Here is a 54,475-nt window from a genome sequence, read left to right on the forward strand (position 1 = left end):
TGACAACTCGCCGATACTGGTATCCGATGTGACAACGGTTGGTTTTGGCCCGGCGGAGCGTCGCGGCGCTCTGGATGTTGCTGGTGCTGAAGCGGTTGGTGGCGTGGTCACCGTACGCGAAGGCTTTAACCCACTGGAAGCAATCGAAAATACCAAAGAACGCATCGCCGAAGTGGCGTCGAGTATGCCGGCGCGTGCAGTGATTGACTGGGACGCGGTGACTCCACAACAGGTCAGCGAGTTTGCAGCCAGTCAGCAGTTGCCGGATTACCAAACCGGAACGCTTAACTTTGATGATGAGAGTCAGAGTGCCTGGTCTGAATGGTTGCAGGCGCACCCGCAGGACAGCTGGCCTGACTGGATAAACCTGAGTCAGATCAATGTGGTGCCGTTTTATGACCGCTCGACGCTGATCATGGAAACCTTAGGCACCCTGGATGACGCGCTGGCTCAGCAGCTATTGGTGACCACCGCCGTGGTCATGATCCTGCTGTTGCATCTGCGCTCGGCCATTACCGTCGCGACCATGCTGCCGCTGGCGGTATTGATGACCTTTATTGGCATGCGGGTCCTTGGCGTTGAAGCCAATATTGTGGCGTTAGCGGGCATTGCGATTGCCATCGGTACCATTGTCGATATGGGGATTATTGTCGCCGACAATATTTTAAGGCTGCGTAAACAGTTCCCGGATACCGAAATCGGCGCCATTATTCAGCGCGGTACGAAAGAAGTGGGGCCGGCAGTGCTGACCGCGATTGCGACCACAGTGATAAGCTTCCTGCCAGTTTTCACCATGACAGGCGCTGAAGGTAAACTCTTCACCCCTCTGGCCTACACCAAAACTTTAGTGCTGCTGTCCGCGGTGTTGCTGGCGCTGGTGGTGGTACCTGTGATGTTGCGGCTGTTACTCAGCGACCGTCTGCGTAAGCTCGATGCCTGGCTTGAGGCGCGGCGCAAGGCCTACCAGATTGCCTATGTGGTGCTTACTCTGGTGGTGCTGATTGTACTGGCTAATTTATGGGAGCCCTTAGGCCCTGCCGCCGGAACGGTGCGTAACCTGCTCTTCGTGGTCATATTGTTTGCTGCTGTGGTAGGTAGTTTTGCGCTGATTATTCGCTTCTATGAACCCATGTTGCGCTGGTGCCTGCGCTTTAAAGCCGCATTTTTAGCGCTGCCGGTACTGGTGATTGTAGCGGGGCTTGCCACGGTTCCCGGTTTAGGGCGTGAGTTTATGCCGTCGCTTGATGAAGGGTCCTTTCTGCTGATGCCTACGACTATGCCACATGCATCAATTGGCGAAGCGCTGGATGTATTGAGCCAGCAGGACAAAGCGATAGCAGCGATCCCGGAAGTGGACTCGGTGGTGGGAAAAATTGGCCGCGCGGAAACGGCGCTCGACCCGGCGCCAGTGTCGATGATCGAAACCATCATTAACTACAAAAGTGAGTTCCGTACTGATGAAAATGGCCGTCGACTTAACTTCAGAACCGATGCGGACGACAATTTTGTTCGCGACGCTGACGGTGAGTTAATCGAAGATCGGCGCGGCAGACCATACCGTCAATGGCGCGACCATATCCAAAGCCCAGCCGATATCTGGACTGAAATCACTGCGGCTGCGGAAGTGCCCGGGGTGACCTCAGCCCCGCGTCTGCAACCGATCGAAACCCGCCAGCTGATGTTACAAACCGGCATGCGGGCGTCGATGGGGGTCAAAGTCCAGGCTCCGGATTTGGAAACCCTGGAGCAGGCGGCTATCGATATTGAACGGGTGCTACGCGGTTCTGATGGAGTCAATGCAGCTTCAGTCAGTGCTGAGCGTGTGGTCGGCAAGCCCTATTTGGAAATCAATCTGTTGCGCGACCAGATAGCCCGTTATGGGCTCAGTGTTGAGACGGTGCAAAACACCATTGCTGCCGCACTGGGCGGGGTTGAAGTAACTCGCAGCATTGAAGGACGTGAACGCTATCCGATTCGCGTGCGCTATCAGCGTGAGCGGCGTGACGATATTGAGGCGATGTACGAGAGCCTGATCACGGCCGCTAACGGGGCTCAGATACCCTTGTCTGAGGTGGCTGAAATTACCTACACTCGTGGCCCTCAGATGATCCGGTCAGAAAATACCTTCCTCACTGCTTATGTCACCTTTGGTTCCGTTGCAGGCTACGCGGAAGTTGAGGCGGTCGAAGCGGCCAGCGAACATCTGCGTTTAGCCCAACAGCGCGGAGAGCTCAGGCTGCCATCAGGGGTAAGCTATAGCTTCGCCGGAAGTTATCAGCAGCAGCAAAGTGCAATGCAAACATTGCAGTTAGTGATCCCATTGTCGCTGATCCTGATTTTTATTCTGTTGTATCTGCAATTTAAAGAGGTCAGTACCGCGTTGATGGTGTTCAGTGGTATCGCAGTCGCCTGGGGCGGCGGTTTTATCATGCTTTACCTCTATGCTCAGTCATGGTTCGCAAACTTTAGTATTCCATTGATTACTCAGGGTGTCCCAGTGCGCGAGATCTTCCAGTTCGAAGTCACCAACCTCAGTGTCGCTGTGTGGGTTGGTTTCCTTGCGCTGTTTGGGATTGCAGTCGACGACGGTGTGGTGATGGCGACGTACCTGAAGCAGCGTTTCAGTGAAGGCGTCAGTGACACGGTCGAGAGCGTGCGTAACCGCACTGTAGAGGCCGGGTTGCAGCGGGTACGCCCCTGCCTGATGACCAGCGCGACTACCATTCTGGCGCTCTTTCCGGTACTTACAGCGACCGGGCGGGGTGCAGATTTAATGATCCCAATGGCCATCCCTACGGTCGGCGGCCTGACCTTTGTCGTGCTGTCGATGTTTGTGGTGCCAGTGCTGTATAGCTGGCGCGAAGAATTGAAACTTAAATTTAATCGTAAAGGAGTTTGAAATGTTGAAATTTAACCAGGTAATCACCGCCGTAGCAGTCACGTTTTTTGTCAATGGTGCCGCGCTCGCTCAGCAGGAACATGCGCACCACCAGCACGGCAACGCCCATAGCGAGGAGCATGCTGAGATAGCATTTGTTCGTGCCGAGGTGGTGGAAGTGGATTTAGAGCACAATGAGCTGGTTCTGCGCCATGAGGCGATTGAACATCTGAATATGGCAGCCATGACGATGGCCTTTAGTGCCGCTGATGGTGTCGATATCTCTCATTTGAGTGAAGGCGATGACATCAAGGTCAAGGTAGAGCGTCAGGACAGGGACTTCGTGATCATCGAAATGGAAGCAAACCAACATACTCATTGAACATTCTTTAAACTGTTTTAACTGATCTTTACATATTTTTATGCATTAAAAGAATATATAAATTCATGTACAACTCATTGGGCTGGAGGAAATACGACCAGTTGAAGCCGACAAGGCTAGTACGAAAGTGTAATGTAGTTGGCTATACAACTACGGTGTTCATGGTCGATTCTGAAACTTTAGTAGTTGTATAGAAACCTTTAAAAACGGGCTTTGTAAAGGATAAGTGGAATTCTTCGAAGTTGCATATACATCTTTATAACTGTTATGAATAGTGTGTTAGATAAACTAAATGTGCAATAAGCGGGGAAAACGACGATGAATAAAATTTCAAAAATAGCCTTAGCAGTCAGTCTCGGCTTGTTACCAGCCCAGCAGCTAGTAGCTCAGGACGACAACCAGCCTGCAGCGGCGGAGCAAAGCTACGAACGCATTACAGTAACAGGCTCACGTGTGTTACGGGCCGAGGCAGAAAGTGCAGCCCCAGTTCAGGTCTTTACAGCCGAAGATATTGAAGCGACCGGCCTGACCTCGATGGAGATGGTGTTGCAACGTATGTCAGCCTCGGCTGGCTATGGCGGAAACCAGACTAGCGCCTACTGGAACGGTGGTGGCTGGGGTACTACGCAGGTTAACTTACGTGGCCTTGGCGCCAACCGCACACTGGTGCTGTTAAATGGCCGCCGGGTAGTCAATGGTGGTACAGGTGCGAACAGCTCAGTTGATTTAAATACCATTCCGCTGACCATGGTTGAGCGCATCGAAGTACTAAAAGATGGCGCCTCGGCAATTTATGGCGCGGATGCAGTTGCTGGCGTAGTCAACGTGATTACCCGCAAAAGTTACGATGGTTTTATGGTTGAAGGCCGGGTTGCGGGTACTGAACACGGCGACGGAGGCGAGCGTCAGGTTAATATGATGTTCGGTGCAAGCTCAGATCGTGGCCGGATTGTAACCACAGCCAGTTACCGTAGCACCGACGCAGTTAATATGGCTGACCGTGCTCCCTGCGCCCTTGCAGAAACGGTCCCGGGCGAACTGAATTGTGTTGGCAGCGCCTCCACACCCGGTGGCCGCGCGGTGCTCACCAGTGGTCCGAATCAGGGCGATATGATTAATTTCAATCAACCCGGTGCTGAAGACCCTAATGGCTATTCACCTTATGATCCTAACCTGCACAATGTGAATTCATTCCCTTCACTGAACGCAGTAAACCCGGTAACGACCTTAAGCTTTTCCAGCTTTGGCGACTACCGTCTGGGTCAGGACACCATAGCGTTCGCAGAGCTGCTATATAATAACCGCCGCTCTAGCCAGATTGGCGCACCGGGTACGTTACGTAATATTGATTATGCAGCGGATCATCCTGATAACCCGGTGGGCGAGGATATCCGTGTGGTTCAGCGTCGACTGGAGGAAGCAGGCCCGCGTGGTTTTGAACAGGACATCAGTACGTTCCGCGTAGTCACCGGCTTTAACGGTCTGTGGAACAATAATTGGGCCTGGGAAGTGGCGTACAACTATGGCCGCACCAGTGGTTCAGATGCTTCTACCAACATCGTCAATCTGGAACGTATGGAGCGGACTATTAACCCTGAAACCTGCGGCAGCGACGGCGTACCCTGCGCCAATCTATTGGGCTACGGTAATGTCAGCCAGGATGCACTCGACTACATGCTGTTTCGTATCAGTGGTGACGGTGGTAACGAGCAACGCTCGGTCACAGCCAACATCGCGGGCGACCTGTTTTCAACCTCCCGTGGTGTTATTCCTGTCGCATTTGGTATCGAAAGCCGTACTGAGCGTGGCTGGAGTGAGCCTGATTCATCAGTGGTGGCGGGTATTATGAACACCAACCGTCGTGAGCCTTTACGCGGTCAGTATCAGGTAAACGAAGCCTATGTGGAAACTTCAGTTCCATTGCTCGATGGACATCGTTTTGCCGATTATATGGCGCTGGATTTCGCCTATCGCTATTCCGATTACGACACCTTTGGCAGTGACGGAAACTATAAAGTCGGTCTGCACTGGAACGTGAATCAGGATCTGAAACTACGGGCTACTCAGTCTACGGCGTTCCGGGTGCCAAATATCCCTGAGCTCTTTGGTGGTATCGGTGAAGGTAACCTGACCACTACCGATCCATGCTCTGGCTGGGATCAACCCGGCGCGGATGCGACAGTGGCTGCTAACTGTCAGGCCGATGGTGTACCCGCAGGCTACACCCAGCTTGGTTCAAGCGTACTGACTCAAACCGGTGGTAACCCAGCATTGCAGCCTGAAGATGCGAATACCTTTACCGCGGGTATGGTGTGGGACGTGCAGTATGTTGAAGGGCTCCAGGTCACCCTGGATTACTTCGATATTGAAATCGAAAACGCAATCCGTGGGGTGGCAGGCTCGACCAAACTGGCTGCCTGTTATAACTCGGAAAACCTGTCTCACCCGTTTTGTAATGACGACAGCTTTTCTCGTGACGAGTTGACTGGTGCAGTCGAATTCCTCTCCGCGCAACCGGCCAATGTAGCAACTGAAAATGTTTCGGGTATTGATGCGTCAGTTTATTATCGTACCCAGCTAGCTGGTCTTGATGCGTCCTTTAATCTGAATATGACCTATCTCAATGAGTATACGGTAGAGCCTTTTGCTGGCGCTCAACCGATAGAGTACGCAGGGCATATTACCGGTGGTAGCGGCAGTTACGCCCGTCTGCGCTCGGATGCGGCGGTCACTCTTGGTACTGATACCTGGCAGGCCAACTATAACATCCGCATGATCGGCTCGGCAGATGATATTAACGCATCACCGGGCGACATCGGAGCCGAGGCACCTGCTGTGTTCTACCACGATTTGCAGGGCGTTTATTTCATGACTGATAACTGGAGCCTGACGGTTGGCGCAAACAACCTGTTTGATAAGAAGGCGCCTTATATACAGAGCTGGACGGATGCCAATACAGACACCATGACCTATGACCTGATGGGTCGGAAGCTGTACGCAAAAGTACGTTACGAGTTTTAACCTGTACGGGCGGCCGTTTCCCTTTATGGCAACGCGGTCGCCCGGTTTTTTTGAGGTAAGTCTATGCAATATCAATCCTCTGCGTTTCGTACCTGGCATCGCTGGTTAGGCATTATTGTCGGTGTGCAAATGGTTGTCTGGGCGATCTCGGGCGCTTATATGGTGATTGTTCAGTTACCTTTTATTCACGGCGAGCATCTGACTCAGGAAGCAAATGGTGAAATCCGTGATTCGTCACTGGTTGAACGTTTGCCAGCAGTGCTTGAGAACTATCCGCAGGTTAATCAGATCCACCTGGTAAATCGACTGGTGCAGGGCGACGACCAGGATCTGGCACAAGTACATTCCGAGAGTGAAAAGTTCTTAGTCAATTTACACACCTTAGCACCGGTTGAACTTTCCGAAGCCGATATCAAAGGCCTGGCCGCCGCCTATTACGCCAAAGGCGAACCCACTATCAGTGGTGTGGAGTACATTGAAGAGGCGCCACCGACTGAGTTGAGCGAACGTTACTTGCCGATTTGGCGGGTTAATTTTGATGATTTTGGCAACACAAGTTTATACCTGCATCCGCAGACCGGTGAGATGACAGTAAGGCGTCACGACTTCTGGCGTGGGTTCGACATCATGTGGATGTTCCATATTATGGATTACGACGAACGCGTCGACATTACCACTTGGTGGTTACGCGCCTTTATTTTTGCCACCTTTGCCTTCTTGTTTACCGGCACTGTGCTACTGCTACAGACCCTATGGGCGTCGCGGAGGAAACCAGCATGAAGTTCTTACAATGGTTACACCGCTGGACCGGTTTAATTTTACTCATTCAGCTCATGCTGTGGACGATTAGCGGTCTGTATTTTGCGCTGGTCGATCACCACGGCATGAAAGGGCATCAGTACTTTAGTATGCAACAACCCGAAGCATTGAACCGGGCGCAACTGGCCAATCTCTCACCGGCCTGGTGGGATGAATTTAACGGCGTGACTAAAGTGCATAGCTACACTACTCAGGGCTTGCCGCGGGTGGAAGTGCATCATCAGGATGGCATTACCCACCTGGATGGACGTGACGGCAGTGTGTGGCAAACCGATCAGAATTTTGCGCAGCAAATTGCGCAGGCAAGTTATTCCGGCCCCGGTAGTCTGGCCCGGGTTACGCCAATTGAGCGTACCCGAGAGCTACATGACTGGAGAGGGCAAGGTTATCGGATCGATTTTGATGATGATCTGAACACCCGGGTATATGTTGACAGAGCATCGGGCACGGTTATCGACCATAGAAATACTCCCTGGGTGGTTGCTGACTGGATGTTCCGACTTCATTTTATCGATTATACCGGTGGTCGGAATTTTAATAACATGGTGGCAATTGCCGCTGCGGTGATGACTCTGTGGTTTGCGCTGTCAGGTTTTATCCTGCTGATCAAACTACTGAATAGCGGCGAAATGCGCTTCACTCTGCGCAAAGCATCACTAACGGCCGATGTCGGCGAGCGCCAATTCAAATTCAGCGACAAAGCGCACAAAACCGTACTGCAGGTTTTGCAACACAATGATATTGCAGTAGAAAGTGGCTGTGGCGGCGGTGGAACCTGTGGTTTCTGCGCGGTAAAAGCGGCGCCGGATACACCGGTTACGGTTAGTGACCGTGCTCAGTTGTCTGCAACCCAGTTAGAGCAAGGCTATCGCCTGGCCTGCCAGCACAGCATTGAAATGCTGCACAAGGTTGAGGTGCCGGAAACGGACGCCCGCAAGTATTCATTGCAGCTGAAAGAATCGCGTTTCATTACCCCTATGCTCAGAGAGCTGCGTTTTGAAGTGGCTGACGGACCAGTGGAATACGCGGCAGGTCAGTATATGCAGTTCCTGATCCCGGCAGGTGCCGGGCAAAGCCGACCCGCCGATATCCCGGAAGACTACGTCATTGAATGGCATGCTATTGAAGCCTGCGACTTTAAGCATGACGCTGTACGACGCAGTTACTCGATGGCTACTGCAGCAGGCGGCACAGAACTGGTCTTTACCGTGCGTTATCAGCCACAGGCCCCAGGGGCACTTGCGCCAGGTGTGGGTTCGTCATACCTGTGTAACTTAAAGCCCGGCGAAACCATTATTGCAGAAGGCCCGTTTGGTGACTTTCAGCGGCTTGCCGGGGCTGATCGTAAGCTTTGCTTTATCGGTGGTGGCGCTGGTATGGCACCGTTGCGGGCGCTTATCCAGGAAGAGCTAAGAAGCCATCAACCAAGGCCAATGCAGTTTTTCTATGGCGCGCGGAATCGTGGTGAAGTGCTCTACATTGATGAGTTTGTTGAACTCGACAACGCGGATAAACTGCGCTTTGTGCCGGTTCTGTCAGAGCCCCGCGAAACCTGTCAGTGGGGTGATGCCGAGGGGTTTGTGCATGAAACAGCCGAAGCCTGGCTGCGTCAGCAGGACATCAGTGAGTACGACTTCTACATTTGTGGTCCGCCACGTATGCTCGCTGCAGCCTTGTCGATGCTGAAAGAACTGAAGGTAGATCCATCGCGTGTTCGCTATGACGATTTTGGGAACTAGCTAATCATAGGACTATCCTGCTGAGTCGGAGGAAGCATTGCCCACTTGTTCATAAATTGACCTTTCCATTTGTGAATCGGTGGGCTTTAATCATTAACAATATTAGTTGATGGCGGAACTCGATATGAAAACTTCTTACTCATCAGTCGCACTTGCGTGTGCACTATTTATGGGCGTTCAGCCCGCATCCGACGCTTGCACCCGAGCTGTTTATCAGGGGCCTCAAGGGCTAACTATTACAGCCCGTTCAATGGATTGGAAAGACGACATTCCCGCCAATCTATGGGTGTTTCCAAGAGGGATGGAACGTCACGGCGCAGTGGGGGATAACTCACTACAGTGGACTTCCACCTATGCCAGCGTGGTCACCAGCTCTTTTGACATCGCCAGTACCGATGGAATGAATGAAAAAGGCCTGGTTGCCAATCTGCTGTGGTTAGCAGAGTCCGAATACCCTGATTACGATAGCTCGCAAATAGGTCTGTCCGTTGCTGCCTGGGTGCAGTATGTGCTGGATAATTTTGCCAGCGTCAGTGAAGCAGTTGAGGCACTGCAGGATGAGCCGTTTGTCGTCGTATCGTCGGACATTCCTGGTACAGAGCGTTTTACTACGGTGCATTTATCGATTTCTGATGCTGAAGGTGACAGCGCTATATTTGAGTATATCGATGGTCGGCTGGTGACCCATCACAGCGCAGACTATCAGGTGATGACCAACTCCCCTGTGTTTGATCAGCAGATCGCGCTGAATCAGTACTGGCGGCAAATCGGTGGCACCACTATGTTACCGGGTACAAATCGTGCTGCTGACCGGTTTGTGCGTGCGTCTTTCTATATCGACGCGATTCCACAAACCTCTGACCCCCATATCGCAGTGGGAAGTGTCTTCAGTGTAATTCGCAATGCTTCAGTGCCATATGGTATTTCCTCAGAAGAAGAGCCTAATATCTCATCTACCCGTTGGCGGACGGTGGCTGACCAAAAGCACCTGAAGTATTACTTTGAAACCGCATTAACCCCCAATACCTTCTGGGTCGACCTGAATCAGTTCGATGTCAGTGAAGGGGCAGAGGTGAAATGGCTTCGGGTTGACGACAACCAGATCTATTCTGGTGAAACATCAGCGCATTTTGAGTCTACTACAGCATTCGAATTCGCTGGTTTGTAAACTGTATTGACTGCCTGCTGTGCTATGATGCGGCCATTATTTAGCACAGTAGAGAGTACGTCATGGCGTTGCAGGCAACCCCTTATAAAGTCAGTCTGGATATTTCAGATATGGATCGCGGCGTCTACGAGACGGTTAAAGTGACCGTCGCACGCCATCCGTCAGAGACTGAACTGAGGCTGGTTGCGCGGATTATTGCGTACGCCATTTTTTATCACGAGCACCTGGCTTTCGGCCGAGGCCTGTCGGACACCGACGAGGCGGCGTTATGGCAGCTAAGCCTGGACGGCCAGATTGAACACTGGATCGATGTCGGTCAGCCTGATGCCGACCGCATCACCAAGTCGAGCCGTCGCGCGCCACAGATGTCAGTGCTTGCTTATGGTAATACCCGTATCTGGGCTGAAAAACTGCTACCTAAAGTGAATGACCTCAAGCAGGTCCGTATTCTCGCACTCCCGGAGCCTGAGCACGCTGAACTCGCCTCGCAGATTGGCAGAAATATCCACTGGGGCGTGATGGTCACTGACGGGGTACTCTATGTCAGCGATGGTGACAGCCAGGTTGAACTTACACTGCAGGAGCTGAAAGCCGCGCAGTAGTCTAGCTTACCGGGTTAATCGCCGCGATCGCGGCGTGCGTAGCCGCTACCGATTGCACTGAACGGTAACTGCAGGCCTAACTCCGGGACCTGGATCGCTATCCAGGCGGGCAGTGTATTACTGTTTGGTCCGGGTACTGCACGGTATTCGCCAGTCCAGGGGTAGCGTTCTACCGCCTCCTCAATTTGTGGAATGAGCTCTCTGGCTTCGTCTCCCTGCATGGTCAGTAGCACGTCCGGGCGTGCGCCGTACCAATAACGATCAGGAATTTCTGTCTGGTAAGTGCGCAACGCTGAGCGACCTTCGTCGACACCCCAGCCAACGACTTCATACACTGTATATTCACTTGCTTGCTCTGGTTTGATGGCAATCCAGGTATGCACGGCAAACCAACCGCGCCAGCCGTAGGCATCGGCAGCATAGACTTCGATCACCGCTTGCGGCGTTTCAGCTGGCGGCGGTGCAAGCCCAGCGGAATCCCGCGAGGCTGAACGCCAGTCACCTGATGAACAGGCGCTGAGGACGATAACAGAACATAAAATAAGGGTGATTCTTACCTTTAGCATGGTGATTTAATCCGTAAAACCAGGAAGCTGGTAAAAATATAGTACGTAACCGGACTCATTTTAGACTTCTCCCCGCTTTGTGCGGTAGCGCACATACATGCGTGAGTTGGTTAAGCAGACTTAGATGCAGACGTAATTTAAGCCCAGAGGTGCTTAACTACGTATAAGAGAGAGCATTTATCGACTTAAGCTGAAGGAGCAAGTCATGAAAACAGGAAATCAGGATTCACGTATTGATGATGTCATTGCGAAAGCGGCTTCTGGTGTGCGCGGGGCTGTTGATAAAACGGCGGAGGCATCTCATCATGCCAACCAAAGTATCCGCAAAACAGCTCATCAACTGCATAAAAAAGAGCAGCAATGGGCGAAAAGCTCAGGTGCTTACATTAACCGTCACCCGTTTTTAGTTGTCGGTTGCGCGGTGGCTGCTGGATTTTTACTGAGTAAAGTTCTGCAACGTTCAGAGTCTGACGAGTAAGTGTTTACTTTCGGTAATACGCTTGTTGTGTGGGGTAACGTACAGACGCCTTTTGGGTATCGACCATACTTATAATCCAGCGCGGCAACCAGTTGCGCTTGTTATAAGCTCCCACGAGCCCAGGAGATAACGTTATGAGTACTCAACGAAACCAAGGTCAACAAGACCAGAAACAAGCTCAGCAAGGCCAGAAGCAACAGCAACAGGGTCAGAAGCAAGAGCAGCAAGGCCAGAAGCAAAATCAGCAAGACCAGAAGCAACAACAGCAAGGAAAGCCTGGTCAGCAACAAAAGGCTAAATAAACTTAGCTTTAAATAACATGCAAAGCCCGGCCTTTATGGCCGGGTTTTTTTATACTGGCTCTGCAGTGGGTGGTAACATTCGCAACTATACGTCAGCAGGAGCGGGCGATTGATATGCTCGACCTGGCCGCGATGGTAGTGCAAAGCGCCAGCCTCTTGCAGCGCACCCGCGGCGTTGCTGACCGCTTCGCGGCGCACGCCGAGTCTGGCCGCCATAGCGGCGTGGGTGGTGAGAATAGGCTGATTAGGGTAGTGGTCGTCGAAGGCAAGCAACCAGCGACTGAGTTGCTGTTTGACTGAATGGTGCCGGTAGCATGCAACCACCTGACATAACTGACGCAGGGTGTCGTCAGTATAAGCGGTTAACAGGGCCTGCAGCTCTGGATATGAGACAGCCAGTTGAGCGAGCACACCGCGGCTAATTTGCAGGGCCGAGCCTGCGCGCAAGACACGACCATGCAGCATGTTGATGGCGGCATTCTCCTGATGGGACGCCAACATGCCCTCGCGCCCAATCATCATAACTTCAGTGGAGGATGAGTCGGTTAATGTATGTACCAGCGACAGCAATGCAGTTTGTGGAAAATACACGTAACTGGATGACTGATCCGCCAAAACAAGTTCCTGGTCCGGGCGCACCATCAGCACCTTTGCCTGAGCCTGAAGGCGAACAAGCAATGAATCTGGCAGCTGCGCCAACAGCATATTGCAACAAACGGCAGACATAGTCGGTTCCATTGGTGAAACAAACTTAGTCTAGCAGAGCCATCGCAATGCGTTAGGCTGAAGCCCTTGCCGCATGCAGTTTTTTATAGCTTTCAATCAGGCGCATATGGCGGTCGAGACCTTCCAGTTTCATGCTGGTGGGTTCCAGACCCGCGAAACGCACGCTACCATCGACCGAGCCCACCGCCGCTTGCATGGTGGCGTCGCCGTACATGCGCTTAAAGTTATACAGGTAATCGTCGAGTTCCAGATCGTCACTCAAGGTGACTTCCAGTACCGCCTGCATGGCCCGGTAAAACAGCACCCGCTCGACGGTGTTATCGTTGTACTGAAGGAACATTTCAACCAGTTCGAGGGCCTCGTCGTGTTGGCCAAGCGCTAAATAAATCAGCAGCTTAAGTTCAAGCACCGTGAGCTGACCCCAAACCGTATTTTCGTCGAATTCAATGCCGATAAAGGTAATGATATCGGTGTAATTATCGATCTGGCTTTCTTCCAGCCGTTCAACCAAATCAGCCAGTTGCTCATCGCTAAGGCGATGCAAGTTAAGAATATCTTCGCGGTACTCAAGGGCAACATTGGTGTTATCCCAAATCAGGTCATCGACCGGATAAACTTCCGAATAGCCCGGCACCAGAACTCGCACCGCTGGCGCACCAAGCTCTTCGAAAACAGCCATGTAAACCTGCTTGCCCATATCATGCAATATGCCCAACAGGGTTTCCGCTTCATACTCGGTGCTGCCGGAAAAGTCCCAGTGCTTAAAGTCATAGTCAGACTTCGCACTGAAAAAGCGCCAGGACACCACACCAGTAGAGTCGATAAAGTGCTCAACAAAGTTATTCGGTTCGCTGACTGCCATTGAATTAAAAGTCGGCAATGGAATGTCGTTGAGACCTTCAAAACTGCGGCCCTGCAGCAACTCTGTCAGGCTGCGCTCGAGTGCCACTTTAAAACTCGGGTGGGCGCCGAAGGATGCAAACACGCCGCCCGTGCGCGGGTTCATTAAGGTCACGCAGGCAACCGGAAAGCGGCCGCCTAAGGACGCATCTTTAACCACCAGCGGAAAGCCCTGGGCTTCAAGTGCTGCGATTCCTTCAGCAATGTCCGGATACTGCGCCAGTACCTCTTTTGGCACCTCGGGCAGAGCGATTTCATTTTCGATGATTTCGCGTTTAACCGCGCGCTCAAAAATTTCAGACAAACACTGAACTTTAGCTTCCGCCAGGGTGTTGCCGGCACTCATGCCGTTGCTTAAAAACAGGTTTTCAATCAGGTTTGACGGAAAGTACACCTGCCCACTGTCGGATAAACGGGTATAGGGCAGTGAAACAATGCCACGGTCTTTGCGGCCTGAGTTGGTATCAATCAGGTGGGACCCGCGAAGTTCACCGTCCGGGTTGTAAATCTCCAGGCAATGGTCGTCTAAAATGCCTTCAGGCAAGGCGTCGTCCGCCCCCGGTTTGAACCATTTCTCGTTCGGGTAATGGACGAAATCGCTGTTGGCAATCTCTTCGCCAAAAAACTGATCGTTGTAGAAGAAATTGCAGTTCAGGCGCTCAATGAATTCGCCCAGGGCAGAGCATAACGCGCTTTCTTTGGTGGATCCTTTGCCGTTAGTGAAACACATCGGCGAGGCGGCATCGCGTACATGCAGTGACCAGACGTGAGGCACAATATTACGCCAGGAGGCGATTTCGATTTTCATCCCCAGATCGGAGAGGATCTTGCTCATGTTAGCAATGGTCTGTTCAAGCGGCAGGTCTTTGCCTTCGATATAGGTGTTGGAATTCGCATCCGGGCTGCCCATGAGCAGCGTCTGAGCGTCTTCATCCAGGTTTTCAACTACTTCTATCTGGAAATCGGGTCCCGTTTGCACCACTTTCTTAACCGTACAGCGGTCGATTGAACGCAGAATACCCTGACGGTCTTTGTCGGATATATCCTCAGGCAGCTCGACCTGAATTTTGAAAATCTGGTTGTAGCGGTCTTCCGGGTCGACAATGTTGTTCTGCGACAAGCGAATGTTGTCAGTCGGAATGTCCCGTGAATTGCAGTAAACCTTCACAAAATACGCCGCGCACATCGCTGAGGAGGCGAGGAAATAGTCAAAAGGGCTCGGCGCCGAGCCGTCGCCTTTGTACCGGATCGGCTGATCGGTAATGACAGTGAAGTCGTCAAACTTGGCTTCAAGGCGTAAGTTATCGAGAAAGTTTACTTTGATTTCCATCTTTGATTTCCATCGTTGGCCCCAGCGTTTAATGGTCCGGGGCTATCTGAATTGCGGGCGTTTCAGTGCGAATGCTGGCCTGACGTGTCGAACACCACCACATCGGTTAAAAATAAGGCGCGTATTATCCCTGTTTAGGCACGCAATGTCTTGCTTTGCTCATCCCGGAGAGAAAAAAGAGCGAACCCCGTCTTGATTTTGATACCTATAGGTTATATGTTGAAACCTAAAGGTATCAAAATACAAGACAAAGTATCAAGGAATGGATATGAAACACTCTGCCCGAAACCCCTACGACGGCTGGACACCGGACCTGCAGGTGCAGGCTCTGAAGCGGTGTACCTATGCAGTTTTTATTGCAACGTTTGGGACTGGTTCATTATTGCTTTCGACCTGGTTTGAGCTGTCGGTAGCTCTGGATATTATGCTGTTCTTTTGCATGATTGTTTCGTTTACCGTTGCCGGAATTGTCTACGCATCGACCGGCATGATGTCGAGTTCAGAACCGTATGGACTGGTGCGATTTAGTGATGAGTATTGTCGCGAGATAATTTTTAAAGGTTACCGTGCGGTGGCATGGTGGCTAACCGCACTATTGCTAATGGGGTTTATTTTGGGCGATATACTTGTCAGTAGTATGGGGTTTGAGGCTATGAGTATTAGCAAAACGGCTGGGATCTATATTCTTCTTACTGCGCTTATATGGGCGGGTTCAGTATCGCGGGCACTCAGTGATAATGCTGATGAAGACACTACCGAAGAAGCGCGGGACTAATGGAAGAAGCCTATAACCGCATTGCCATTGAGCGCAAACTGCGCGGCCTGTCACAGCAGGAGTTGGCGGATGCAATCCGCGTCTCACGTAAAACCATCAGCACCATTGAAACGCGGCGCTTCACCCCGTCCGTGGTGGTGGCATTGAAACTGGCCTATTACTTTGAAATGCCGGTTGAGACTCTGTTTACTCTGACTAAAGAGTAACCCGGCACCTGCCTAACGAGTAGTCGGCAAAAAGTATCTGACTGGTAACTTGCTGAACCTTGGTTGTGAACTGGGGTGGGCGGGCTACACTTTTGCTACTGACTTCGTATTTACGTGATACACATGCAAAGGTGAACAGATGCCCACAACCGCCAAAGTTTTAACTGCGCTTTTAGTTCTCGGAACGCTTTTTGTTGCGATTTTTCTGGTGGTCTATTTTGCCTTGCTTGGGCTGGTTTTTATCCCGCTAGTACTGGGGCTGGCCTACCTCTTATTCAGAGGCATTAAAGCCAGCGCCAGTGACGCAAAAAGCGCGGTTAACGACAAAAGCTCTCAGTGAAACACTTAGCGCTTCCACATTGACTTCAACACCCCGTCTTGACGCAGCAGACCATGCTGCAGGGCGGCGGCAATGTGAACCACCAGCAACGCAATCAGCGCATAGGCTACCCAGCTGTGCATCTCTCGGAAAACCCCATACCAGACTAAATCTGCTGACATCAGCGGTGGCAGCGTAAAGATTCCAAATACGTCCACTGCACGGCCCGCGGCACTTTGCATCAGGTAGCCGCTGATGGGCATCGCAAACAGCGCCGCATACAACAACACATGGGACGCTTTGGCTGCAAAGACCTGCCAGCTGGGCAGATCAGAGGGTAGTTCAGGCACCCGACTGCGCAGGCGGTTGATTAAACGCAGGAGCACCGCTACCAGCGCGACCACACCAAATGCTTTGTGCAATGCTAGCACGGTCGGCTGCCAGGTCTGTAGCGACTGCACCATGGCAAGGCCGGCAAAAATCATCGACAGCACCAATGCCGCCATCCCCCAGTGAAAAATACGCATGCTTAACGGAAAGGTCGTGACTGGCTGTGTCATTGTTGTTGCTCCTTGCCTAACCAGGTTTCCCGCGCACGCCGACGATACGACTCAGCATAGGAGGCAGAACGGGCGCGCAGAATTGGGTCATTCGTCGCCTGCATACCGCGCGGCAGAATAAGTGGGTCAAAATTGAGGTTATTGCAGATTGCGGCGTCTTGCTCTAACTGGCGAATGACCAGTTGTCCGGCGGTTATCTGCTGACGAGACTCAGGCCAGGGCTGAGTCGGGTTATTTTCATCATCGTCGCTGCTGGCCAAAGTAAAGACCAAATCAAAAACTATAGTGCCGTCCTCTAACTGGTCGCGAACATCCAGCGCCAGTGCGTTGGCAGCCTGGTCGGTATCAGCATACTGGTTCTCGTCAATTTGCACAGTAGGGACAGCGGCCCAACGCACGGCCTGCTGTTCGCCTTGCTGGTTGATCAGGTAGAAGGCGTTGATGCTGTGATACTGCTCGCTGGCAAAACTGCCGCTGGGCTGGTACTGAGCACTCCAGCGGCGAAAATTCTCAGTTTCCGGGTGATTAGCAAAAAACTCGGCAATACGCTCGGGGTTACGCTGTCCGGTTTCAGGGTCGGGCATTAAGGTTTGCAGTTGAGCATAAAAGTCTTCAGGGGTACCAACCGCCATAACTGGCGGCGTATTCATCGCCGTTCGCCATTGCTGATCAGAGCCAGCATCGAAGCTGAGGGCGAGGCTACGCACGCCGGATTCCAGATCAGGTGCGCTCGGGTTGCCGCCGCCAATCGAGAAGCGGCCAATAAAGGGCGTACTGCCAGCTTCAAACAGGGTAGAGCGGGTGTGGGCAGCAAGCTCGCCAGTGGCGATGAAGTCGCCGCGCACGCACACCCCTTTGGCATGAGCACGGCGGAAGCCCAGATGCGGGTTTTCGCCTTGCTGGAAATTAACAAATTGCTGGGCCGTGACCTGGTTGTTACCAAACACACCAGCGGTATACAGGAAAGCACAGATTAAAGCGATTACTGCAAAACCTATAATCGCGACGGAGGTTACTTTGTGGCGTGGAATCATCGACATACGTTTACTCGTAGTAGTTGCACTGATTGCTTAACGTAATAAGCCATGGGCAGGATCACTGTGGCTATTATAACCTACTATCCAGCCGTTCTTTCCATTGGCGCTGCATTTCCAGAAAGGTGATCGACGCAGACCAGGTAATCAGGGTAAACCCGGTGAGTGACAAGGTACCAAAAAGAAAGCGAATACTTCCCACGGGAAGGATATCGCCGTAGCCCAGAGTGGTGAAAGTAACCGCTGATAAGTAGACCAAATCTAAAAAATTCACCTGGGAGCTATACACAATGGAGCCACTGTCAGGGAGCATCAAAATGACATGAGCGGCGGACGCGAACAGCCAGATTTGTGCAATGTGGGTCAGAATAAGCGTAAAGATAAGATACAGCATTCTGCGGTGCCGCTGCTGGGATGGGCTATCAAGGCGTTTGACCATCCAGGTCGAAACTTCGTGGTGCAGGGTAACGGCAATAATGACCGCTAGTACCGTGATACCTACGATAGCGAAATCAGTAAAGGTAAGATTCATATCCATTCTCTTTATGGCGACTAAGAAGCTGAGTACTCAGTATAAACGAAGTCGTCATTCATCTTCCCATTGCAGGCTCAAAGGTGTAGGGAGAATAGAACTGAAAACGCCGCTTCCTGAAGTGGAAGCGGCGTTTTAGCGTTGAGGGCGTTATTTGATTTCAGTAAATCGCAAATAAGGGCGCACTTCGTCCCAGCCCTGCGGGAACAGTTTAGCGGCGTCATCGTTGCTGACCGTGGGTTTAATAATAACCTTGTCACCCGGGCGCCAGTCAGCCGGGCATGCCACATTGTGCTCATCAGAAAACTGCAGCGCGTCGATAACCCGCAGAATCTCATCGAAGTTACGGCCAATCGCCATTGGGTAGGTCATGGTCAGGCGAATCTTGTGGTTTGGGTCAATAATAAAGACTGAACGTACGGTGGCGGTTTCGCTTTCACCCGGGTGGATCATGTCGTAAAGCTCGGCTACTCGCTTGCCTTTGTCGGCCACAATCGGAAATTCCAGATCGGTATTCTGGGTATCGTTGATGTCACTGATCCAGCCTAAGTGCTCATCGACGGTGTCGGTCGATAAGCCAAGAGGCAACACGCCACGCTTGGCAAATTCATTGGCCAGCTGGGAGGTGCGGCCCATTTCTGTGGTGCAGACTGGGGTGTAGTCGGCGGGGTGGCTAAAGAAAAAGACCCACTTACCCTTTGCCCAGTCGTGAAAGTCGATCTTGCCTTTAGTGGTTTCTATGTCGAAGTTGGGGGCGGTATCGCCAATACGTAAACTCATAAGGGTTACCTCGTTGATTATCTGGGGGTTGTTTATGACGGTCTCAAAGTCGCCTCACGGTTTGCATTGCAAAACTCCGTAAGGCTGCTTAATCTTTATAGTTATAACTATATTCTTTTTTAAACTATGCGAAAATGAATCTAATCGATTACCAAAGTCGCAAATACCGATTAGGTTGCTTATAGGGCTTTAGTAGCTAAGTGTAGATGACAAGTACCGGGCTGCGAGAGATAAGAATCGAATAACTTAGTACGCTCTGCTATTAGGAGGAAAGGCCGACATGAACAAATGGGACGAACGTTACGACAAGGGTGAATACCATTACGGGACTGAGCCCAATGAATTCCTGCGAGCCCAGGCTGAGCGTTTATTCGCCACCGCGAACCCACAGAAGCCAGCGCATGTGTTATGCCTTGCCGATGGTGAAGGCCGCAACAGCGTTTATCTGGCCCAGTTGGGTGCGCATGTGACAGCGGTCGATATTTCTCAGATCGGGCTGGATAAAGCTCAGCGTCTGGCTGAAGAGCGCGGCGTGACGATTCAGACTCAGCTCGCTGATCTGACCGAGTGTGAGCTTCCGGAGAACCAGTACGATGGTGTGGTCATGATTTTTTGCCACTTACCGGGTAACGCGCGACCTCGCTTGTACCAGCAGATTGAAAAGTCGCTCAAACCCGGCGGCTGGTTACTAGCTGAATGTTATACCGAAGATCAGCTGGGTCGCGGTACAGGCGGACCTCCGTCTGCCGACCTCATGCTCAGTCTGACTGAGCTGAAAGACGCCTTTAATCAGTTCCAGCTCGCTCACGGCAGCGAACTGGTGCGCCCGGTGCTGGAAGGTGAAGGCCATAGCGGCGATGGTGCCGTGTGCCAGTACATTGGCTTCAAACCACCCGCCCGCGACAGTATTTATCAGGTCTCCAGCACACGCAGCAAATCCTCGCGCAAAATCCGCTACGTCGAAAGCTCAGCCCCCGCAGTCGGCGAATGCAAATTCTGCCTCGGCTCGCTGGCGGATAAAGACGATTAATTAAACTCCGCGATGTTGGTCGCGGTTAGCTCGACGATGCGCTGGCGTGCTTCGGGGGCGAGCCAGGCGCTGTGCGGAGTGACGATCAGGTTGAGGCGCTCATTCATGGCGTCGAGTAGTGGGTTGCCGTGGCGCGGTGGTTCTTCGCTTAAGACGTCAACGGCGAGCCCGCCGATTTGACCGTTACGCAGAGCGTCGATGGCGTCCTTTTCGTTCACTATGCCACCACGGGCCGCGTTGAGCACCAGCAACGAAGGTTTGCAGCGGGCGAACCTTTGTTTGTTCAGCAGATCACGCGTAGCGTCGGTGAGCGGGCAATGAAAGGAGATTACGTCAGCCTGCGGTAGCAAATCGTCCAGGGTTGGTCGCGGATCGTCACTGCTACCCGGGCGGGCAGCTACTTCTATCTGCATACCAAAGGCTTCGGCAAGCCGGGCGACGGCCTGACCGAGTTCGCCGTGACCAACAATGACCAGGGTTTTGCCTTGCAGCTGCATCACCGGGTAGTCCATCAGACAAAACATTTTCGCCGTTTGCCATTCACCTGCAGCAACGGCACTCTGGTATTGAGGCTGATGGGTGGCCAGGCCAAGCATCATCATTAATGTGTGCTGAGCGACGCTGGCGGTGCCGTAGGCTGCAACGTTACGTACGGCAATGCCAAGCTCGTCAGCAGCGTCGAGGTCGATATTGTTGGTGCCGGTAGCGAGCACACAGATCAGTCTTAGTTTAGGAGCCTGCTGCAATAATTCCCGAGTTAGCTGCACTTTGTTGGTGATAACCACCTCAGCGTCAGCAATCCGCGCAGCGGCGTCATCGGGGGTAGTGGCTGGCCAGGTTACCAGTTCGGTTAGTTGCTGTTCCAGCGAGCTGAAATCGACATCTGTGCCCAGGCTGGCGGCATCAAGGATTACACCTTTCATAGTTTGGCTCCGTGTCATTTATACTGGGGCGTTTTTCTTTTGCAAATGCAGTGCAAATGCCGTGCAAGCAGCTTGCATAAACGCGCGCTGGCTTAGGATAACGCACATCGGCGAAGACCAGCCAGCGCTTCGTATTAGATTGAAAGTAATAAAAGTTCGATTTCATTGATACTAAACTGATCCAAATATGCTGTATTGTCCTATTACATGACGTTAATACACTTCAGGAGAATTACATGGAAATCGTTCAATTTGGTAGTGGCGACATTGAAAACACACTCGCTAACATGGACAAGAACCAACTGGATAACGTCGCATTTGGCGCGATTCAACTCGACGCTAATGGCTTAATTCAGCAGTACAACGCGGCAGAGGGTGATATCACCGGTCGTGACCCGTCTAAGGTTATCGGCAAAAGCTTCTTCCGTGACATCGCACCTTGCACCAACAGCCCTGAGTTTAAAGGACGCTTTGATGAAGGCGTTAAAAGCGGCTCACTTAACACCATGTTCGAATACACCTTCGATTATGAAATGAAGCCAACCAAAGTAAAAGTTCATATGAAAAAAGCGTTGGCCGGCGACTCATACTGGGTCTTCGTGAAACGCCTGTAAGCGGACCGCCAATGAACCAGCAGACCTTATCGAAAAACGCCGTCATTGCAGTGCTCGGCGCACTTATTGCCGATGAACTGGCGCAGCTTCGCAAGGGCGATGGTGGTTTACTGAAGGGCGCTCAATGGCAGGCTGAGACGATTATTACCCTGCCAGACCGGCGCCCTGACGATGGCAGCGCGAATGAATTACTTGAAGTGGTCGTCGACTCATTCGAGTGGATGGCCCTTGCTACGCGCGTGGTCAGTTTCTTCCAGCTGCAAAGCAGTGGTCTGGAAGACTACCTGTTGCGGGTACACACCCTCGGCGATTGGGCCGATGTGGTGCTAAAAAGCCGGGACGTTGCGGCTCGCGACATTTGCTTTACCACCTCGGGTTCCACCGGAAGCCCCAAACCTTTTATTCATAGCTGGCAGACACTGACCGCAGAAGCGCAGTTTTTCGCCGACTATGTAAAGAGTTTACCAACCAAACCAAAACGCCTGTTAAGCCTGACCCCCGCCCATCATATTTACGGGTTTTTATTCTCGGTATTGCTGCCTGAGCTACTCGACCTGCCAGTGGTTCGCGGGTTGCGCAGCTTTGCGACTGTGCACGGCGGACAGCTTGAAACGGGCGATTTGATCATTGGTTTTCCCTCTGCCTTGCAGCAAATCGAGCAACGGGTGCAGCAGTTCCCCGCTGGGGTTGCCATGGTTTGCTCCACGGGCCCATGCCCGGCACACACCATCGACAGTTTAAAAGAGCAGGGCATCGAGCGCTTTATTGAAGTGTATGGCAGCACCGATACCTCCGGCATCGGCGTGCGCAGTTCTTCCGCAATGCCATACAAGTTATTACCTCGCTGGCGCGCAGATGGTGCCGACACCTTGTTTGACCAGCAGCTAAACCGCTCGGTCAGTTTGCCGGACCGCGTCGACTGGGCCGATCATGAATACTTTCGCCCGCAGGGGCGGGTTGATGATGCGGTGTCAGTCAACGGCGTCAATGTCTTTCCGGCCCGGATTGCTGAACAGTTGGCCCGCCACCCCCAGGTGGATGACGCCAGAGTTCGCTTGCTTGCCGACGACAACAGCCGTGGTTTAAAAGCCTTGCTGGTGGTTGGCGCCGAGGTCAGTGAGTCACAGGCTACGAATTTAGTTGCCGAGGTGCATGCCTGGGCTGGTCGTCACTTGTCAGCAAACGAGCTGCCTAAACGTTACACCCTGGCCAACCAGGTGCCGGTGAATGGCCTTGGTAAAGAAATCGACTGGGACTTAATGGATAACAATTCGTGACCAAACACCTGAGCAGTAAATCCCAGAATAGTAAACCAGTGGTGATGTTCGGTGAACAGCGCTTAACCATTGAGGACGTGGTCGCTATAGCCTTTGAGCGGGCCGATGCAGTGATTAGCGAGCAAGACGAATTTGCGCAGCGAATTCACGCCGGTGAACAGTTTATTCAGCGTCTGCTGCATGACGAGGGCGCCGTTTACGGCGTAACCACAGGCTATGGCGACAGTTGCACCGTGGCGGTGCCGCAAGCGCTGACCAGCGCCTTACCAGTGAACCTGACTCGTTTTCATGGCTGTGGCTTAGGCGAGATGTTCTCGGCGACCGAAACCCGCGCCATTCTGGCGGTGCGGCTTTGCTCGCTGACCCAAGGCTATTCCGGGGTCAGCATGGAACTGCTCAAATACCTGGCGCTAATGCTCAAGCACAATATTTTGCCCTTGATCCCCCAGGAAGGCAGCGTGGGCGCCAGCGGTGACTTAACCCCACTGTCCTATGTCGCTGGCGCCTTGATCGGTGAACGCGAAGTCACCTTTCGCGGGCAGACCATGCTGGCAGCCGATGCCTTCGCGCAGCTGGGTGTCGACCCCTACCAGTTAAAGCCCAAAGAAGCCCTTGCCATTATGAACGGCACCGCGGTGATGACCGCCATTGCCTGTTTAGCCTGGCGTCGTGCAGACTACCTCAGCCGCTTGTCGACCCGGGTTACCGCGCTGGCTTGTGTTGGTGTGGCTGGTAATCCGTATCATTTTGATGAAACTTTGTTTGCGGTTAAACCCCATGCCGGGCAACAGCAGGTAGCGGCCTGGCTGCGCGAAGACTTGCTGGATACTGAAGCGTCGCGCAACACCGCACGCCTGCAGGACAGATACTCATTGCGCTGTGCGCCACATATTATTGGCGTGCTATGCGATACTCTGCCGTTTTTACAGCACACCATCGAAAATGAGCTGAATAGTGCCAACGACAACCCGATTATCGATCCGGTTGGCGAGCGTGTATTGCACGGCGGTCATTTCTACGGTGGCCATATCGCCATGGCGATGGACACCCTCAAAACGCTGGTCGCCAACCTGGCTGATTTGCATGACCGGCAAATGGCGCTGATGCTCGATGCCCGAACCAACAATGGTTTAGCCGCTAATTTGTCGGCTGCAACCGGTGCCGAGGCGAGCATTAACCATGGCTTTAAAGCGGTGCAGATTGGGTGTTCAGCCTGGGCCGCAGAAGCGTTGAAACACACCATGCCAGCGTCGGTGTTTTCCCGCTCAACTGAGTGCCATAATCAGGACAAAGTCAGCATGGGCACCATTGCCGCCCGCGATGCTATGCGCGTACTTGAGCTGACCGAGCAGGTGGTGGTAGCGACCATGCTGGCGGCCTGGCAGGCCTCTCAGTTACGCTTGCAGTTTGAGTCAGGGGTGCCGGCGAGCGAGCAGTTGCTAAACTTCATGCAGCGCATTGACGAGGATTTTGTGTTACTTGAGTCAGACCGGCGGCTTGATCATGAGCTTCGCTTCTGGTTGCAAGAGGTACGTGCAGAAGCCCTTGATTTGTATGTTGATTAACGCCTAAGCTGGGACCTAAACTAACGATAATACCAAACACAATCAGGGTATGTTTATGGCGGTTCCCACTCAGGTACTAAATTTCTGGTTCAAAGAACTCACACCCGCAGACTGGTTCAGCAAAAGCGACAGCCTGGATGCGACCATCAAAGAACGCTTCACTGAGCTGCATCAGCAAGCCTCGCGCTGTGAGCTGTCTCACTGGCGAGCCTCTGCACAGGGGCGCTTAGCGGAAGTTATTCTGCTTGATCAGTTTTCCCGCAATATGTTCCGCGATACCCCGCAGGCGTTTGCCCAGGACGCGTTAGCACTCGCGTTGGCTCAGGAAGCAGTCGCCAATGAAGCAGACCAGGCCATTCCGGCCCGTCAGCGTGCGTTTTTGTACATGCCCTATATGCACAGTGAGTCAAAGCTAATCCATGAAGAAGCGGTGCGCTTGTATAAGCAGCCGGGACTGGAAGAGAACCTTGAGTTTGAATACAAACACAAAGAAATTATCGACCGTTTTGGCCGCTATCCACACCGCAATAAGGTGCTCGGACGCGAGTCTACTGCAGAAGAAATCGAGTTTCTGCAGCAGCCCGGTTCCGGTTTTTAGCCCGGCTGGTTAGCGGGCTGGATTGGTGTCGTCGCTCTGGGCGCTCTCGTCGGCATGACCGCCTTGGGGGGCGTCACCGGCTTCAGCGCTGGTCGCCTCGTTGGCTTCGGCATTACGCAGGTAGCCAGCGGCTTGGTCGTCTTCTTTCTGCGTCAGCTTAGGGTTGTTGCTGTCGCCTTCCTGGCCGCGTGAGACCTGATTGACACGCAAAATATTCTCCGCATGTTGCAGATCCTTGGTGTTGGTGAAACCAGCGATATTTTCGCGGCCACGCAGGAAGTCACGGATCTCATCCACAATCATGTTCAGTTCGTCTTCGTTTTTATGCATCGACATCACGTAGCGTGGCATCTCAACATTGTTCTGACCGCTGGTTGCGAAGGTACTGGTAGTAATTCGTGAGCTGACAATCCATGGCGTAATAGACGATTTAACAATCACGTTTTCGCTGCGGGTGGAGTCGTGGATTGACATCCCGGTGGAAATCTTCGATTCCGAGAAAGTACCTTCAGTTTTCATGTACATCAGCAACGAGTTGAACTGAAGCTCGGCCCAGAAAACATGAGTGAAGCCTTCCAGTAAGCGGCCCATCATCGAGACCACTAAGAACGCAAACAGCATTGCCACCGTGGCGACCACCACGCCTGACGCCTGGCCAAGCCAACTGATCGCCTGAGACTCGCTCATTTGGCTCAAAGCCGGGGCGGAGGCACTGAAGAATTGATACAACTCGCTAATTTTCCCGGTTAAGAGTAGAAATAGCAGCGCGCCAGTCACAATCAGCACCTGCGCCAGGCCGGTTGAAAGCAGACGCACCAGCGAATGAACCGGTTGTGCTTCGTGCTTGGCAAAGGCTGGCTGGGTTTCAATCAGCAGCTCACCGGAGAAGTCTCCTTTGCCCTGGCTCTGTTCATTCAGCTTAGGGTCAAAGTTAATGTAGGTCCGGTTCGGAACCTCTTTGTAGCGGCGGTTCGCCAGCACGATGTTTTCAATGTTGATGAAAATCTCGTTCGGGTGCACCGACTCCTGCAGGTTTTCACGGTACTCGGCGACTTCAGTCGCGGTGTTGACCTGTTGAGCTCGTCCGTTGACCAACACCATGACCAGGCCGGTAATAATGACGGCTAAGCCAAGTAATAAGAACAGCATCGGCCAGGCGCTGAATAATTCAATGTTCTGCCCCATAAAGCTCAGCTCTGCCAGCGTCTGTGGCGAGTTGGTCTGCAAGTAGTGGTAGCCAAGACCAATCAGCACCGGAAAGATAATCGAGAAGGCAATGATCTTGGCAACGCTGGCCGCGTTTGCGCTCTGCAGCTGTTTGACCCGGTCCAGCTTGACGTTAATCGCCGCGTTGCGCCAGGTAGAAACCAGGTAAATAAGCAGCAATACCGAGAACGCAGGCAGAATAATATGCCCGGCGGTTCCGGCTAAGCCAGTGGTGGCAACAAAATAGGTTAAGCCAAAGGCGACGAAGGCAATAAGCGTGGTCACCACTGCCGATGCCACCTGCTGAACCACATTGCGGATCGGGTAGGGCATGAAAACCAGGCGTGGAAACACCGAGTGAACCAGGCGTCCCATCCAGCCTTCAGGTTCGCTGAAGGTCGAGTTCTTGCGCCCCATCAGCATCGACTCAAGCGAACTCGCGGTGTACGCCAGCGAGCCTTGTTTGGCTTCAATATCGGCGTTTTCACGCTCACTCTTGGTCAGGTTCCGGGTCAGTGACGATGGCACCGAACGGCCGACGAAGAACTTGAATAACTGCATCAGGCCGCTGCCACAACGGCGTAGCCCGGTAATCAGAAGTAAGAAACCGGCCGCGGCGTAGATCCAGGCAGAAATGAGTTGTTCAGCAATTAAAGAGGTCACCTGAAGCAGCGCATAAACGCCAAGTAAGGTAATCACCAGTCCCCCGACCAGGCGAATTGCCCCTTCCTTTTTAAACGGGTTGGTTATCCCCAGGCTCTGTGAGCCGAAATCGTAAGCCATATTATTTCCCTGCTGTATGCATTGTTTTTATCTGGGGAAATGCTACCACAGCACAGGATAAGCGCACATTAAAAAAGGGAAACCAGACACGGTTTCCCTTTTTGCCGAAGTTTAGTTGCCGACCACGACGTCCAGAGTCTGTCCTTCGTCAATGGTAACGTTTTGAGCATGGACAAAGGTTAGTGCTTCCTCGACATCCGGGTCGTCGCTGCTTTCACACGTCAGACCAAGAGTGTACTGGCCAGCTTCAATAAAGCCGATAGCAAAGGGGTAGCTTGTAGCGCCGTCGAAATACACAGCGGTGCTGGCATAGGCGGAGCGCTCATCACTGTTGTCGAACATGTCCGCGGTAGCCAGGTCATGACCCGGATACAGATAAACCCCGGCAACAGCCTGCTCGTTATCGCTTGGAGCGACCGAGCAATCGTGCTCAATTAACAACATTTCGTCTAACTCGCCAGCGATGTGCCCGACCGCAGAGTCATCTACCAGACGCAGACCGCGAGGTTTAAGCAGGTAATTAGGCAGGCCCGGAGGCGCAACCAAAGCGCGGCGTAAATCAAACTCTAAGGTGTAGTTAAACGTTTGGTTTGCGGTTAAGGTCACACCGTCAAGGCGCAGTTGGTTGGATGGCACATCCAGTGCTTGTTTGCTTCCATCCGTCAGTTCGACATAACTTCCGGCACTGACAAAGTTGAGCCGTAATTGGCCATATTCGCCCGCTGGTACCTGTGCATTACTGACCAGAGAATCTGCATTCGCGCCTTGTAACGTTAATAAATCAATTCCGACAGTGCCCGGAATTACGTTGCCTGTTTCATCCAGGCAAAGATCATTGGCCGGCACCGCGGCGTCACTACTGCCGATATCGAACTCCTGTGGTGGCAGGCCGTTGCCAACCAATTCGACCCCATCGAAGCAGACCAGTACAGCATTGGCTGCATCGACTGGCGCGTCACTCACTGCAAACGAGAATGTTGCAGTGTCGTCAGTGCTTGAGCTGTCACAGGCGGTTAATGCAAGAGCAAGTGAAGCGGCAATAAGACAACGTTTTTTCATAGTAGAACCCCTTTGTATCCATCATTTATATATGTTGTAAATTGATAACGTGCTGGCGAAGGGTTTTATTCCCGCAGTCTTTGTTTTTTTAATGAGATCACTTATGTTGAACGCCCTTATGTTCATCCCTCGGATGTTAAACGCACCATGTTGAAATGATTATGCGACTATCGTCACCATTTTACTTATTCCTAGCGACACTGTTTATGGGCGCGCCAGTCTATGCGCAACAGGGCGAGGGAAAGCCAGAATTAAGTTATACAGGGTCTCTACAGACTAGTTACGAGCACCATAGCAACATCAGCGTGGTCGAACTTGATACCGCTATCAATGATAGTGACTCAGCGTTAGCACTCGATTTAAACCTCGATGCTAGCCTGCAACTAAACCAGCGAACCCGGGTGGATGCAGGGTATGGCTTAAGCGAACGTCAGTATACAGAGTACCCCAGCTATGATCTGCGGACTCATTTATTGTATGTCGACGCCAGCCATGATGTTGCCAGTGTGACCATAGGGGCGAATCACTATTATGCCGATGCGCTGTTGGCACGCGAGGGCTTTATGTCGCTAAACCAAAGCTCACTTTACGCGGCGCGACTGTTCGGTAATCAGTGGTATGTAAGAACGTCAGTGCTGCTTGCGCATAAACGGTTTGATGAACTAGCTGAACGCAGTGCAGATGCAACCGGTGTAATGGGTAATCTGTTCTGGTTCTCCAACGACGCTCAGCGTTTTGTTAGCCTGGGTCTGAGCCTGAACGATGAAGATGCGGTAGAAGACGAATTTAGTTATTCAGGTTGGGCATTGCGGCTCGGTGTTTCGCAGCGTATGACACTGTGGCAACGCGACGCTCGGTTGCAATTAAACGCGCGCTGGGTGGAACGCGACTACCAAGCAGAAAGTAGCTGGATAGAAGTCGTCAGAGAGGATACCCAACTGCTGGCAGAGGCACAGTTTAGTGTCGCACTTTTTGATTGGTTGTCAGCTGTGACTCAGTTAGAACGAGGCCGTTATCGCTCGACACTGCCAACAGCTGACTACGCAGAGACCCGCTTGGCAGTGGGTATGCGGGCTAGTTTCTAGGGTTGTCTGAGGAAGGCAAAGAAGACGGATGAAGCAGACCTGAGCCAACTATCGTGCTGTGTTCACCTGCATTCAAGCTAAAGGCTTTATCGATCAGCGCTGCGCGAGTTCGTGCTGGCGTGTGCTGCTGATTGCAGGCTGCAAACGCGGTTACCACAGGGGTGGCAAGTGAGGTCCCGGATTGCAATTGCCACTGGCCCTCTGCCGTGGGTAAGTCAATATTAACCCCCAGTGCACTGAAATCGAGATGAGAGCCTTGCACCGCCCAGGGGTAAACGCGACCACTGCGATCGATGGCCGTTACCGCAATCACATCAGGGTACGCTGCCGGATACTGGGGCGGCGCGTGCGGCCCCTGGTTACCCACTGCTGCAACCAGTGTGGTTCCATTGGCAGTCAGTTGCCTGACGGCCAGCTCCAGCAAGTTATTAGGCGGGCCGGCCAGACTTAAATTAATTACGCTAACCCCGCTTTCACTGAGCCAGTTTAGGCCAGTTAGCAAGTCAGTAATCCGGCTGCCCTGGTGGGTGCTCGCCTGTTGATAGAAAACTGCAGCCTGATATATATGAGCGTTGGGCAATAATGGTGCTAACCGATTCTCGGCATACCCTGTTAACAGGCCACTGACGGCGGTGCCATGTGAACTTGAAGCGATGCCATCTGAGTCGAGAAAAAGCTGCTGGTGGATACGTTTTTCAGTCATCGCTCGTTGGAAGATGGGATGACTGTCATCGGCCTGAGTATCGATAACGCCGACTTTAACCGGCAGATCACAGACTTCGGAAAGCGGCCTCGACAGTGCATCAGCCGCATCGTCACCGAAAAACCGAGAGCGTTGGGACTGGGAACTTTGCAACTGCGTACTTTGCAACTGATAGACGTGTTGCCGATCCAGCCGTGCCTGTAAAGGCTCTGGCAACATTGCTTCAAGCGCTGACTGGCTATCGAGATTCGTTGGTACGCGCAGAGTAAGTAATTGCTGATTGAGGCTACCCAGTAGTTGGCGGGACTGAACATAATCTAACAATGGGTTGTTAGTCCCTTCGAGGGCCTCAAATTCTTGTTCAGTGGTTAGTAACACCCATTCCTGCTGAACAATTCGCACAAAAGGTTCAATTTCTATTTCCTGAAAGCGGATCTGTCCGCGATTATCACGCACCTCTAGCTGCGTGGGTAACCTTGGTTGACGGATCTGCTGACCGGGCGCATGAGCAAGTCCCTGCAGGCGCTGTTCCATAGCCTCGAGAACCCTGCTTTGGGCCTGTTGTGCGACATCGGGCAATTGCCGTTCGACACGTTCAGCACGCCGAATGGCCTGTTCGGCACGCCGCTCCATCGCTCGTTCGGCCTGTTCATTCGGTGGCCGCGGGCGCTCAGGACGTTGCTGAGCAACAACGGCTGGGGTACTGAGTAGCACAGCCAGCATGAACACCAGACAAGAAGTCAATGTAGCGTATGATGCGGCGCGGCTTTTAACCATGGAACCAGCTCCTGAATAAAGTTATCTTTTGTTTGTGCTAACGTCTGAGCATACAGAATTATTCCTCTATGACGGAATAAACTGATGTGAGTATACGTTACCCATAGAGCAACAACTTGGAAAGGACTACTAGCAAGATGGCGCTACAAACAGAGTTGCTCAGTTTAATTCCAGCATTGCGGCGGTTCGCTTTTTCGTTAACTAATTCGCACGCTGACGCAGATGATCTGGTGCAGAATACCCTGGAACGAGTTTTAAAAGCGCCAGCGCCTGAGAACGTCGCACTGATTCGCTGGGCATTTCGCATTTGCCGTAATGTTTGGATTGACGAGTACCGTGCGCGAAAAGCACGGCAGCGCGCCGCCGAATTGCCGGAATCACTGACGGAATTACAGCAAAGGCATACCACCGATGGTGAGCAAGAGCTGGCGGTAAGGCTGGATAGCGTAGGCAAAGCGATGCAAAAGCTACCGCCTGAGCAGCATGAAGTATTGAGTCTGGTAGCGGTACAGGGATGCAGCTACAAAGAAGCGGCGCAAACCCTGGATATTCCCGTCGGCACAGTAATGAGTCGACTGGCCAGAGCGCGCGCGGCACTGGTTGTTTTGTTGGCGGATGAAAATGGGCCGTTACAAACATTGCAGCAGGTAACGACTTACAAAGGGGTACATTAAGTGAAGCATATCTCAGACGAAAAACTGTCGGCGTTTATTGATCAGGCCCTGTCGCCCGCCGAAATGGATGCTGTGCGTGAAGCCATCGCGGAGGATGAAGCCATCAGCGAACGATTGGCCGAACTGATGTATGTCGATGAGCAGGTGAAGGCGCATGCGCGACAAATCGAGGGCAGTGCTATGTCTGAACGGCTTCTTAAAGCAGGAGCAGGGCACCAGCCAGCAGCCACACAAGGCGAGGTTGTTCAGTTCAGAAAACGTTGGGCAATACCTTTGTCAGCGGTTGCCAGCGTAGTCTGTGTGGCTGTGTTGGTGGTTTTTATTCTGGGTCGTCAGCAGAGCGACTGGGAGTATACGGTAGAGCAACTAGCAACGGCGGAAAGCGGAGAAATGGTCGAAATGGAGAATGGTCAGGTCTTCATGAGCCATTTTAGTTTCTTTACCGGCGATGGGGCTTTTTGCCGTGCTTATCATGTCGGAGATGAGCAAATCACTGAAGGCCTTGCCTGCCGGCACGACGGCGAAGGCTGGTTAACTATGCATGAGTTTGAACGCATCAGAGCAGGCGAGGGCGATTATTCATTGGCGACAGGTGACATCAGCATTCAGCAGCGCATGCGTGAGCTGGGCGCCGGGCCGACCTTATCGCTTGAAGAAGAGCGTAATGCTTTGCGCCAATTGCAGGCAGATTAGTGCGTTAGTCGCTGCCCGGGTAAGGCACAAAGTCGTCTTCGTCGCCGGGCACCTTAGCAAAGCGTCCGGCTTTCCAGTCCTCGCGGGCCTGTTTTAAACGCTGGGTGCTGGAGGCTGCGAAATTCCAGTCCAGGTAACGTTTGCCGACCGAGCTGCCACCGAGCATAACCAAATGGCAATCGTCGCTGCACTGAAGTGACAATCCGCGGCGGGATAATACCACCAGTTGATTGGGCTGGACTTGCTGGGTACCAATGTTGGCCGCGCCGCTAAGCAGGTAAACCCCGACTTCGTCGTACTCCGGCAACTGAATGCTATCACCGGCTGACAATCGTGCTTCGGCAAACAAGGTTGGGTTAAAGGTTTTAACCGGTGAACGCAGCCCGTTGACCTCGCCGATAAGTACCTTGATACCCTCGTCGCTGGGGAGTTCATCGGCACTGTAGTGGTGGAACTCAGGAGCACATTGTTCCTCGGCGTCGGGCAATGCAAGCCACAGTTGAAGGCCATGCATACTGTGAGCCTGTTCTGTCAGCTCAGCCGGTTCCCGCTCTGAATGAACAATGCCGGAGCCCGCTACCATCAGATTGATCGCCCCCGGGGTAATCACCAGCTCACTGCCGAGGGAGTCGCGGTGCAGGATCTGACCATCAAACAAATAGGTAACCGTAGCCAGACCAATATGCGGATGCGGCGGCACGTTGACACCATGGCCCGGCTGGAAATCGGCTGGCCCCATGTGGTCGATAAAGATCCACGGCCCCAGACTACGTTGCTCGCGGGTTGGAATGGAACGGCGCACCACAAAGCCGCCCAGCTCAGTTTCCCGCGGCGTGATAACACGCCGCACTTCATCACTTCCAGACTGTGTGTCACAGGGTTGTTCAGCAGTTCGGGCCATATTGGTCATGGGGACTCCTTAAGGGACCTCTACACTCATCTCGGTAAAGTGTAGTTTGCCGCTAATGTAATTGCCCTGACGATAGCTGCCAATCCAAATATCATAGCGACCTTCGCCACTGGTGGCGAGGTCAAGCATTGGGTTCAGGGTGGAGCCATGGGCATCGTCATTGCAGTGCCAGCTACCGTCCGGTGTATTAATAACGATGGTGGCATCTTCTATTGGGTTGTCTGCAACGAAGTAAGCTTTCAGTCCTGCAGTAGAGCCGCTGAAATGCATACGGACGTCAGGGTTGGCAGCGGCGAACCCGGTGCAGCCAGAGCCGTCGATGGTCTCGCTGATATCGACATTACCGCCTGCAACCACCTCAATACTGTGCGGATCGGGGAGAAAAAAAGCGCTTAATTGATGGGTTCCGTATAAAGGGTCACCATTTAAGTTGAATGCGCCACTGGCCTCTGCTGTGGTTGTTTCTACACCTGCGGAATAGGCGGTAACGTTGCCGCTAAAAAAGTCACTTGGCTGATAGCCACCGACCCATACCTGGTAGTCGCCCGGCTGAGCCTGCTCAAGATAAAGTCCCGGATTCAAATTCCCCGCTTCGCGATCATCGTTGCAGTGCCAGCTATTATCAGGTGCCCGCACAACCATGGTCGCGTCTTTGGTGCTTTCGCTGGCATTAAACTCGATAGTCAGGCGTTCCGTGACTTCACGAAGAGTTAAAGTGGCGTCCGGGTTTTCTGCCGCATACCCAGTGCATAGCTCGCCGAGGTAACTGGCACTGCGGCTGCCCCCTGCGGTCAACGGTAAATTCAGTTGTGAACCGGCAAGAGTGTGTTGGCCATAGGTCGGCTCACCTTCCGGATTGAGGTGGTCGTCTGGGTTGTAGTAGTCATCCCAGCTGGTTAGTAAGTCATCGCTTTGCATAACCGCGAAGGCCAGTGGAATCGAAAGAATACTGCCAAGCCGCCCACCTGTGCGCTCTTCCATTGCGACCATGGTTGGGATGCCAATCACGCGGCCATCATTGGTTAATGCAATACCACCGCTGTTACCGGGCGACATTTCCGCGTTGGTCCGATACCAAGCAACCATGCGTTTTTGATTAAAATCAGTCATCTGCACAGAAGAAACGATACCAGCGGTGTAAACCAGCTCGTCACCAGCTAACCCTGGGTAGCCAAGCAAGGCGAGTGGTGTTCCGCGACTCAGTACGTCGTCGGCATCAATAAATTCGAGTTGTGGTAACTGATATTCCCAGGGGTTATCGCTAGTATTCAGCTGCTCTGCGGTGACCGTGCGGCCCTCTATATCTTCGTTGACTTCGTAAACCGCGAGGTCGTATTCAGCTGAAAATACTCGTAGTTCACCCCTGAATGTCGGTACCGCAGGTTCGTGCACATCTTTAAGAATAGCGATTTCTACACTGTCGTGGCCTTCGGTGACATGGCGGTTGGTGAACACCATCAGACGGCCCTGGTAAACCACCATGCTGCCTGAACCGGTCGAGTTTGGAGTGCGGATCTGAACCACCGCTTTTGACAGCGCGTTAATGTCTTGCTCGCTCTCCGGTGCAGCCAGAACCGGCGTTTTTGACGCAGGACTGGATTGTGCATACGCCGATGTCGTATAAAAGCAGACAAAAGTGGCGAAAAGAGCGCTGAGATAGATATATCGCATAAATAAACTTGGCAGGTGTAATGATAAGGTAAATGTACCGGATAACAGCCTTATAGCCAATAGCGAATCGGTTTGTAAGACTCAAGTCGAACGCCTGGATGATAGCAAGGTAACGGCGCTGCGCACTATGCTGTGGTGGATAGAGAGAGCATGTGCTTCAACTCAAGGATAAATCGTGAAATATACATATCCATCTTTTAGAGTCATTGTTGGATTTTTGATGTGCCCATTGCTGTCAGGGATGTTTTTATTCTTAACGGCTGACTTCTATAATTTTTTTTCTAATGGTACACCGACATTAATTCATGAGAGCGGTTTATTCGGGTTTTGGCTCTATTGTGTTCTCGGTATTTTTGGATTGCTACTTTTTGGGGTGCCTGCAGGGTTGTTGGGGGGTATTTATACACACCTGAAGCTTTACCGTAAGCTCGCTAGCTATGTTTTAGTTTTTTTTCTTGGTGGCGGAGGCGCTCATTTTTGGGCGTACCTTTTGTTCGCTTTACCCAGGTCTGATAGTGAAATTTCGGATCTTTTTGACTTTAGCACCCTTAATCACTTTTTATTTTTTGCATTAGGGGCATTTTCGTCCTTATTTGTAGCTTATTTTGTACTACCGAAACCACCTGTTGTACCACCGGAGAATGCGAAATAGCTAGTGATGCAGATTCGCGGTTACATCTGTGATGCGCGTACGATAGCTCCTATTTATTTTTACGATAGTTGGTTTTTCTCTTGTTTGCTAACGTCGTGGTTAGCGTTTCCGAAAGTCAGAGAGCCAAGCTTCAAGATGCTAGTATTCCAGCCTTGATAAGACTGCCTGAAGCTGAGAGTAACCAACCGCAGAATGAGGGCGGATCATGAGAACATTTGAGTATACTTGGAAAGCATTTTGGGTTAGACAGCTCAAGAATTATGCGCTTGTAGCTTTCATTTTTACGTATCTTTGGAATGCAGTAGCCATTGGTGAGTGGATCTATGCGTTATTTGACTCAACTGCAGTTGCAGGCTGTTTTCTGTATCTCAAAAGAGCAGGGGTGTAGTCCATGATTCCTAATTACCCATCTTGGAGAGTATTTATAGGGTTTTCGATCTGCCCAATTTTATCAGGATTTATTCTTTTTCTAGTGCCGGATTTTTATGATTTCTTTACCAATGGTCGCGCTACTGCAGTTCATCAATATGGATTTTGGGGTATATGGTTGTATTTTATCCTTGGGCTTTATGGCTTTCTATTTTTTGGGATTCCGGCCTCTTTTTTGGCTTGGCTTTATGTAAAGAATAAACTTTATAGAAAAGCGTCTAGTTATGCTCTCGTTTTCTTTTCGGGAGGCTTCGCAGCACATTTTTGGATGTTAATTTTATCTTCTTTAATGGGCACGGAGGTTTCATTTGAAAATATTTTTGATTTTTCTAGCTATAAGAGTTTTTTGTTTTTTTCTCTGGGAGCCTTTTCATCTGTTTTTATGGCCTGCTTGGTATTGCCTAAGAAGCCTTTCTGAGCTAGCTACTATCACTATTCTCTAACTCAGTGATTGTGGTATGGAGACTTTAGATTATGAATCCTGAATTCAACTATTAACTGCAACACCGACCCGCTCATAGCCTGTTGCAATTGCTCTTTAAAAATTGAACAAGCAGGGCTCGCAGTGGCTGTTATTCGACCATGGAGACCGTGCTGGATTGTGATTGAAGGCTCCGGTGTTCAGGCAGGTGACGATATTATTCTGCTGCCAGCCGGTGGCGTGGTGTTGAACGAAGTCTAAGAACCACAGAAGAAATTTATGGCTAACATTTGGTTATGAATTGAAAATTAAATTTGGATGCAAATTAATGAATTATTCAGAATCTCAAGGGGTAAACCATGACTGATTACACTTACCCGTCATGGAAGGTTTTTTTAATTATTATGAGTTCTCCGGCAATGGGTGGTGCAGGAATTATTGTTGTTTCAACGGCTTGGGATTTTATTAAAAAGGGGGAGCCGGTAGATGGGGGAGTATTCTTTGCTCTTCTATTTATGTTCTCTGTCGTAGGTTTTTTAATTTATTGCATCCCTATGTTAGCCATTTCGTTATTATGTGTCTCTCTTAAGATGAAGGGAAGACTCGTTAATTATCTATTTACCGCTTTACTAGGAGGAGTGACGGCTCTTTTTTGGGTGGGAGTGATTTTCTCCGGTGGAAAGCAGATAGTGGATACAGATAAGCCACTTTTTATTCAGTATTATTTCTTTTTAGCTGGTTTTCTTTCTTGCTTGTTAACGTCGTGGCTAGCGTTTCCTAAGGTGACAAAACAATCACCTAAAGACGGTAAGTCATCTTGAGGTGAGCTTCTATGAGATCTGAATTCAGATAGAAACTGCAAGACTCGCTCATAGATTATTGCATTAAAAGTGCCGAAGAAGCGCTCCGTAACGCTGCATTAGTGGCGGGAAATAACGCTGCCTACAACGCGGAAGACCCTAACTCCTTAGACCATCGTTATTTGCACCCGGAAGAGCGGGAGTTAGCCGAGCAACTGGCACAGGACAGTGACGGGCGCTTTACTGCGCAGGAAATGCTGGATACGCTGCGCCATGCGCGGTCCTCTGAGGCACCGGATTACCCGCAAGGCATGAGTAGCGAGGTACTTGATATCGAAAGAGCCACCGACGAAACGTTTCAGTATCTGGACGGCAGTGAAGGCCGGCTCTTGGTGACTCAAGGCGAAGACGGCAATGCCCGGTATATTGTGAAAGATATGAAGTCTATTCCGCTGAATGACGATGCGAAGGATTACATCACGCAACAGGACTTAGGGTACAGCTTTTATGAGCCGGCGGCGCGGATAGATGACCCATCCATACCTCGCGATACGTTAACAGGGAGGCCTCTAGATGACACAGGTCGTTATAAGGTTGGGTACAATGTGGATGGGAATATATATAGCGTGCCACATTATTCCTGTGCGACAGCCGATTGCTTGTCTCAGCAGATGAATGTTGATTGGAGTTCACCTGAAGGGCAGGCCTATCGCAATGCACTTACCGCACAGGGCCTTGATGACCTTTCTAGTGCAGCGAATCTAGGGCTTTTAATCTCTCCGGTTGGGCCTTGGGCCTTCGTGCTAAGTACTACCGCTACAGTAGCTGGGGGTGGCTCCGCATATATGAATGGTGAACTGATTAACGAGACGGCGGAATTTGGTATGTCGAGTCTCCACGGGAAAGCGCTAGTAGAAATGCTTGGTAAGCGCTCTGGTGTAAGAGTCAATACGCTACTTGACTTATCAGGGTATCATGATAACACCACAGACTTTATTCCTGATGATTCTACCGTGCGCGAGGGTTTAAATAATTATTTGAATGGTGACGATGATGAAGGCAATTGACTTTATTTGGCCAGATAAGTGGATCTCTTTTAATTTTCGGGTGTTGGTAGTTATATTTGCATGGATTCTATGGGTTGTGGTTTTTTATTTAAAGTATTTTGTCTTTCATGCTAGTGGTGTGCTTCAGTTTGTTGGAATTATTCCTATATTAATTATTTGGACTTACTTGTTCGATAAGGATATCCCTATGGCTCCAGTAAATATAGAGTTTAATGACGGGAATATCGGTATTCAGATCGTTCGAAGTGTGGTTTTTTGGATGGCCGTAGTTGGATTTATTGGTATTCTTTTCATTGGTGACTGGTAAACGATAGCGAAGATAGATAAACGGGCTAATACCGTCTCGGTCAGACGGTATTAGCCTTGCAAACTGCCTTGACCTTTGCGCCACTAGCCAGCACGTCATGGACATTTAACAGTGTTTTGGGCTCAACTGCGAGTGGCACAAATGTCGCCGCGAATAACTTTTATTACGATGAGAATAAGTCGGTGGGGCAGGCAGTTGTAGTTGGCGGGTTTTTCGCTATACCAGCAACTGCTGCAGCGAATTGGATTCCAAGCTCACTGAGAGGCATGCCTTCATCAGTTGATGTTCCGTACTTCCAGACTCCGGCAACTATTGCAATACCATTGCCTGCAGCCACTACCGTTGGTAAGAGCGCGGAAACTGTGATTCAGAATATCCCGGCACTCTTGCGAATGCCTGAAACGCAACCTCACCCGACTGAGAATGGAAACGGTTAGCAATGACAAAAAACAGGTACACCTGGAAAGCGTTTTGGATTAGAAATTTGAAAACATATGGTCCTGTTATACCTGCGACTATTGTTTTGTGGGACATTGTTGAATATGGTCGAATAGTGCATGAGTATTTTGGTTGGGCCTTCGAGGGATATGGCCCGCCCCAGCAGCGTTGGTATAGGATACTTGCCAGCGGATTTTTCTTAGCGTTGTTATTTGCAACATTTATCGATGCAATCAGTACCTGGCATTACTTAAAGAATCCAGATGAAATTCCGAAGGGCGATGATGAAGATAATTGATTTTATCTGGCTTGGAAAGTGGACTTCCCTCAATAGCTGGGTCGTACTGGTTGGCGCTCCCAGCGCATTCGATATCGCTGGTCAAAAGGTTCAATCAAGTTTTTACTGACACTGTTCAATTTTTCACGGATAGTTCAGAGTTCTTAAACCCTATTCGACTAATGCCAACAGGAAAGACACAAAAAAATCAGGGATGTACATTATGAAAAACTTCTATCCGTACTGGAAAGTGATTATATCATTTACATTGTGTCCTGCAGTTGCTGGCTATTTTCTGGGTACCTATATAATGATAACCAGTTTGGTTTTCCATGAAGGGTATGAAAGTTTAGACAATGTGTTAGATATGATTTTGATTATAGTGTTCGTTCCATTTCTTATTTCACTGGGCGCCTTTGCTATTTTTTGCGTTCCTGCTTTTATTGCTGCCGCTATATACGCCACCTTCAGGTTGAGAAAATCCTGGTATAGTTTCGCGTTTATCTTGATCATCGGTGGGTTGGCCGCGCATTTTTGGCTGCCCGTTATCTGGAGCCTTGATTATATATCGTGGGAGCTGACCTACATTTTTAATATGTATTCCGTGTTAGGTTCGGTGTCTTCCCTATTTGTGGCGTATTTTGCTTTACCAAATAAAACGGCTGTGCCACCGGCGAGATTACTTTAAGCACTATTGCGACAGAAAGTCGGGGGGTAACCTGTGAAAGAGGAAATCTACCCTTCGCTAAAGGCCTTTCTAATCCTGAACTTGAATATTAACAGCAGTACCCGCGCATGCTTGTTGCAAGGTTTTTAGAAAGTACAGAAGAAGCGGTCCGTAACGCCGCATTGGTGTAGGGAAATAACGCTGCTGACAACGCCGAGGACCCTGACTCCTTAGACCATCGTTATTTGCATCCGGAAGAGCGGGAGTTAGCTGAGCAATTGGCAAAGGACAGTGACGGCTGCTTTATCACGAAGGAAGTGCTGGATGCGCTGCGTCATGCCGGTGCATTATAAGCAGAATATTGGCTTGGGGTGCATGGCAACGCATCTTGGCTAACATTTGGTGCGGGTGCTCTTACATTCCCATCAACGTACAATCCGTTTACCAGCTCAGAAATATACGAATGGCGTAGCGAGGCAGCTAACGAGCTTATGAATGCTGGTTTTGACAATTTTAAAGCTTTGTACAACCAGGATGTTACTGACCCGGTGGCCTGGGATATTAATCAATTAAGAAATGAGCAACAGGTCTTGCAGCCAGTGCATAAAAAATACTTGGGGGATCGAAGCGTCTTTATCGGTCTTAGTAACTTCTTTACAGATAGTGAAGCAGCATGGAATCCAGTTAGACTTTTACCAACTGCTCAAGACCAAACTATAGAAGGGGGTATTGATATTTTGAATTATGAGTCAACAGTACGGTTTGGTTGTAAGCTTCTAGGTCATTCAGAGACCCAAGGGTGTCGGCCATGAGTTATACTCATTACCCCTATAAAAGGGTGATTGTTTTTTTTACATTAATTCCTGCTATAGTCGGTATTTGTTGGGTTTTTTTTGCAGGGATAATTACTCTTTTTGAAAAGGATACAAATGTTTCCTCGGTCACCTTTGTGTTTAGTTTTTCTGCTTTAATGGGTATTTCTGGGTTTTTACTTTTTTGCTTTCCAGCCTTTATCGCTGGAGTCTTTTACTCAGTATTAAAACTTCACAAAACATGGTTTAGCTACTTGTTAGTTACATTCACTGGTGGCTTTGTTGCTCATTTGTGGCTCGCTATCATTTGGGGCGATGTATATGTGGAGTGGAAGCTAACCAACGTTTTTCATATATTCTTTGCATTAGCTTCTTTATCTTCCTTGCTTATGGCCTATTTTGTTTTACCTAAAAAACATGTGATGGTGCCAGAGGAATCAGATGAGGAGCAAAAGCGTAAGTCATGAGGCTGTAATCATCACTTTTAGCACACATTGACTGTAATACTTATATCCGGGGGCCATTTGCTGGTCATTCAGCCAGACGTATTTTTTAATGAGCAATTGCAACGAGCTATGAGCGGGTGTTGGAGTTTATAGGTGAATTCGGGTTATATTACAGTGGATATGATATCTTGAGCGTTTATACTTGCGGTTAAAAGCACTAAGTCTGACGGTGGATCATGATTACTTTTGAAGATATTGAGGATTTTTCAAGTTTTATTGCGACGACACCTGAAGAACTACCTAGTCGTGTATTGTACATTTTAGAGCAGGGATTAGGAGGGTATCGGCGTGGTGATTATTTGACCGCGCTTGAAAAGGGTGCTGAGTGGTTATTCGAATATACATCGAAGCATCAACCACTGACAGGCGATATTTTATCAAAAGGTAAATTGTTTCTGTATGGAAGACCAGCGGAGCGTTGGGATAAAACTAATCCCAACGACGATTATTATTTTAATTGCGGGCTAGAAATTAATAATTTCATCTTGGGGGTATACCGAAGCCCCATAGGGAGAAATCCGGATGATGCTAACTACAGAGATAACATTGAAAAAGGCAACGTAAATTTAACAAAAAAATGGGGAAAGCCTACTGTTTGCGAAGAACGGCATTTAAGCTTGCCTTTCGAAATTAGCCAATCCTACTACGGTCGCTTTGATGGATTGAATATACCTGAGTCTCCAGCACAAGGTATTTATACGAGATTGTTGCCATTTCCTATCAAGAGGCCGTGGCAGTCGATTGACGGATACTTAAGTAAATTACGTCTGAAAAAGAAACTTGAACTGTTACATGAATGGTTTCCTGATTGTCAGCCTAAGCGTAAATCTGACCCATACAATAAACTTATGATATTTCTTGATACTCGTCCCACACTAAGTGGTAAAGAAGGCGACGTTTTCTTTGTGAAAAACCATATTCAGGATGGCGTCATCTACTACATCCGTGATGGTGATATTGATAATCTAATGGTGCTGATTGAACCAGTAGAAGCCATCGACAAATACTGTCACCATGTACTAATGCGTAGAGAAGGGCGATTTGATTTCATGCCATATGCTAGTAGATTCGAAGGGTAGTAAATGAGGAACTTCATGGAGGCGAGCCAGGTTTCTCCATAGATGAACGTGTTGCTAGTTTACCAAGGTCATGAGGACAGACCGACAGCAGCAACCAGAGCATCGGGGTCAATGCCAGTGTCGGGCTAAGTGATGCTGCCGACGCGGGGGATCCGAGCCAAAGTGACGCCGAGTTAGCGCTTAACAGCAGCAACTACACCGCCCAGAACGAAAGCAGTCAGAGCCTGGATAAAACCCTGGCCGCTATTGGCGAGGTCGACCACCAATTGCTGAGTGAAGAGGGCAGAAAGCAGATAGCGTAAGATGGCAAATGTACCCAAGTCCTCGGCAGTGCATCCATGGGTATCATCGAGAGCAGTGTGTCGCTCATCGGTATCGGGGATGGTGAAAGCTATGTGCGCGAACACATCGGCAATACGCAGGACTACTTCACGCCCTCTGGCGCGAACATTCAGGTTAGTACTTGTTCTGAATTCGGAAAGGCCAAGGATGCAAGGAGATTAGAATGAAAAAAGCAGAACTGATTAAGTATTTTAAAAATCGCTATCCGGCGGTGAATGAGGGAGGAGGAGATTGGCGGTTTACCCTCAAAGATGATGACGTGGGTTATGCTCATATGCGTCCCAAACTACGTGGCAGAACCCGGAAAGAAATTGTCGGTGTTAGTTTAGTTATGGCACCTCGGTGGTATAGAACTTTGATGAGTGCTCTTCTTGCAAAGGAAGCTGGCTTCCTGTTTAGTACCGGCGATGGCAATGTCTTCATTGAGACGGAGGGTGAAATCACAGAAGCGCATTTAGCAGAGCTAACGCAGATGGCACTGGACTGGTTTCATCAGTGTAATACTGAGGAGGTTATTGCGCCGGAGTTAAAGCGTAAATACGAGATTTATAATCGCCCAGGTGGTTGGCAGTATACTCATATTATCGCCTGTATCGTTAAAGGCGACGTCGAGAAGCTGCAAAGCTACTTAGACGCGTTCAAGCGTGGCGACCGAATGGAATTCATTCCTCTCATTCAGCAAGAATACTTTGAGCGAGCGATTCCGCTGGCAGAAAAGTACCGTTCAGGTGAGCTAATCTCTCCGGTCCGGTTTTAGCCCAGTCCCCTTCTGCAATTGCCTCCGCTATAACGGATAGTTTTACTTGCTACTTTAAAAGCGCGATATTTCGTTGCCCTACCACCGTTAGGTGGCGTTCTATCTTGAGCCTATAACTAACATTAATCTGGGGCGTTAATGGTTGGATTAGGCGAGGCGGATATGGATCTCCTTTTAGTCAATAAAGGTCTGTAAGGAATATGGAAGTTTGTTTTGATTTGATCATTCCAGAAGTTTTAACGAATGAAGGATCTCTGTTGAGTGAGGAGCTTATTGGTTGGGGTGATGAGCAATTTAGTCAAGATCCACCTAAGTATAAGGGGATAGGGAGTGTCACTTTTACCAGGCGACCCATACCAGAGCATATAACTCGGTATCTTCCAAAAGATTTGGATGTGTCTGATTGGATTTATCTCTCTCTTGAACAGGAGGCTCTTGGTGCTTGGGAAGATGCAATTAATCGAGGTGATGGAGTAATGGCCGAAGTGCCTCTTAAGCAGTTTCTTTCTCAACTACTGAAAAAATTAGATAACTGGGCGATTGTATTCGAGCTTAATTGTGACCAAATTGATGAGGTTTACCGGTTATCGTCTTCAGGTTTGCTAAGAAAAATTGAAGAGACTCTGAATTGGAATAACGATCCTGAAGGGTTTATTGCTTGGTATAAATCGAATTGATCAAACCCTGATTCGCCGAGACCAGACTCTCTCAATGTAGAATGCATTGTTAACGGGGAAGTTTTTACACGTGAATTCCGAAATGCTCCTGGAGGTTAATTTGTGAATATTATTGAATCTCAAAATCGTATATTAGATGAACTGTGTAGAATAATGCATATGAGTGCAGAAACGGGCTATGAGAAACTTAGTTGCCGTTTTTACTTTAGTAGCTCATCAGACGGAAGCATATCGATTGGCTCAAAGTTTTCTTACACCAGACATGGCGAAGAAAAATCGGCAGCTTTAGCTTATCCTGAAAGTAAAAAAATAGGTGCTCTTGTTTCTACGTTACATGAAGAGATGAAAAAACATACGAGTGGCGACTGGTACGCGTTCATTTTGACCATTGGTGAAGATGGCAAAGCCAAAGTTGATTTTGAGTATAAGAAAAAGTAGCCGTATCGCTCACAAATCGAAGATAGGGCTTATATAGACAATACCGTCAATGAGTTTGTTAACGACTTCTATTCTGGCAATCTGGGCAGCAGTGGTGGGTACCCGGTTGCGGATGAACCACCCATCACGGCAATGCCTAATCCAATATCCAGTGCGCCGGGCGCGACGGAATTGGATAATACACCTCCTGACATAGGAGAGTATGGGGGCGGGTACGAGCCGGGTGAGCGACGGTGTAAGCTTAGACGTCATAACTATAATGGTGATTAAATGGATTTATTAAAAGAAAAAATTAATAAGATTTCCGATGTGGAAGATGGCTTCTGCTTAACCGTTCTTGACTTTCCAAGTTCTAAGTCTCTTAAGTACTTTCTGGATGATTCATATCGTTACGTTTGGGTAATTCGACATTTCATACATGATATGCGTGGTTATCAGGCAGAGAAAAAGGACCCTTGGTTTGATCTATGCTTACCATTGTCTGCAGTTACTGAGCCTAACAAAGTTAAAGTAAGAGACATGGGGGTTTCTTTTGATTTCATTATGAGTACAGGGGAATTTAAAGAGGCATTAAAAAACGAGTCTTTCCACCGTAGTGCCGGTATTAGATGCGTCCAAATGAATTCGCTTCCCCCTCATTACTTTAAACTTAATGAATTTAAGGGGAAAGAATTATTCAAGCAGTTAAGCATGATAGATACTAATTTTCTGGCTGATTTTCCAGGTTCGGATTACGGAAGGATATTTCATTCTAAAAAAGACGTTATGGAAAAATTCCTGCATAATCCTAGCATTGATTTAAATAATCTACCGTGACTACGATAGATCTTATCACGACCGCAAAAGCTTAGGAATCCGTTGGTGCGGAAGCTTAATCGTATTAGCAGCGGGAGTGATCGTAACTACTGTATTGATTATCTTTATTAACATAAAGGGCCTTACAAGGAATAGTAGCGTTGAATACAGAAAGAAGACAACTTATTAAGTCTGGATTTAATAGGTTTTACTCAGAAGGTTTTACGAAATGGTCTGAAGAGAATGTAAAGAAAATATTCGATGGCGAATTGGGAAGCGATGAGGTTGGTTTTTTACAATCCTTGGAGGACAAAGGGTATATTAAATTAGTGGGTGAGGCTGATTGTTTTGTTCTTATCTTAAATAAAATTGATGAGCTATAGGAATGGTGACCGACCGCACGTCACTGGGTCAAGATTCAAATTTCCGAGAGGCTGATGGTTATATGATTGATTTATGCTCACAGTACCAAAGTACATTGATTTATTCATGCTTGGAGAATTTCAATGTTGTAGATGCTATGGGCGGATATGCGGGAGGGCAGTACGCTAAGGATAATAGCCTTTGGTGGGCTGCGTCCGTTGAATTCCTATACAGAAACTTGAAATCAGGTTTGTTAGAAGTCGATACCTGTCCTGACGGACTCAGTTATGAAGGACCTGAAAATTTGTGCAGGCATTATATGAACCTAGGGCCAAGTCAGAATGATAGATCGATGTATATTTATTTTGTTGCTTCCAAAGCTTTGATGCAACTAGTTTCTAAGTACTCGATGATGGATTGGAAGTGTGTGAATACTCGGCTTAATAGAGCGTTTTTTGAGGTGGTATTGCACATCTACGCGGAGGGCGATGTTGAATTTAATAAAAAGCTATTATTAAGTAGTTAGCGGTGAACATTATGATGGACGAAAGCAATTCCTCCCGTGAGAAGTGTGATGGATTAGACCGCGCTGCTTGGATCCGGAGCAAATTGATGAGAACAGATGATTTAGTTAAGACTCTTATCGAGCTAGGCTGGTTCTGTAGTAAAGACGAAGTCGGCGATGTCTTCTGCTTGACCAAAATCGATGACAGAATAATACAGATTATACCGTCACTATCTAAACGTTCGGATCATTTCCGAGTTTCACTTGCGCCCTCCATTTCGACTGAAAAATTCTCAGATGCAGTTTCGTTTATTATAGGTCGAGATGTGGAATTTGAACCAATTGTGGTTAGTAATTTTCCTGTCAAAAAAATAAAGCATCCCGATCAGAGTGATATTGATAAATTATCTAAAGAGGCAATTGAATGGGCCTTATCTCAAAATATAATTGAAGCTTTAGAAAATTATAGAAATATGCCAACGAACGCAAAAGGGGCAAGGCCATTGAGGCACCTGGCGTCGTTATCCGTATTTGATGACGTATATTCATTGCAACGTTATAAAGACAGCTTTGAAAAAGGAGATAGGCTTGACTTTGTACCATATATTACTGTTGATATGATATCGCGGGCGCTAATGTTTACCGGTAAGGAAATAGAATCCTGAACTAAGAGGGGTAATATGAGAAAGACTACATACGGAAAAAATCGATCCTGAATTCAACTATCAAGTAAGTCATGCCTAAATTAGCCACTGCGGCCAATCCGGAGGAGCCAAGCCAGAGTTATGCCGAAGGCCAGCAAGGGATAGACGGGACGCTTGCCGCAACGATGAACCGTGGTGAACAAGCCTATTCGAAGAATGAGCGCGAGCAGCCGTTTGGGTATGATGTCGATCTGGATAGTGCGATAGACTTTTTGCAAAGCGAGCGAGCCTCTGCGTATACAGGGTTGGGGCTGGACCTGAGTGCCGCGGAAGGTGGGTGATATGAATAGCATGCAGAGAAAGATTTTGTTAGATATAAAATCGGAATTGGAATATGAAAACAGTTCTTTATTGGGCAAATTCGATGAACTGGTTACCAACGGGGATGCTAAAGTAGCTTTCACTTGGCTTAATGAGCAAGCTAGAGCGGGAAAATTACCTGAGTCAGTTAAAAGCTATATGACAGATCTGTATTATTCGGTGAGATAAGATGTTTAATATTTGTGTCAATCAAGTTTTGGCAGCTTGAGTAAGTTGTCTCCGGCTACGAAACACCAGATGGGAGCCCAATTTATCAAAAATGAGGGGACTTGGGTTGGAGAGAGGCCAAACGTTGTCTGAGGCGGGTTACCCAAATAGTATTCCGGTGGTGATTAGACGAGAGCCGGGACTAGGGGCTTAGAATGAAAAAAGCAGAAATGATTAAGTACCTAAAGAGTAAATATAAAGCTGAGAAGTTTGGTAGTGACTGGGAGTTTACTCTTAAAGACAGTGACAGTGACGAGGGCGAACTCGCAGTTATGGTAGGACTAAGCGGAACCCCTCAACGTCAACTGTTGTTGGCCTTGCCTTCGATGAATGTACCGTGGCACAGGAAGTTGTACCTGGAGTTATTTCAGGGTAAAGATGGGTTTGTCCGCCCTTTTTCTGTTGGAAAGCAGTATCACTATTATTCCGACAGTGGGATTTTGGAAGAAGAGCATATTGATATGATGATTGATTATTGCTTCGAATGGTTCAAAGAACAGATACAGCCAGATGTCATTGCTGCAAACATAACACAGTGTTATGAAAAGAATGTTTGTTTACCGCCTGCAAGGTGGCAGTTTACTCATATTATCGCCTGTGTCCTTAAAGGCGACGTCGAGAAGCTGCAAAGCTACTTAGACGCCTTCAAACGCGGTGATCGCATGGAATTCATTCCTATCATTCAACAAGAGTATTTCGAGCGAGCGATTCCGCTGGCAGAGAAGTACCGTTCAGGTGAGTTGGTGTCTCCGGTAGACTTTTAATTACTGAATACAGAATCTTTTAACCTGAATTCAACTATTACCTAGCTGATGGCCAGCAAGGCATAGATGATACGTTCGCCGCCGCGCGGCGAGGGAATAGCGGCTCCAATATAACCCGTTCCTCCGATAGCGATCTGTTTGATGGTGGTCGGGAAAGTGATTTCTATCACACGAACCCTCATGGAGAATTCTCGCGCCCTGGTAACTTAGATGTTGGTGGAACTGTCCCAACCACTAGTATTGCAAGCCCGTTAACTGGAGAAGACCGTACAAACTTTAAACATTATGAGGTCTTGGCTTAGATCCCTCTCAGTGGCACTCGCCGCCCAGCTCACCGGAATGCGGCTAACAATAATTACGCCGAGTTGTTGTCAGACAGTCAATTCCGCCAACTGACGGATGATATGTTCGGTACATATGTACTTCGTCATATGCAATCAGGTTCTGGTGTTCGCTTGCTTAATCCACCAGGAACCGAATGGCATCATTCGACCGACAGTCCCGGAGTAATGCAACTTCTTCAGCGAACCGAGCATAGAAATCCTTTGCTTCAAGACGCGTTACATTGGGGATCAAATAGACAAGGTGGCTACGGTCTTAGCTATGGGAGTAGTAAATGAGTTTACGTGAGATACGACAATCCAGCCAGCGAGTAGCGAAAGCTTTGGGTTATCCAACTAACCCCAATTTACCCCTGCTCGAACCGGTAGAACGTTTGCGACCTATCGATGCCCTGGTTAATCGAACGCTGTGCTTACATGCGTCTGTGGCCTGCTCTTATGGTTTCCAAAAGGACAGGGCGGTGGAGTGGTTGAAGCAAGAGGGAATTTACGGTTATCTTGCAGGTTCAGAGGTTCGGTACCTGCAAGGTAAGTCTGACGGAAATAAACCCCTATTCCAGTGGCAGGTAGAATCCCTATGGGTAATGACGTGGATAACTAGTTTCCACGATAATTTGGATTTTTCTGATTCATGTTCGGACGGCCTAAGCTCACTTCTTCCTGACTTAAAGGAAGGGGCTCCCTCGATTGAGTTTAAAGAAGCTGCGGCGGCAAGGAAAGTAGAGGAAGTAGTCGCGTCCTTGGACCTTGCATATTGCCTGCATTGGGCGATTAGGGATGCAGAACTGGCAGGGAGACCTATGCCTGGTAAGGTCCCACCATTAGTTATACGTGAGCGTCGGCGTGCGCTAGAATGGGTTGTATCAAACGAGGACTGGGATGACATTGTTCTCGATACATAGTTATCTCCCGTCAAATGGGGAAGACTAGGCCAGCAGCCTGATTGAAAATGGATTTGAACCATGATGATGAGTGGCGCGACTTAATGCCGTCATGGATAAAAGAAAGCATTCCAGAGCTGACCAAAGAGCAATCCCATAAGCTACTTGCAGAAACCACACAAAGTCAATGGGATTCTCTGCCATGGGAATTCTTGTCTTGGCTGGATGCGATCCGAGATAGAGGGTGGCTGTGGTGGGGTTACAGAACTTTTGGCTCTGAAGCCATTATCGTAGTAAATATAGGGATGATTCCTGAGCGGATTGATGCTTTCAAGCAGTTGTTGAGGTCGTCAGGAATAGATATTATCGGCGAAAATTATCCAGGTCTCCCGTGATCTAGCGATTAATTTTTTAGCTTTTTATTGAGTTGTTCATTCAACGGGTAAGGTCGTTCATTGGGTAGCAATCGCTGGGCGTTATCTAATTGGTTGGCCTTAATAAATGAATATATCTCTGATGCGAGCAGGGTAACGTCAGTAATGTTCTGAATCCACTTGTTAACATAGAGTGGTACAGCTTCATTAGATAGCCCGATCTGTATAGCTCGGTGTTTCAATGGTTGTAAATGCAAATCCCGTTCGGGGTCCCATTGGATGCGAACGGGAGTGTTTCTTTTAACTTTTTGCCATTCTTCCTTGTCGGTGTAGTTCTTGGCTTCATGGCTAAGTAAACTGTGCTCAAGCGCCCAATCAAATCCTTCTCTTAAAATATCAATGGCTAAAATACGTTTTTGGCCACTATCTTTTTTCCCCCAGCCAGAGCGGTACATCATCCAAAGAAACGATGGTTTAATCCAGGTCATACGGTCCATCTTAAAAGGAGGAGAAACAAAAGTTCCGTGTTCTAGCGCGGAACTCGCAATAGCATCGCTATACGCTTGGTAAACACGAATCGTTTTATCGTCATAGACAGCGCGAACTTGTTGATGGGGAATGTTCATGATAATCCCCTCGCACTTTGCCGAACAATTAAAGCTTCCAGCATCTCGGAAATAAGCTCTTGTTTACTCGGGGGCATCGAGCCAGTCTGTTCTATCTGTTGTTGTAGCCTGGAGTTGGGGTAACGCTGTTCCAAGGCTTTGTAAAAGATCTTGTCAGAAGCTGTCATCTTGGTGTCCTAATCGAATACCAGGGTCATAGCTTACCTCTGGGTGGAGTTGCTGTGCAATGAATACCTGTCGGCGGAAAACCTAGATGCGATGAGCTTCTGGTGTGCCGGTTTTAGAAACGCCACGTTGTTCACGGAGCTCGATTTACGATCCCAGGCTCTTTTGTCCCAAGACTAACCAACGCCCGAGTGAATAAGTGAGAATAGAAATGGCTATTAAAATTAATGATATTGTTTGACCTACCCCCCAAGAATAGAACGAGTATATTGATGACTTACCTAAGTCCACTGTACCTTTTAGAATCGTGGATGGAGATTCGTGATGAAATTAATTGAATTTAGAAATGATGAAGTGTCTCTTTCAATGAGCGTAAGTGAGTTTAACTTCCTCAGAGAAGCTCTTAGAGAGCTTCCTCAGGCGGTGAGTAGAGAAAAACTCCCAACATTGACAGGATTCACTCACGAACAAGTTAAAAAAATGAAGACTCAGTTGAGAGGTATTGCGGAAGAGATAAACGTTGATTTGTAGGTCTATTAGCACATTTAGTGGGCAGTCAGGGGTGTGCAATGTATTGCTCTTTTCTGTTCAGTGTTGTGGCATATTAAACCCGAACACCACCGCTGGACTCGGTAGAGCGTTAACGTCCTACGGATGATCTGAGCCCCCTCGGAACAGGTGAATGAGGATGGGTGACGTAATTAATATGGAATTCAGGGGTGATTAACAATGTCAGTAGATAAATTTAAGACAGAAATATTTGATGTTTTTTTGTACTTTTGTGCAGATAACGTTGATGTTAATGTAAGTTTTTATTCTGAAAGTGATTTTGGAAATTCAGTAGCACAAGTTAAATCAAATTTAGGGGAGTTTAAGATTACCCGTGAAAGAGGTTTAACATTCGTGGATGTAATGATTCCTGAGAAGGGGTACGTGCGTGCGGAAGAATTTAACAGAGCAGTTCTGCTGCTGCAGAAAAGAGGAAATTGGACTTTGTTGGAACAGTTTCAGCTGCTTGCGTCGAACCTGCCTCTTTTCCCGTCGCAAGGCGGTTAAGGAAACTAGTAACTCTGAATATTAATAACAGATGACATTAAACCTGAACTCCACTACTAACTGTAAAGCCAGCTCATAGCTCGTTGCAATTGTTCTTTGAAAACTGAATAAAAAACAGCAGTGGCCGCTACTCGGGTACTGAAACGGTGGTCAGCAGTATCACCGGTGGTACGGTCAATATTAATGTGGACGGTCATACTCAGGTCACCGGCAGTTTAGACGTTGCCGGTTTAACCAACCGCAGCCACAGCAGCAACTACACGTACCAGAACGAAAACAGTTAGAGCCTGGACAAAACGCTGGCTACCCTCGGTGAGGGTATTATCACGGTGGGCGGTGAAGCCACCTACTCGTATAATGAATTGGCAAAGAGAAAACGAGCGAATGGTCGTTGGTTACAAGATAAATTTGGAAGAGCTGCTCCTCCGAGATCGTTCTGCGTTACATTCAGTGAGTGATTCTAATAATGGGCCTTTCAAAAATATGGGACATTCAAAAATCAAGGTATGGAGAATAGAGTGAAGAAATTTCAATGTCCTGTATGCGGCTATCCAGAGTTAAAGGTAGAGCCTTACAGTTTCGGGTTAGGTTCGACAGAATTCTGCCAATGTTGTGGATTTCAATTTGGAGTAACAGATGATGATTATAAAGTTTCTCATGAGGAATGGAGGAAAGTTTGGATAGCAAGAGGATGTCCATGGTTTAGTGTTGGCCAAGATGCTCCTCGTGATTGGGATGCTTATACACAGTTACGCTCTGTTTCAAATGAAGAGTAATGCTGCCTGAATTCAACTATTAACTGTGACGGTACCCCAGGGGGATAGCGCCGGTAGCTAAAGGACTAAAAAGCTTATTAGTAATGTGAAACGGTATGCAAGAGGAAAGGTATTTTGATCTCGGCTAATGACAAAATGGTAGATGCCATATCTAGTATTGAGTTTGATATAGTAAAGCTACCAAAAAAATTAAATCGAATTATCGCAAAGGGTTTTGTTATTAAATTCGAGTGTGTGTTTCTACGCGCTTTGTATGCTATGGGCCGTGTTGGGAGAGAGGATTTCCCTGATGGTACGGGCTATGAGTGTTTCGTAAACCACATTCATATGGATGACTATGTTGATAGCGACTTTTTGTTGTATTCATTAAACTTTGTAGATACGTTGCTCTCTGTCTGGCGTGACTTTGATAAGGAGAATATTATCAGGGCGATTATTTCATGTGACGATTATGGAGCTGTCGTGAGGTTTCATCTTTTGAGAGATAATGAAGCATGGCTTAGTGATGATTTGGAAGGCTTTATTCAGCCTGTTCTCTATATCGATTCGTGTCACTCTGTGGAGGAGCTTATTTCATTCTGCCGTCGACGCGCAGGAGACAGTAATTGAAAATAAGTATCTTTTTGCTGGTGCGCGCTCACTTTAACTGTATGCAAAGGTAGAAAAGCCCAAGTTGACTTTTTAGTGCCCAGGTAGATAGCTACCAAATGAATAGTAGAAAGCTACGGAACATGGTCAATATAATAGATACAGTTATGTTTATGGTGATTTCAAAATGGATTTGAACCATAGTTTTTTTGAAAGAGTAAACTCTGAGTATAGTGCGTTTCTCTTGGCGTCTGCTAAGGAAAAGCAACTATATTATAGCGATTTAAGCCATGGCTATATGTCTTTTGGCTTGCGTAATCTGGGTTATGACTGCAAGTCCCTGAAGGATTGCGGTGATTTGCTAGTAGATGTTCAGCAAATTTTAAATGACGAAAATTTTTTATTTACTACTTGTTTTGTCGTTATTGCATGTGAGAAAAGTACTTTTGCGTCAAATTTTGATGAGTATGTTATCGATGATTTCGTTTCGCCTACTCTCTACTTGTATTTAGACGACTTCACTAGTTTTTCTGGTGATGATCTTAATTTTTTGAAGATCTTTTCAGAAGATGATGTGGTCTACTACTACGTCTCAAGGGTAATCCCAGAGATTGGTGAAGCCGACAACTTCGTTCTAGTTACGAAGGGTAATTTCAAAGACCTACCAGATTTAAGTTACGGCTGAAATATGGTTCCAATAAGGCGTTATACGAGAATCGCCACTAGTTCGCTACACACTCAGGAGCCGTTCTTATGTTCCTTCATTTGTACCCCTGCCGCTGCCCCATGCCGTAGCGTACGTCAACCAGGAGAAATCCCCAATGAAAAGGTTTAGCTTGATTATCGCTCTACTATTGTTTGCTTCGGGATGCTCAAGCCTAAGCTATGACATTGCACATCAAAACATAAGCGACCAAATGATATGTGTTGAAAAGGGCATATGGAACCGGGATATCAGGGGCGGTGGTTGTATAGGGGCCTTTACCGAAGAGATGCTATTTCCCGTGCAACGATTAAATGGGGGGCGTCGCGAAAGTCTTCCTGATTCAGTTGGTGTTGTCTGGACCAATGCTGAGGATGATGTGTTAGAGGAGCATATCCCCCTTAATAAGGAAAAGCTGCCGAAACTGCGGCGAGGAGAACGGCTTGAATTCGTTATATCTTTGACGCAGGAGCGTATTCATCAGTTGGAGGTTTTAGTTACTTCTGGAGATAATGTTAGGCAGAAGAAAAGAAAATCCATGCTGTATTGCGCCGATGGGGAAGGCATGTGTGAGTTCCTTACTCCTTTTACGACAGATTCCTATTATGACCCGGATACATTGACAGATCCTCAGAAAGAGAAGCTAGAAAGGCAGCGAGAAGTAGGGGAAAAACTTAGAGAGGGTTAAGAGAGGATTTGGAGGAGATCAGGAGCAGGAATGGAGAATCCCGTAGTAAAAGCAACTAACTCCCGAATTCAGCTATTAACTGCCACACCTGCTCATAGCTCGTTGCAATTGCTCTTTAAAAATCAAATAAGCCGGGCTCGCAGTGCCTGCTGCTTTAGCGCCAGTTTAGAGCTTGGCATTGCCGCTACCAAAACTAACAGCAGCAAGGGACTGACCAGTTCGGTAGGGTTCACAATCAGCGGTAACACTATTAATGCGGTTACC

The 54,475-nt window shown here is 49.1% G+C and carries 65 protein-coding genes (1 of these 65 running past the window's edge); 49 read left to right on the forward strand and 16 right to left on the reverse strand.

Features of this window, described 5'->3' with window-relative positions; genetic code table 11:
* From CWE14_RS11365 to CWE14_RS11395, 7 genes are all read left to right on the forward strand, one after another.
* Positions 1 to 2,899, forward strand: partial view of an efflux RND transporter permease subunit gene (locus tag CWE14_RS11365; protein ID WP_126799480.1) — the 3' portion only. Its footprint begins 794 nt before the window's first position; 2,899 of the gene's 3,693 nt are visible here — the last part of the coding sequence; the start codon falls outside the window, past its left edge; its stop codon occupies positions 2,897 to 2,899.
* A 1-nt stretch (position 2,900) separates the two neighbouring features.
* Positions 2,901 to 3,260 carry a copper-binding protein gene (locus CWE14_RS11370; RefSeq protein WP_126799481.1) on the forward strand — a complete coding sequence of 120 codons (360 nt, stop codon included), beginning with the start codon at positions 2,901 to 2,903 and terminating at the stop codon, positions 3,258 to 3,260.
* 318 nt (positions 3,261 to 3,578) lie between these two features.
* Positions 3,579 to 6,281, forward strand: a complete 2,703-nt coding sequence (locus tag CWE14_RS11375; RefSeq protein ID WP_126799482.1) for a TonB-dependent receptor plug domain-containing protein — start codon at positions 3,579 to 3,581, stop codon at positions 6,279 to 6,281.
* Between the two features lie 63 nt (positions 6,282 to 6,344).
* Positions 6,345 to 7,061 carry a PepSY domain-containing protein gene (locus CWE14_RS11380; RefSeq protein ID WP_126799483.1) on the forward strand — a complete coding sequence of 239 codons (717 nt, stop codon included), beginning with the start codon at positions 6,345 to 6,347 and terminating at the stop codon, positions 7,059 to 7,061.
* On the forward strand, positions 7,058 to 8,839 hold the full coding sequence (locus CWE14_RS11385; RefSeq protein WP_126799484.1) for a 2Fe-2S iron-sulfur cluster-binding protein: 1,782 nt from the start codon (positions 7,058 to 7,060) through the stop codon (positions 8,837 to 8,839). Before CWE14_RS11380 ends, CWE14_RS11385 begins: the two co-directional genes overlap by 4 nt.
* A gap of 124 nt (positions 8,840 to 8,963) precedes the next feature.
* Complete coding sequence (locus tag CWE14_RS11390; RefSeq protein WP_126799485.1) at positions 8,964 to 10,007, forward strand: linear amide C-N hydrolase; 1,044 nt, start codon at positions 8,964 to 8,966, stop codon at positions 10,005 to 10,007.
* Positions 10,008 to 10,069: 62 nt separating this feature from the next.
* Positions 10,070 to 10,609: a YaeQ family protein gene (locus CWE14_RS11395; RefSeq protein ID WP_126799486.1), complete on the forward strand. Its 540-nt coding sequence runs from the start codon at positions 10,070 to 10,072 to the stop codon at positions 10,607 to 10,609.
* Positions 10,610 to 10,623: 14 nt separating this feature from the next.
* Here CWE14_RS11395 and CWE14_RS11400 read toward each other — a convergent pair whose 3' ends face one another.
* A complete protein-coding gene (locus tag CWE14_RS11400; protein ID WP_126799487.1) occupies positions 10,624 to 11,175 on the reverse strand; it encodes a DUF3750 domain-containing protein in 552 nt (183 codons plus the stop codon).
* 205 nt (positions 11,176 to 11,380) lie between these two features.
* Between CWE14_RS11400 and CWE14_RS11405 the strand changes: the two genes are divergently transcribed.
* Both CWE14_RS11405 and CWE14_RS14715 read left to right on the forward strand, forming a co-directional pair.
* A complete protein-coding gene (locus CWE14_RS11405; protein WP_126799488.1) occupies positions 11,381 to 11,653 on the forward strand; it encodes a DUF883 domain-containing protein in 273 nt (90 codons plus the stop codon).
* A 134-nt stretch (positions 11,654 to 11,787) separates the two neighbouring features.
* The gene (locus CWE14_RS14715; protein ID WP_157981813.1) at positions 11,788 to 11,955 is read left to right on the forward strand and encodes a hypothetical protein; all 168 of its coding nucleotides are present in this window, start codon (positions 11,788 to 11,790) and stop codon (positions 11,953 to 11,955) included.
* Between the two features lie 33 nt (positions 11,956 to 11,988).
* Here CWE14_RS14715 and CWE14_RS11410 read toward each other — a convergent pair whose 3' ends face one another.
* Positions 11,989 to 12,681 (reverse strand): Crp/Fnr family transcriptional regulator, encoded by a 693-nt coding sequence (locus CWE14_RS11410; RefSeq protein ID WP_157981814.1) that lies wholly within the window; start codon positions 12,679 to 12,681, stop codon positions 11,989 to 11,991.
* A gap of 52 nt (positions 12,682 to 12,733) precedes the next feature.
* Positions 12,734 to 14,911: an OsmC domain/YcaO domain-containing protein gene (locus CWE14_RS11415; protein WP_126799490.1), complete on the reverse strand. Its 2,178-nt coding sequence runs from the start codon at positions 14,909 to 14,911 to the stop codon at positions 12,734 to 12,736.
* Between the two features lie 268 nt (positions 14,912 to 15,179).
* On the opposite strand from CWE14_RS11415, the gene CWE14_RS11420 reads away from it, so the two are divergent.
* From CWE14_RS11420 to CWE14_RS11430, 3 genes are all read left to right on the forward strand, one after another.
* On the forward strand, positions 15,180 to 15,686 hold the full coding sequence (locus CWE14_RS11420; RefSeq protein WP_126799491.1) for a hypothetical protein: 507 nt from the start codon (positions 15,180 to 15,182) through the stop codon (positions 15,684 to 15,686).
* A complete protein-coding gene (locus CWE14_RS11425) occupies positions 15,686 to 15,892 on the forward strand; it encodes a helix-turn-helix transcriptional regulator (protein ID WP_126790139.1) in 207 nt (68 codons plus the stop codon). The genes CWE14_RS11420 and CWE14_RS11425 overlap by 1 nt, the downstream gene beginning before the upstream one ends.
* A 139-nt stretch (positions 15,893 to 16,031) precedes the next feature.
* Positions 16,032 to 16,232 (forward strand): hypothetical protein, encoded by a 201-nt coding sequence (locus tag CWE14_RS11430; RefSeq protein WP_126799492.1) that lies wholly within the window; start codon positions 16,032 to 16,034, stop codon positions 16,230 to 16,232.
* Positions 16,233 to 16,237: 5 nt separating this feature from the next.
* On the opposite strand, the gene CWE14_RS11435 is transcribed toward CWE14_RS11430, so the two are convergent.
* The 4 genes from CWE14_RS11435 to CWE14_RS11450 form a co-directional block, all read right to left on the reverse strand.
* Entirely contained in the window at positions 16,238 to 16,771 is a 534-nt protein-coding gene (locus CWE14_RS11435; protein ID WP_126799493.1) for a cytochrome b, read from the reverse strand.
* On the reverse strand, positions 16,768 to 17,811 hold the full coding sequence (locus tag CWE14_RS11440; RefSeq protein WP_241972395.1) for a catalase family peroxidase: 1,044 nt from the start codon (positions 17,809 to 17,811) through the stop codon (positions 16,768 to 16,770). The genes CWE14_RS11435 and CWE14_RS11440 overlap by 4 nt, the downstream gene beginning before the upstream one ends.
* Before the next feature lie 67 nt (positions 17,812 to 17,878).
* Positions 17,879 to 18,337 carry an ion channel gene (locus CWE14_RS11445; protein WP_157981815.1) on the reverse strand — a complete coding sequence of 153 codons (459 nt, stop codon included), beginning with the start codon at positions 18,335 to 18,337 and terminating at the stop codon, positions 17,879 to 17,881.
* Positions 18,338 to 18,487: 150 nt separating this feature from the next.
* A complete protein-coding gene (locus tag CWE14_RS11450; RefSeq protein ID WP_126799495.1) occupies positions 18,488 to 19,117 on the reverse strand; it encodes a peroxiredoxin in 630 nt (209 codons plus the stop codon).
* Between the two features lie 280 nt (positions 19,118 to 19,397).
* Here CWE14_RS11450 and CWE14_RS11455 point away from each other — a divergent pair, with 280 nt between their 5' ends.
* Positions 19,398 to 20,147, forward strand: a complete 750-nt coding sequence (locus CWE14_RS11455) for an SAM-dependent methyltransferase (protein ID WP_126799496.1) — start codon at positions 19,398 to 19,400, stop codon at positions 20,145 to 20,147.
* Here the strand turns inward: CWE14_RS11455 and CWE14_RS11460 are convergent.
* On the reverse strand, positions 20,144 to 21,070 hold the full coding sequence (locus tag CWE14_RS11460; RefSeq protein WP_126799497.1) for a D-2-hydroxyacid dehydrogenase: 927 nt from the start codon (positions 21,068 to 21,070) through the stop codon (positions 20,144 to 20,146). The two genes, CWE14_RS11455 and CWE14_RS11460, sit on opposite strands and share 4 nt — an antisense overlap.
* 236 nt (positions 21,071 to 21,306) lie before the next feature.
* Between CWE14_RS11460 and pyp the strand changes: the two genes are divergently transcribed.
* From pyp to CWE14_RS11480, 4 genes are read left to right on the forward strand one after another with little or no spacing between them, the layout of a single operon-like run.
* Positions 21,307 to 21,684 (forward strand): photoactive yellow protein, encoded by a 378-nt coding sequence (gene pyp, locus CWE14_RS11465; RefSeq protein WP_126790130.1) that lies wholly within the window; start codon positions 21,307 to 21,309, stop codon positions 21,682 to 21,684.
* Between the two features lie 11 nt (positions 21,685 to 21,695).
* The gene (locus CWE14_RS11470; RefSeq protein WP_126799498.1) at positions 21,696 to 22,961 is read left to right on the forward strand and encodes an AMP-binding protein; all 1,266 of its coding nucleotides are present in this window, start codon (positions 21,696 to 21,698) and stop codon (positions 22,959 to 22,961) included.
* Positions 22,962 to 23,005: 44 nt separating this feature from the next.
* Positions 23,006 to 24,526 carry an HAL/PAL/TAL family ammonia-lyase gene (locus tag CWE14_RS11475; protein ID WP_126799674.1) on the forward strand — a complete coding sequence of 507 codons (1,521 nt, stop codon included), beginning with the start codon at positions 23,006 to 23,008 and terminating at the stop codon, positions 24,524 to 24,526.
* A gap of 55 nt (positions 24,527 to 24,581) precedes the next feature.
* Positions 24,582 to 25,124, forward strand: coding sequence for a DUF924 family protein (locus tag CWE14_RS11480; RefSeq protein ID WP_126799499.1), 543 nt, complete (start codon positions 24,582 to 24,584; stop codon positions 25,122 to 25,124).
* A 9-nt stretch (positions 25,125 to 25,133) separates the two neighbouring features.
* On the opposite strand, the gene CWE14_RS11485 is transcribed toward CWE14_RS11480, so the two are convergent.
* Together CWE14_RS11485 and CWE14_RS11490 are read right to left on the reverse strand one after the other, a co-directional pair.
* Entirely contained in the window at positions 25,134 to 27,113 is a 1,980-nt protein-coding gene (locus CWE14_RS11485) for a hypothetical protein (protein WP_241972396.1), read from the reverse strand.
* Between the two features lie 111 nt (positions 27,114 to 27,224).
* A complete protein-coding gene (locus tag CWE14_RS11490) occupies positions 27,225 to 28,172 on the reverse strand; it encodes a DUF4382 domain-containing protein (RefSeq protein ID WP_126799500.1) in 948 nt (315 codons plus the stop codon).
* 161 nt (positions 28,173 to 28,333) lie between these two features.
* Between CWE14_RS11490 and CWE14_RS11495 the strand changes: the two genes are divergently transcribed.
* Positions 28,334 to 29,257 (forward strand): surface lipoprotein assembly modifier, encoded by a 924-nt coding sequence (locus tag CWE14_RS11495; protein ID WP_157981816.1) that lies wholly within the window; start codon positions 28,334 to 28,336, stop codon positions 29,255 to 29,257.
* Here CWE14_RS11495 and CWE14_RS11500 read toward each other — a convergent pair.
* Entirely contained in the window at positions 29,247 to 30,737 is a 1,491-nt protein-coding gene (locus CWE14_RS11500; RefSeq protein WP_126799502.1) for a S8 family serine peptidase, read from the reverse strand. The two genes, CWE14_RS11495 and CWE14_RS11500, sit on opposite strands and share 11 nt — an antisense overlap.
* Positions 30,738 to 30,874: 137 nt before the next feature.
* Here CWE14_RS11500 and CWE14_RS11505 point away from each other — a divergent pair, with 137 nt between their 5' ends.
* Together CWE14_RS11505 and CWE14_RS11510 are read left to right on the forward strand one after the other, a co-directional pair.
* Entirely contained in the window at positions 30,875 to 31,411 is a 537-nt protein-coding gene (locus CWE14_RS11505; protein WP_126799503.1) for an RNA polymerase sigma factor, read from the forward strand.
* Positions 31,412 to 32,104 carry an anti-sigma factor family protein gene (locus CWE14_RS11510; protein WP_126799504.1) on the forward strand — a complete coding sequence of 231 codons (693 nt, stop codon included), beginning with the start codon at positions 31,412 to 31,414 and terminating at the stop codon, positions 32,102 to 32,104.
* A gap of 4 nt (positions 32,105 to 32,108) precedes the next feature.
* Here the strand turns inward: CWE14_RS11510 and CWE14_RS11515 are convergent, their stop codons facing one another.
* A complete protein-coding gene (locus tag CWE14_RS11515) occupies positions 32,109 to 33,014 on the reverse strand; it encodes a pirin family protein (RefSeq protein ID WP_126799505.1) in 906 nt (301 codons plus the stop codon).
* Positions 33,015 to 33,023: 9 nt separating this feature from the next.
* On the reverse strand, positions 33,024 to 34,685 hold the full coding sequence (locus tag CWE14_RS11520; RefSeq protein WP_126799506.1) for a S1 family peptidase: 1,662 nt from the start codon (positions 34,683 to 34,685) through the stop codon (positions 33,024 to 33,026).
* A 175-nt stretch (positions 34,686 to 34,860) separates the two neighbouring features.
* Between CWE14_RS11520 and CWE14_RS11525 the strand changes: the two genes are divergently transcribed.
* From CWE14_RS11525 to CWE14_RS11570, 10 genes are all read left to right on the forward strand, one after another.
* Positions 34,861 to 35,337: a hypothetical protein gene (locus tag CWE14_RS11525; RefSeq protein WP_126799507.1), complete on the forward strand. Its 477-nt coding sequence runs from the start codon at positions 34,861 to 34,863 to the stop codon at positions 35,335 to 35,337.
* Positions 35,338 to 35,728: 391 nt separating this feature from the next.
* Positions 35,729 to 36,184, forward strand: coding sequence for a hypothetical protein (locus CWE14_RS11530; RefSeq protein WP_126799508.1), 456 nt, complete (start codon positions 35,729 to 35,731; stop codon positions 36,182 to 36,184).
* Between the two features lie 362 nt (positions 36,185 to 36,546).
* A complete protein-coding gene (locus tag CWE14_RS11535) occupies positions 36,547 to 37,008 on the forward strand; it encodes a hypothetical protein (protein WP_126799509.1) in 462 nt (153 codons plus the stop codon).
* 101 nt (positions 37,009 to 37,109) lie between these two features.
* Positions 37,110 to 38,054 carry a hypothetical protein gene (locus tag CWE14_RS11540; RefSeq protein WP_126799510.1) on the forward strand — a complete coding sequence of 315 codons (945 nt, stop codon included), beginning with the start codon at positions 37,110 to 37,112 and terminating at the stop codon, positions 38,052 to 38,054.
* A complete protein-coding gene (locus CWE14_RS11545) occupies positions 38,041 to 38,361 on the forward strand; it encodes a hypothetical protein (protein WP_126799511.1) in 321 nt (106 codons plus the stop codon). Before CWE14_RS11540 ends, CWE14_RS11545 begins: the two co-directional genes overlap by 14 nt.
* A 439-nt stretch (positions 38,362 to 38,800) precedes the next feature.
* Positions 38,801 to 39,097 carry a hypothetical protein gene (locus tag CWE14_RS11550; RefSeq protein ID WP_126799512.1) on the forward strand — a complete coding sequence of 99 codons (297 nt, stop codon included), beginning with the start codon at positions 38,801 to 38,803 and terminating at the stop codon, positions 39,095 to 39,097.
* A 202-nt stretch (positions 39,098 to 39,299) separates the two neighbouring features.
* Positions 39,300 to 39,764: a hypothetical protein gene (locus CWE14_RS11555; RefSeq protein WP_126799513.1), complete on the forward strand. Its 465-nt coding sequence runs from the start codon at positions 39,300 to 39,302 to the stop codon at positions 39,762 to 39,764.
* Between the two features lie 470 nt (positions 39,765 to 40,234).
* Positions 40,235 to 40,555, forward strand: coding sequence for a hypothetical protein (locus CWE14_RS11560; protein WP_126799514.1), 321 nt, complete (start codon positions 40,235 to 40,237; stop codon positions 40,553 to 40,555).
* Positions 40,552 to 41,022 (forward strand): hypothetical protein, encoded by a 471-nt coding sequence (locus tag CWE14_RS11565; RefSeq protein WP_126799515.1) that lies wholly within the window; start codon positions 40,552 to 40,554, stop codon positions 41,020 to 41,022. Before CWE14_RS11560 ends, CWE14_RS11565 begins: the two co-directional genes overlap by 4 nt.
* 215 nt (positions 41,023 to 41,237) lie before the next feature.
* Positions 41,238 to 42,140: a hypothetical protein gene (locus tag CWE14_RS11570; RefSeq protein ID WP_126799516.1), complete on the forward strand. Its 903-nt coding sequence runs from the start codon at positions 41,238 to 41,240 to the stop codon at positions 42,138 to 42,140.
* A 173-nt stretch (positions 42,141 to 42,313) separates the two neighbouring features.
* Here the strand turns inward: CWE14_RS11570 and CWE14_RS11575 are convergent, their stop codons facing one another.
* Positions 42,314 to 42,547, reverse strand: a complete 234-nt coding sequence (locus CWE14_RS11575) for a hypothetical protein (protein WP_126799517.1) — start codon at positions 42,545 to 42,547, stop codon at positions 42,314 to 42,316.
* 98 nt (positions 42,548 to 42,645) lie between these two features.
* On the opposite strand from CWE14_RS11575, the gene CWE14_RS11580 reads away from it, so the two are divergent.
* From CWE14_RS11580 to CWE14_RS11625, 10 genes are all read left to right on the forward strand, one after another.
* Positions 42,646 to 43,239: a DUF6990 domain-containing protein gene (locus CWE14_RS11580; protein WP_126799518.1), complete on the forward strand. Its 594-nt coding sequence runs from the start codon at positions 42,646 to 42,648 to the stop codon at positions 43,237 to 43,239.
* A 200-nt stretch (positions 43,240 to 43,439) separates the two neighbouring features.
* Entirely contained in the window at positions 43,440 to 43,916 is a 477-nt protein-coding gene (locus CWE14_RS11585) for a hypothetical protein (RefSeq protein ID WP_126799519.1), read from the forward strand.
* Between the two features lie 102 nt (positions 43,917 to 44,018).
* Positions 44,019 to 44,354: an immunity protein YezG family protein gene (locus CWE14_RS11590; protein WP_126799520.1), complete on the forward strand. Its 336-nt coding sequence runs from the start codon at positions 44,019 to 44,021 to the stop codon at positions 44,352 to 44,354.
* 270 nt (positions 44,355 to 44,624) lie between these two features.
* Positions 44,625 to 45,170: a hypothetical protein gene (locus tag CWE14_RS11595; RefSeq protein WP_126799521.1), complete on the forward strand. Its 546-nt coding sequence runs from the start codon at positions 44,625 to 44,627 to the stop codon at positions 45,168 to 45,170.
* A 140-nt stretch (positions 45,171 to 45,310) separates the two neighbouring features.
* The gene (locus CWE14_RS11600; protein WP_126799522.1) at positions 45,311 to 45,532 is read left to right on the forward strand and encodes a hypothetical protein; all 222 of its coding nucleotides are present in this window, start codon (positions 45,311 to 45,313) and stop codon (positions 45,530 to 45,532) included.
* Positions 45,533 to 45,534: 2 nt separating this feature from the next.
* Positions 45,535 to 46,038 (forward strand): hypothetical protein, encoded by a 504-nt coding sequence (locus tag CWE14_RS11605; RefSeq protein ID WP_126799523.1) that lies wholly within the window; start codon positions 45,535 to 45,537, stop codon positions 46,036 to 46,038.
* 11 nt (positions 46,039 to 46,049) lie between these two features.
* Positions 46,050 to 46,682, forward strand: a complete 633-nt coding sequence (locus CWE14_RS11610) for a DUF6990 domain-containing protein (protein ID WP_198676587.1) — start codon at positions 46,050 to 46,052, stop codon at positions 46,680 to 46,682.
* Between the two features lie 71 nt (positions 46,683 to 46,753).
* Entirely contained in the window at positions 46,754 to 47,002 is a 249-nt protein-coding gene (locus CWE14_RS11615; RefSeq protein WP_126799524.1) for a hypothetical protein, read from the forward strand.
* Position 47,003: 1 nt separating this feature from the next.
* Entirely contained in the window at positions 47,004 to 47,210 is a 207-nt protein-coding gene (locus CWE14_RS11620) for a hypothetical protein (protein ID WP_126799525.1), read from the forward strand.
* A 194-nt stretch (positions 47,211 to 47,404) separates the two neighbouring features.
* Positions 47,405 to 48,013 (forward strand): DUF6990 domain-containing protein, encoded by a 609-nt coding sequence (locus CWE14_RS11625; protein ID WP_126799526.1) that lies wholly within the window; start codon positions 47,405 to 47,407, stop codon positions 48,011 to 48,013.
* A gap of 41 nt (positions 48,014 to 48,054) precedes the next feature.
* Here CWE14_RS11625 and CWE14_RS14845 read toward each other — a convergent pair whose 3' ends face one another.
* Positions 48,055 to 48,183, reverse strand: coding sequence for a hypothetical protein (locus tag CWE14_RS14845; protein WP_275065558.1), 129 nt, complete (start codon positions 48,181 to 48,183; stop codon positions 48,055 to 48,057).
* A 446-nt stretch (positions 48,184 to 48,629) separates the two neighbouring features.
* Between CWE14_RS14845 and CWE14_RS11630 the strand changes: the two genes are divergently transcribed.
* Together CWE14_RS11630 and CWE14_RS11635 are read left to right on the forward strand one after the other, a co-directional pair.
* Positions 48,630 to 49,256, forward strand: a complete 627-nt coding sequence (locus tag CWE14_RS11630) for a DUF4272 domain-containing protein (RefSeq protein WP_126799527.1) — start codon at positions 48,630 to 48,632, stop codon at positions 49,254 to 49,256.
* A gap of 41 nt (positions 49,257 to 49,297) precedes the next feature.
* On the forward strand, positions 49,298 to 49,630 hold the full coding sequence (locus CWE14_RS11635) for a hypothetical protein (RefSeq protein ID WP_126799528.1): 333 nt from the start codon (positions 49,298 to 49,300) through the stop codon (positions 49,628 to 49,630).
* An 8-nt stretch (positions 49,631 to 49,638) separates the two neighbouring features.
* On the opposite strand, the gene CWE14_RS11640 is transcribed toward CWE14_RS11635, so the two are convergent.
* Positions 49,639 to 50,235, reverse strand: a complete 597-nt coding sequence (locus tag CWE14_RS11640) for a DUF4291 domain-containing protein (RefSeq protein WP_198676588.1) — start codon at positions 50,233 to 50,235, stop codon at positions 49,639 to 49,641.
* Between the two features lie 489 nt (positions 50,236 to 50,724).
* Here CWE14_RS11640 and CWE14_RS11645 point away from each other — a divergent pair, with 489 nt between their 5' ends.
* The 7 genes from CWE14_RS11645 to CWE14_RS11670 all read left to right on the forward strand — a co-directional run bounded on the left by CWE14_RS11645 (position 50,725) and on the right by CWE14_RS11670 (position 54,211).
* Positions 50,725 to 50,931 carry a hypothetical protein gene (locus tag CWE14_RS11645; RefSeq protein ID WP_126799530.1) on the forward strand — a complete coding sequence of 69 codons (207 nt, stop codon included), beginning with the start codon at positions 50,725 to 50,727 and terminating at the stop codon, positions 50,929 to 50,931.
* A 198-nt stretch (positions 50,932 to 51,129) separates the two neighbouring features.
* Complete coding sequence (locus CWE14_RS11650) at positions 51,130 to 51,456, forward strand: hypothetical protein (RefSeq protein ID WP_126799531.1); 327 nt, start codon at positions 51,130 to 51,132, stop codon at positions 51,454 to 51,456.
* 146 nt (positions 51,457 to 51,602) lie between these two features.
* Positions 51,603 to 51,740 carry a hypothetical protein gene (locus CWE14_RS14720; protein WP_157981817.1) on the forward strand — a complete coding sequence of 46 codons (138 nt, stop codon included), beginning with the start codon at positions 51,603 to 51,605 and terminating at the stop codon, positions 51,738 to 51,740.
* A 234-nt stretch (positions 51,741 to 51,974) separates the two neighbouring features.
* Positions 51,975 to 52,232, forward strand: coding sequence for a hypothetical protein (locus CWE14_RS11655; RefSeq protein WP_198676589.1), 258 nt, complete (start codon positions 51,975 to 51,977; stop codon positions 52,230 to 52,232).
* A gap of 114 nt (positions 52,233 to 52,346) precedes the next feature.
* Positions 52,347 to 52,841, forward strand: coding sequence for a beta/alpha barrel domain-containing protein (locus tag CWE14_RS11660; protein WP_126799533.1), 495 nt, complete (start codon positions 52,347 to 52,349; stop codon positions 52,839 to 52,841).
* A gap of 166 nt (positions 52,842 to 53,007) precedes the next feature.
* Positions 53,008 to 53,505, forward strand: coding sequence for a hypothetical protein (locus CWE14_RS11665; protein WP_126799534.1), 498 nt, complete (start codon positions 53,008 to 53,010; stop codon positions 53,503 to 53,505).
* Positions 53,506 to 53,641: 136 nt separating this feature from the next.
* On the forward strand, positions 53,642 to 54,211 hold the full coding sequence (locus CWE14_RS11670; RefSeq protein ID WP_126799535.1) for a hypothetical protein: 570 nt from the start codon (positions 53,642 to 53,644) through the stop codon (positions 54,209 to 54,211).
* Positions 54,212 to 54,475: the final 264 nt, after the last annotated feature.

Source organism: Aliidiomarina soli (genome assembly GCF_003986975.1).
GTDB classification, from domain to species: Bacteria; Pseudomonadota; Gammaproteobacteria; order Enterobacterales; family Alteromonadaceae; genus Aliidiomarina; species Aliidiomarina soli.

What these genes read in the sequence shown, in the direction of transcription:
- CWE14_RS11520 (WP_126799506.1), bottom strand. Translation starts at nt 34,685, where the DNA reads ATGCGATATATCTATCTCAGCGCTCTTTTCGCCACTTTTGTCTGCTTT.
- CWE14_RS11545 (WP_126799511.1), top strand. Translation starts at nt 38,041, where the DNA reads ATGAAGGCAATTGACTTTATTTGGCCAGATAAGTGGATCTCTTTTAAT.
- CWE14_RS11435 (WP_126799493.1), bottom strand. Translation starts at nt 16,771, where the DNA reads ATGACACAGCCAGTCACGACCTTTCCGTTAAGCATGCGTATTTTTCAC.
- CWE14_RS11375 (WP_126799482.1), top strand. Translation starts at nt 3,579, where the DNA reads ATGAATAAAATTTCAAAAATAGCCTTAGCAGTCAGTCTCGGCTTGTTA.
- pyp (WP_126790130.1), top strand. Translation starts at nt 21,307, where the DNA reads ATGGAAATCGTTCAATTTGGTAGTGGCGACATTGAAAACACACTCGCT.
- CWE14_RS11570 (WP_126799516.1), top strand. Translation starts at nt 41,238, where the DNA reads ATGATTACTTTTGAAGATATTGAGGATTTTTCAAGTTTTATTGCGACG.
- CWE14_RS11405 (WP_126799488.1), top strand. Translation starts at nt 11,381, where the DNA reads ATGAAAACAGGAAATCAGGATTCACGTATTGATGATGTCATTGCGAAA.
- CWE14_RS11615 (WP_126799524.1), top strand. Translation starts at nt 46,754, where the DNA reads ATGCCTAAATTAGCCACTGCGGCCAATCCGGAGGAGCCAAGCCAGAGT.
- CWE14_RS11470 (WP_126799498.1), top strand. Translation starts at nt 21,696, where the DNA reads ATGAACCAGCAGACCTTATCGAAAAACGCCGTCATTGCAGTGCTCGGC.
- CWE14_RS11485 (WP_241972396.1), bottom strand. Translation starts at nt 27,113, where the DNA reads ATGGCTTACGATTTCGGCTCACAGAGCCTGGGGATAACCAACCCGTTT.
- CWE14_RS11650 (WP_126799531.1), top strand. Translation starts at nt 51,130, where the DNA reads ATGTCAGTAGATAAATTTAAGACAGAAATATTTGATGTTTTTTTGTAC.
- CWE14_RS11390 (WP_126799485.1), top strand. Translation starts at nt 8,964, where the DNA reads ATGAAAACTTCTTACTCATCAGTCGCACTTGCGTGTGCACTATTTATG.
- CWE14_RS11410 (WP_157981814.1), bottom strand. Translation starts at nt 12,681, where the DNA reads ATGTCTGCCGTTTGTTGCAATATGCTGTTGGCGCAGCTGCCAGATTCA.
- CWE14_RS11400 (WP_126799487.1), bottom strand. Translation starts at nt 11,175, where the DNA reads ATGCTAAAGGTAAGAATCACCCTTATTTTATGTTCTGTTATCGTCCTC.
- CWE14_RS11640 (WP_198676588.1), bottom strand. Translation starts at nt 50,235, where the DNA reads ATGAACATTCCCCATCAACAAGTTCGCGCTGTCTATGACGATAAAACG.
- CWE14_RS11380 (WP_126799483.1), top strand. Translation starts at nt 6,345, where the DNA reads ATGCAATATCAATCCTCTGCGTTTCGTACCTGGCATCGCTGGTTAGGC.
- CWE14_RS11495 (WP_157981816.1), top strand. Translation starts at nt 28,334, where the DNA reads ATGCGACTATCGTCACCATTTTACTTATTCCTAGCGACACTGTTTATG.
- CWE14_RS11425 (WP_126790139.1), top strand. Translation starts at nt 15,686, where the DNA reads ATGGAAGAAGCCTATAACCGCATTGCCATTGAGCGCAAACTGCGCGGC.
- CWE14_RS11415 (WP_126799490.1), bottom strand. Translation starts at nt 14,911, where the DNA reads ATGGAAATCAAAGTAAACTTTCTCGATAACTTACGCCTTGAAGCCAAG.
- CWE14_RS11665 (WP_126799534.1), top strand. Translation starts at nt 53,008, where the DNA reads ATGGATTTGAACCATAGTTTTTTTGAAAGAGTAAACTCTGAGTATAGT.
- CWE14_RS11505 (WP_126799503.1), top strand. Translation starts at nt 30,875, where the DNA reads ATGGCGCTACAAACAGAGTTGCTCAGTTTAATTCCAGCATTGCGGCGG.
- CWE14_RS11445 (WP_157981815.1), bottom strand. Translation starts at nt 18,337, where the DNA reads ATGAATCTTACCTTTACTGATTTCGCTATCGTAGGTATCACGGTACTA.
- CWE14_RS11480 (WP_126799499.1), top strand. Translation starts at nt 24,582, where the DNA reads ATGGCGGTTCCCACTCAGGTACTAAATTTCTGGTTCAAAGAACTCACA.
- CWE14_RS11555 (WP_126799513.1), top strand. Translation starts at nt 39,300, where the DNA reads ATGAAAAACTTCTATCCGTACTGGAAAGTGATTATATCATTTACATTG.
- CWE14_RS11625 (WP_126799526.1), top strand. Translation starts at nt 47,405, where the DNA reads ATGAAAAAAGCAGAAATGATTAAGTACCTAAAGAGTAAATATAAAGCT.
- CWE14_RS11535 (WP_126799509.1), top strand. Translation starts at nt 36,547, where the DNA reads ATGACTGATTACACTTACCCGTCATGGAAGGTTTTTTTAATTATTATG.
- CWE14_RS11420 (WP_126799491.1), top strand. Translation starts at nt 15,180, where the DNA reads ATGAAACACTCTGCCCGAAACCCCTACGACGGCTGGACACCGGACCTG.
- CWE14_RS11370 (WP_126799481.1), top strand. Translation starts at nt 2,901, where the DNA reads ATGTTGAAATTTAACCAGGTAATCACCGCCGTAGCAGTCACGTTTTTT.
- CWE14_RS11585 (WP_126799519.1), top strand. Translation starts at nt 43,440, where the DNA reads ATGGAAGTTTGTTTTGATTTGATCATTCCAGAAGTTTTAACGAATGAA.
- CWE14_RS11430 (WP_126799492.1), top strand. Translation starts at nt 16,032, where the DNA reads ATGCCCACAACCGCCAAAGTTTTAACTGCGCTTTTAGTTCTCGGAACG.
- CWE14_RS11395 (WP_126799486.1), top strand. Translation starts at nt 10,070, where the DNA reads ATGGCGTTGCAGGCAACCCCTTATAAAGTCAGTCTGGATATTTCAGAT.
- CWE14_RS11455 (WP_126799496.1), top strand. Translation starts at nt 19,398, where the DNA reads ATGAACAAATGGGACGAACGTTACGACAAGGGTGAATACCATTACGGG.
- CWE14_RS11595 (WP_126799521.1), top strand. Translation starts at nt 44,625, where the DNA reads ATGGATTTATTAAAAGAAAAAATTAATAAGATTTCCGATGTGGAAGAT.
- CWE14_RS14715 (WP_157981813.1), top strand. Translation starts at nt 11,788, where the DNA reads ATGAGTACTCAACGAAACCAAGGTCAACAAGACCAGAAACAAGCTCAG.
- CWE14_RS11580 (WP_126799518.1), top strand. Translation starts at nt 42,646, where the DNA reads ATGAAAAAAGCAGAACTGATTAAGTATTTTAAAAATCGCTATCCGGCG.
- CWE14_RS11500 (WP_126799502.1), bottom strand. Translation starts at nt 30,737, where the DNA reads ATGGTTAAAAGCCGCGCCGCATCATACGCTACATTGACTTCTTGTCTG.
- CWE14_RS11460 (WP_126799497.1), bottom strand. Translation starts at nt 21,070, where the DNA reads ATGAAAGGTGTAATCCTTGATGCCGCCAGCCTGGGCACAGATGTCGAT.
- CWE14_RS11670 (WP_126799535.1), top strand. Translation starts at nt 53,642, where the DNA reads ATGAAAAGGTTTAGCTTGATTATCGCTCTACTATTGTTTGCTTCGGGA.
- CWE14_RS11620 (WP_126799525.1), top strand. Translation starts at nt 47,004, where the DNA reads ATGAATAGCATGCAGAGAAAGATTTTGTTAGATATAAAATCGGAATTG.
- CWE14_RS11630 (WP_126799527.1), top strand. Translation starts at nt 48,630, where the DNA reads ATGAGTTTACGTGAGATACGACAATCCAGCCAGCGAGTAGCGAAAGCT.
- CWE14_RS11440 (WP_241972395.1), bottom strand. Translation starts at nt 17,811, where the DNA reads ATGTCGATGATTCCACGCCACAAAGTAACCTCCGTCGCGATTATAGGT.
- CWE14_RS11560 (WP_126799514.1), top strand. Translation starts at nt 40,235, where the DNA reads ATGAATGCTGGTTTTGACAATTTTAAAGCTTTGTACAACCAGGATGTT.
- CWE14_RS11605 (WP_126799523.1), top strand. Translation starts at nt 45,535, where the DNA reads ATGGTGACCGACCGCACGTCACTGGGTCAAGATTCAAATTTCCGAGAG.
- CWE14_RS11530 (WP_126799508.1), top strand. Translation starts at nt 35,729, where the DNA reads ATGATTCCTAATTACCCATCTTGGAGAGTATTTATAGGGTTTTCGATC.
- CWE14_RS11610 (WP_198676587.1), top strand. Translation starts at nt 46,050, where the DNA reads ATGATGGACGAAAGCAATTCCTCCCGTGAGAAGTGTGATGGATTAGAC.
- CWE14_RS11385 (WP_126799484.1), top strand. Translation starts at nt 7,058, where the DNA reads ATGAAGTTCTTACAATGGTTACACCGCTGGACCGGTTTAATTTTACTC.
- CWE14_RS11565 (WP_126799515.1), top strand. Translation starts at nt 40,552, where the DNA reads ATGAGTTATACTCATTACCCCTATAAAAGGGTGATTGTTTTTTTTACA.
- CWE14_RS11645 (WP_126799530.1), top strand. Translation starts at nt 50,725, where the DNA reads ATGAAATTAATTGAATTTAGAAATGATGAAGTGTCTCTTTCAATGAGC.
- CWE14_RS11515 (WP_126799505.1), bottom strand. Translation starts at nt 33,014, where the DNA reads ATGACCAATATGGCCCGAACTGCTGAACAACCCTGTGACACACAGTCT.
- CWE14_RS11490 (WP_126799500.1), bottom strand. Translation starts at nt 28,172, where the DNA reads ATGAAAAAACGTTGTCTTATTGCCGCTTCACTTGCTCTTGCATTAACC.
- CWE14_RS11550 (WP_126799512.1), top strand. Translation starts at nt 38,801, where the DNA reads ATGACAAAAAACAGGTACACCTGGAAAGCGTTTTGGATTAGAAATTTG.
- CWE14_RS11450 (WP_126799495.1), bottom strand. Translation starts at nt 19,117, where the DNA reads ATGAGTTTACGTATTGGCGATACCGCCCCCAACTTCGACATAGAAACC.
- CWE14_RS11475 (WP_126799674.1), top strand. Translation starts at nt 23,006, where the DNA reads ATGTTCGGTGAACAGCGCTTAACCATTGAGGACGTGGTCGCTATAGCC.